The following is a 43418-nucleotide window of genomic DNA, read 5'->3' as shown; positions in this document are numbered from 1 at the left end:
GGTGTCCGCGTGTGGGAATGTGCATCGGACAGCCGAGATCAGCGCCAGCGGGCTTCCCAGGGCGTCGGCGGGCACAAGGGAAGAGGGGGCTGGGGGTGATGGGTTTAGTCTTCTTTGAGTGGGGAGCGGGAACCGATCTCCGCTCATAGTCGGCTTTATGCGTTGGCTCATTGACGGGCGGTACGTATAGCTGTTGACCACCTGAGGTATCTGTCATTGATCTGGTGACGAATAGCCAAGGAATATTTGCACTGAGTTATTTGGCAAAGCATTGTTTGGGTGCGAGCGCTTCAGCGTCGCGCCCTCTTGCGCTGTTATCCAGCGAAGCAATCAGTAGCCTGTATTCTGTTCGCCTGTTATCAGTGCGAAGAAGTCTTAGTCTGTTATGCTAACTTCTCTTCGATTTCTAAAGAGACTATCAATACTACAATTCTAAGGCTTCGAAGTGCAAACGAGGTCACGACCTCCAGGTCAAAATCACCGCGCCGTCCGATCTTTAAATATGGCGTTAAGTCAGGCCTCCGTGGTTATATATACATGCGCGGTCCAGACATCACCGCACATTAAAGGGAAATATGGAACAGACATCTACAACATCTTCGCCGGATTATATTGAACAGGTCATGCTGGCAATCGTCAATCAGCTCACCGCTATCAACGTTCGGCTTGAAAAAATCGAAGCCAGCGGGTCGGCCAGTGGCCCACTTCGCGTGATTGACTATGCCGAGGCTCCAAACATCGGGCTTCCAAGCTTTGATGATATGGTCAATCTTGAATTGACGTTTTTCGATAACGGCAAGAAACAAGGTAAGGCGCAGTTCAACATCAAAGCCGAGGTCAACGTCGCCAAGAAAAGCTTTAAGGAGCGTCGCGATGTGGTCCTGTACGCCGATCTATACGATTTTTGGGAATTTCCGTCGAAGCTCAACAAGCGCAAGACCAGCCTCGCATACCGCGAAGCCATCATGGAAACCTTGAACAAGTACCGCAGCGAGGGCGATGCCGTGATGATCGGAATGTTCTCTGCGAAGGGCGGCACGAAGGGCACGTCCTGGTACGAAGATCAGTACATCGTCGTGCGGCACAACGGCGAACGCAAAATCCTCGACGCCACGTTGTACGTGAACGGTGACCAATACTTCGTTCAGAAGTTCGACACGAAAGTGCATCCCAAGACTGGCAAGCCGTTCGCGCTCGACGCGATCAAGGGCAAAGCCATCGAATACCCTCGCATGGTGCGAACTGGCGAGACAGATTGATATGGCGGTGGATATTTGCGACCTCACCACATACGAGCTGTTCCGCGTTACCAACGGTCGGCTCTACGCTGTCATGAACGGCGTCGTCTACCATGACATGATCTTGCTCGCTGCGACGATCACGTATCACTACGAGCAAGCCGGATTGAGGCCACCTGATTGCGTCAGCCTTTTCGAGTTGGCGTTGTCCTCTGATTTGACGATGCTGCATCGCCAGAAGCACCCGTGGGAAACAAGAGACCAAGCCAATGACGGGCGCTGAAGCCGAAACTCTGCTCGACTACATCGTTGATCAGGTCGCAACCGGCATGATGTCGGAAGCCGAAGCTCGCACTGTCCGGCTGTCGATCATCGAGTCCCTGGTCTTGCCGCCGCATCCCGCCTTCACCACTCAGGATGACGACGCGGCAAGTGACCTCTACGCCGACATCGATACGATCCGCCTGCGCGATGCGAATGTGCGGTTAGCTGACGGTCGCATTTGGAGACTCCAGGAATGATGAGTATCGTCAATGACACCACCATCATCAACAAAGATACGAAACTTTTGCTGCCCTACCTGTTCCGACGCATTGAAGGCAACCGGTTTTCAAAGCTCAATCGTGATTATGTGTCGCTCGATGATGATGTCCGCTTTGTCAGCGACCCAGCCGATACTGTTGGTATCTTCACCAACAAAACAGATCGCAACGACCTCTATCTTTACGATGAAAGCAATGAAAGTCGCATCCATTACAAGAAGCGTCTCGATAGGCTCTTGAAGCTTGCTTGCTGAAGAGAGCGAAGTTTATTGCACCATTTAGATCAAGACTGTATAACTATTCTTGTGAGCCAAGCAGCAATGCCGCTCATAGCCGAATTGCTCCTCGGCTTTCTTTTGTTGTCTGTAAACGATAAAATCTCCACAAGCAAAAAGCCGACGCTCTCCCCTGGGCCGTCGGCTTTTTGTTTGGCAATTATCCGTCCGTACCCTCCAGCACGTACCCGTTGATGTCGAACGGTGTGCGGCTTCCGTCAGGCGCTAGCTTCCATACGCGGGCTTGCAAGTGGTCGATCGCTTCAGAACGAAGTCGGAAACCACGCACGGTCGGAAGTTTCTTACGCCGCCTTGCCTCAAGCCGGTGGGCGCCGTCGATAAGGTAGCAAAACCCCTTCTGATCCACGACAAAAATAACGGGTTCATCGATCCTGTCCTTCGTCATGGTCTTCAAAGTATCTGGATCGAGATCGGTCAGTCTGGCGCTGTTCAGCAATTGCTCGTTGATAGGAAATTCGTCTGGCACGGCGGTTTTCCGTATCAGTTCATGTGCCTTTGTTACGTTCAGCGTGCCGAGGGCCGCATGCGAAAACACTTCGTCGTTAATTGCGGCGCCTTCCCACAAGAAGCGTCCGGCCGGTCCCTCGATGATGTACGAGCGTGGCGGCACCTCCGTAACCTTTGCGCCGAACTCCTCGACCATTCGTATGGCGGTCGCTTTATCAAGCCGGACCATCGCTCACCCAATCTTGCCAGAGCAGCTAAAGGCATGATGTGGTGCCTCCTCGACGATAACGGAAGTCGGCAATAGCATGATGACGACGAGAATGACCGGCGACGAGGTTCGCGCCTTCCGATCTCAGCTGGGTCTATCCCTGGCTCAGTTCGGCACGCTCGTCGGCAGCGGCGACCGAACGGTGAGCCGGTGGGAATCACAGACCCTAGACGCGCCCGTGTGGCTTGGCATCATCGCGACGATGGCGTAGACTGCACCCGATGCGATGGCCACGCTGCGTTCAATGGCTTTCGCCAGAGCATAGCGAGTCGAGTTGTCGTCAGAACTGAAGGTGGTCCCGATAGCGGCGAGCATGTCGAGAGCTATCAACGAGCGCTCGATGAGGTAGCTCGCGAGCGCAAATATCTCGCACTCCTCGAAGCACCGCCGCTGCCACACACCCGTGCTTACGTGCGGAGCAACATCGAGATCGGCAATCCATTCTTTGTTGCGGTGGCCAACGAGGATGTCGTTGGATGGTGCAACATCAATCGCCTTCCATTTCCCGTGCACCGCCACCGAGGAACCTTCGGCATAGGGATTGTCCCTGCCTATCGAGGCAGTGGCCTGGGAACGCGGCTTCTTGGCAAGACGCTGGAGGCAGCGTTCAAGGCAGGCTTCGTCCGCATCGAGGGCGACGTATATACGGACAACGAGCCCGCGATAGCCTTGTACGAGAAAGTCGGATTCGTGAAAGAAGGCATCATACGCGATGCGGTCTTTGCCGATGGTGCATATCGAGACTCTATCTTCGTGGCTCTCATTCGTCGGTCGTGATAACCGAGCAATGTGATCGCGAGGCTCCGAGCCGCAGCAAGCCTCGTCGAGCCGCCCCGCCGTCGATCTCTACGTCTGTAGCGGATTCCCCCTAAACCCCGCTCAGCGAGCCTTATTCGGAATCCTGGCCGTACTCAGCGTCGGAGCAATCAAATAACGATCTGGGGGATTTCGTCGTCAGAATCATGGGTGGCTCCAGCCACCGGATCATCCAGCTCCATCTTCAGCCGAAACTGCCAATCTTTGTCAGCATATTTTCTTCGAACGCGCGCTATGTGAAGGAGCTTTCGTACAGATATGTCATCCATTCGCCACCGGTTCGCAGAGAAGAACGCCAAAGCGTCATTCGACTCCTCAAGCGTAAATGCCTCGACCTTCAGCATTTCTCTGCATATCGCCAGATAGACCGTGTATTCGTATACGTCTTGATGCGTCAGTGCGAGGTTTATCGGTGGGACACGAGAAGTTAGCGCCTTGATCGCTTCACGACACTTCTTTGGAACGTTTGCGGTATCCTTCAAATTTATGTTGGACAGCATCACGAGAGTTAAGCCATCGAAGCAGTAGTGTGTCGTCTTGTTATTGACCGAATACGCGTAAATGCGACGCCCTTCTTTCTCCGGCTGGCACGCGACCATCAGGGCGTGGATTTTTTCCAGGCTGTCCCAAGCGGAATCAGCGTCGTCCAAGAGCGCAATCTGTTTGTTGCGCGCGGCCTCTTGCAGGTTCTGAAGCAAACCAAGCGTCGTAGCTTGTTTGATGACAAGCGGAACTCTCTTGTGGCGCCCCAGCGCTTCTTTGAAGGCTCTGGTTTTACCGATCCCACGTACACCGGTCAGGATATGAGCGTCCCTAACGCGACCCGACGCTATTGCCTCGGCAATATCGTTGATCAGGTCCATCGCTTTGACGACGCCGCTTTCCTCCACTCGTTTCTGCCACTTCAGGCGGTTCAGGTCCTTTGCTCTCGGTCTCTCGATTATTGCATCCATCGTGGTGTGCCTGCTCATTTTGGTAGAAAGGCGCGCGCCCCATGTCATCGGCTTTTGACAGCCAGCGGCATGTGCCGACCGTTCAGAACGGTCGGTTTCGTAAGTTTGTCGCGCCCATCTAGGACGAACGCGACGGGAGAACTGGTCTCCCAAAGAGTGGGCAGGACATAGGATGTCCAAAACCCGGTGAGGTGATGCAGGCCTGCGAACCTCGTGCCGCCGATATGATCGCGTAGTCGAGACCTGTCAAGTCAATCCAAGAAAAAAAATTTAAAGAAAGATTAAACGGAACAATCCAAATGGCTTCCAGTAGAGTAAGCCAATGTATCGGCGCCCCAAGCCGGGTCCAAGTAGAGCATTCTAGACTTCGCCTGTATATCAGGAAGCACACGGATCGGCCAAATGCCGCCAACCCGGAAAGATACGTTACGCTGAATTTTCAGTGGGTGGCCTTTTGTTCCTTGAACTGGCTTTTGCCGAACGGGTGCTGGGCCGTGATGCCGATCAACCAGCCCAATTCACGATCGCCAGGGGATCAAGCGGGGTTTCGGTCGCGCGACGCCCTTTTGGGACTCTTGACGGACCGATTTGACCATGTCTATCAATCCGTACATCCATAGGACTTCGGAAGATTAACCGAAGAACAGGTGTCACTAGAAAATCATCGCGGACGATAAACGCCCGAGGTGCGACGAAACGACAAGACGAGCATCATCGTGCACATGATCTATGTTGCCCAACAAGTGCCGGAACACTACGTCAATGAGCTGCGAGAGTCCTTGGGGGAGCAGGCCTATTACTGCGAAGCCTGCCGACTGTTTGTCACGGATGAACGTCGGGTAGCGGTATACTTGACACTGTGCGTGGTGGCATCGCTTTAAATAGGCAGGAATTCGTGGGGGCAAAGCCCAGCGTACACTGGCAAACGGAGTGGCCGACCTTCGCTACGTCCAAGTCCCTCGCACAAGGAATGATCCGCACGATGGTCCCTTCAATAATGGTTGGTAAAAAAACTGATGGCAGAGGCTTCGAAGATCGAATGGACGGACAGCACGTTCAATCCGTGGATCGGGTGCACGAAGATCAGCCCCGGCTGCGATCGCTGTTATGCAGAACGGCTGGTGACACGATACCGCTGGACCTTGTGGGGACCGCACGGGGATCGCAAACGGACCAGCGCTGCGAACTGGCGCAAGCCGATCCAATGGAATTCGCAGGCTACCGTATTCCAGGCCGAACATAGCCACCGGCAGCGCGTTTTCTGCGCGTCGCTTGCGGATGTCTTCGACAACAAGGCCGATCCAACCACACGCGCCGATTTGTTCGAGCTGATCAAGGCGACGCCTAACCTGGACTGGTTGCTGTTGACCAAACGACCGCAGCTCATGGCCCGCTTCCTTCCTAAGGATTGGGGCAACGGTTATCCGAATGTCTGGTTGGGCAGCACAATGGAAGACCAGGAGCGCTATGATCAGCGCTGGCCACTCCTACGGGACACGCCTGCCGCAATCCGCTTCATTAGCTACGAGCCAGCGATTGGACCGATCGTGCTCGATGCCGGTGGGACTCAACCCGACTGGATCATCTCGGGTGGCGAGAGCGGTCCTGGCTCCAGGCTCATGCAGCCAGCCTGGGCTCGTGCGGTACGCGATCAATGCCAATCCAGGGGCATCGCCTTCATGCACAAGCAGTGGGGCAACTACCCGAGCAATCCAATCGTCGCTGAGGATGGCAAGAGCGCCAAGGACGCCAAGCTGTCCGATCACGACGGCAAAGGTGGCGCGATCCTCGACGGCAGGCTTTGGCGAGAGTTCCCGCGCCACTGACGCGATCCGCGAACTCGTCACAGTGACGCGCTAAAAACCACCTCGGATGCTCGGTGCAAGAGGCAGATCGGTACACGAACATGATCTAGGATCGTGAGCGGCGATCATTTGAAAGGCCCGGTTTGTTGCCGGGCCTTTTTCATTTGCACGATTGGGCTATTCAGATGCCGGTCGTGATCATGTTCATGGCGTCATAAGGTCGCTTTGGGCCGTACCCGCGAAAATACCGCCATGTGATGCCTTTCTTCGCACGCGTCTGCTGATTGCCCTCGTTGCCCTTGAGATCGTCCGGCACGTGTCCGGTTATCGTCTCTATGATCTTCTGCTGAACGTCGTTTTCCGTCCAGAACGTATCCGCCATGTGGCGGAGAGAATGGAGGGTCTTGCCCGAATCGTGCGGGATGCCCAGCGCCACCAGACGCTTTCTGATCTTGCCCTCGATGTTGTCGGCTGAGAATTTGAACAACGAGCCGGTGAATTCGCTTGGCAGCAAGGCCTTCACGGCGTCGGGGCAGGGCAGCACGCGCCGATCGGTGCCTGTTCGCGACTTCGTGCCAACCTCGACGCAAAGATAGCCCTGGTGATGCTCGTATCTGACGATCTGCCACGGTTCCGATTTCCGCATAGCCATCGTCCTATAAATGGTCCAGGCGAGACGTTCGTCGGCGCTCCAGTTGTGGATGTCGTCAGAAATCCTCTTCAGATCATCGTCGTCAAAAACCGTGGGCTGGGGGCGCCGTCCTTGGATGTTCTTTGGATAAAGATCGTTGATCGCGAAGGGGTTGGCTTTGAGCATCGGAAATTGCTCGTGCCCGAGCGCCTTATTGATCATCGCGTTGGCCAGACCAAATTTCGCTTCAAACGAGCTGGTTGAATTTCCCTCTTCAACCAGTTTCGCAACGAAGGCTCGCACGTCGGATGGCTCCAGCGTTGCCAACGATTTGTTCGGCACGACTTCGTGGAGGGTCTTCATAAATTTTGTCATTATCGTCTTTGGGCCGTGCTTCCTATCCCCGGCCCAGTGGTCGAAAATGTCTCGGTCGAGGTCGCGCTTCGGCTTTTCAAGCATGGCCTCTAGCTGAGCGATCTCTTCCGCTTCGTGCCGTGTCCCAATGAGCGTCAGCTCTTTGACCACCGTGTTAGGCACGGCGCCGGTCATTTCTCCCGCTGCATTCCAGTGGACGACCGTCAGTCCATCGGCGGTGCATTTCGAGCGCGAGCCATCATTATCGAATCGCTCTTCGTTCGGCTCGTAATCGAGCTTGCCGGTCATGCGCCCGCGATGGACTTTGGCGTCGTAGGCCCGCGTCAACATCAAGAGCTTCCGATGCTTGATGATGTCCGGCAGCGCGATCTGTAGGGCTTCAAGGTATCGCGACTCAGGCAGTCCGGTGCTTTTGACCACCTGCGCTTTCCAGCCCATCGCCTTTTGCAATCGGGGCGGATATTGCAACTTATAAGAGAGAAGACGGTTGGGACCGCGCGGAAAAAGATACTTCTGCATGCCGTGTCCGAAATTTTTTCGGTGATGTGCCAGAAAAGTTAGACACATCAATTAGCAGCACGATTAGGTACACGCAACGGCGGCACTTCTATTCGCTAAGTGGCTGTTTTTGCTGGTGTTTTGGTGGAGCCAGACGGAATCGAACCGACGACCTCTTCAATGCCATTGAAGCGCTCTCCCAACTGAGCTATGACCCCACGCTTTTTTCGAAGGCCCCTTGGGAAGGGCTCCGCCGTCGCGACTTGCGTCGTCGAGGAGCGCTCGTATAACCGCAATGATCCGATGCGACAAGCGGTTTCGGCAGGAAAACGTCCAGAGCGTGTGCGCGACGACGCGGGCGTCGCGCACACGCTTCGCCAGGGATCAGTAATGCGCCGTAGCGCGCAGGCCGAAGATCGCGGCGTCGCGGATCGGCAGGCCGGTGGCCGGGTCGGCGACGCCATGGGCGCCGGGGTGGAAGATGTACTGGAAGTCCGGCTGGATGGTGAAGCCTGGCAGAATTGCGATCTGGTAGGTCGCCTCGATCAGCGCCTGATAGTCGTGAACCAAGGCGCCGGTCAGAGCGTCGGTCTGCGCGAGGTTTGGCGACGAGCGGCCGTAGGCGGCGGAAAAGCCGGCGGTGTCGTCGGGGCGTCCGGGAATCAGGCCTTTGTAGGAGACGCCGCCGTCGACATAGAAATCGATCGAGTTGCGGTCGCTCGGCGTGGCGGCGATTCGCAGGAACGTCGAGGCGCCCTGGTCGTCGGTGCCGGGCGCCCGATAGATCGCCTGGTCGATCACCCCGTAGAGACCGTCGTTGCCGCGGTAATTTGTCGTTGTGATCGGCGTGTCGAGGGCGGCGAACTGGCCGAAGTGATGGAAGTAGCCGACCTTCACCGTCCCTGGCAGCGCGGTGGCGCTTTTTTCCTGGTTATAGGCATAGGCGGCTTCGGTCATGACCAGTGGCGGGTCCTGTAGTCGAAAATTCGTGCCGCTGTTGTCGCGCACCTGGGGCAGGGGGTTGTTGACGCCGGGGCGGTAGGGACCGGCCGGATCGCCGTCGAAGATCGCGGCGAGCACCGTAAAGTTGTCGAATGGCGTGACCTTGATGCGGGTGCCGAGCGCCGACAGCGGATAGGCCGGGCCGCCGCTGGGCAGATCATCGGCGGTGATCGCCGGCCAGCCGTAGGTCGAACTGACGAACAGCGTGGAGGTCTGGCTGACGAAGAACTCGGTGTCGGCGCCAAGCTGGCCGACGCGCACGGCAATCTTGTCGTCGGCGAATTTTTGCTCGAACCAGGCCTCGTAAAGACGGGTCGAGGGGTAGGCTTCGATGCCGCTGACGGTGAACAGATCCATCGTGTTGTTGCCGCTGAGGCCGCGGCCATGGATCTGAAATGCCTCGGCATGCAGCGCCGCGCCCTTCAGGCTCGCGAGTTTTTCGAGATCGACATCGAGCGTGGCGTCGAGGCGGCCCTCGTATGTCGCGCCGCGCTTGACGCCGCCTGACGTATTGCCGAGCACCTCGCCGATATAGGTAAAGGCGAAGTCGATCCCTTTGGCGTCGAGGAACGCGCGGATGCCGCCGGGATCGCCATAATTCCCGAGAGAACTTTGGATGCTCGGCGTCCCCGGGGGCGGGGAGCCCTGGCCACCCGAGGTTGCTGGTGTTGCGACGGGCGCCTTCGACGCGCTTTCGGCATCGCTCTGGGCGAACGCCGGACTACAGCTGGCGACGGCCAGCAAGGCCATGCAAATGGAACTTGAAATGGAAGACAATCGAAACATTTCTGGACTCGCAGCAGACGTGGGCCGCCACTGCGCTTGAACAAGCACCGCGCCGGATGACCGACAGCCGAACTCATTCACCTCGGAACACCCCGCCCGACGTTTACGCACGTGACCACGGCAGGCGGCAGGTCTCCTGGCTCACAGGTCGTTGCTTCGGACCGACCTTCCCAAGGATAACGCGTCCTCAGTGGTCATGAACGGTCGTCGGCTCGCTGCTTACAGTTGCGGGGGCAGCCACAGCTTTGACCGACTTGCGCCGATCGCACTGCGTTCCCTTTTGATCCCCGAAGGGAACCACCGTCGCCAGGATTTCAACCGCGCCCGGTCTTGTCAATGAACGAGCCGGAATCATTCCAATCTGACGCGCTTTGAAACAGGTTGAAGCCTTTGAGCCACATGCGACGATGGGATTAGGCGGCAAGTTCGACATCCGGCGCGGTGGCCCGTTCCAGGCAGAGCGCCACCGCTTCGCCGAGCGTCGAGACGCAGAGGTCGCTCTTGACGTCGCTGCACAAACTGACGGTGCGATTGCCGGCGTCCTGCTCGGTCCAGAAGGCGGCGACGACCGGCACGTTAGGGATGCGGCGGCGGAGGCGGCGCACCGAGAATCGCGCCTGGGCAATGCTGAGGTCGGCGTCGAGGAAAGACAGCACGATGAGCCGGGCATGACTCTCAGCGAGGTGCGCAAGATTGTTGTTCGACAGGCTCGTCGACGGCTCGACGTGCGCGCCGATCCCGTGCTTGCCGAGAAGGTCGGCCAGAAGCTGCGCCGCCGCTTCATCGAGCGGCGTCCGTCCGGCGATGCACAGCACGGCCATGCTCTCCCGCCACGCCGGATCGACGATAGGTGCGGAAGGCGCTTCCGCTCTGATTCGCTCGCTGCCGGTCGGCGTTTTCTCGAGCGCGGCGATCGGCTCGTCATCGTCCTTGGGCACGGTAATGAATCCGGATTCGGGCTTGTCGGCCTCGCGGTCGAACAGATCTTCCATCAGCTCGTCGACGGTTTCCTTGATGACGATGAGGCGGTCATCCTCCAGCCGCCCGCGACGCACGTCGTTCTGCGCCAGTAGCAGAGCCTGAAGCGCCACGTTGTCGCAATATTCGGTCAGCGTGTGGTCCTTGAGATAGCGGTCGGCGTGGTCGGCGATCTCCGATGCGTCGCCGGCGAGGACGCGCTGGTAGAAGCTTTCGACCGGCGTCAGCGCGGGCGCGTCGCCCAGGATGATGTCGAGAAAAGCGAGACGCTCGACGTGCCGACCGATGACGACCAAGCAAACCGTCAAAGGCGTCGCGAGGACCAGGCCAACCGGTCCCCACAGCCAGGTCCAGAACGTTGCGGACACGACCACGGCAATCGGCGAGATCCCGGTGTTGTGGCCATAGACCAGAGGTTCGACCACCTGGCCGACAAGGGCTTCGATCACGACGAAGAGCAGGGCGGTTTCGATCGCCATGTCCCATCCCGGGCTGGCCGCCGCCGCCAACAGGACCGGGAAGAAGGCCGCGCCGAGCGCCCCGATGTAGGGGATGAAGCGCATGAGGATCGCAAAGCTGCCCCAGAGAATCGCGCTGGGGACGCCGATTATGCTGAGCGCGATGGCGACGACGATGCCGAAGGCGGTGTTGACGAGCATCTGAGCGAGGAAGTAGCGGCTGAGGCGGCGGGCCGCGTCGTTCATCGCCAGTGTCGTGCGCTGGAGATCGCCCGACCCTACGAGGCGGATGAAGCGGTTGCGGAGATCCTCGCGCTGCATCAGCATGAAGACGATGAAGATTGCGACGAAGGCAGCCGTCGCCAAGGGCGACGCCGCGATACCCGCCACCCGTTGCAGGATGTCGAGGATGCCCGGTGCGGGCTCGACAACGAGCACGGAGACGGGACCGCCGGGGACGCTGTGAAGGCCCGCCGGATCGCTGGTGCGGGCCAGAGGATTGGGGCGCTGGGGTTGCGGCTTGTCCGCCTGGGCCGAGGGCGACATCTTAGAGACGTCGGTCATCGCCTCGGTGGCCTTTTTCAGCAGGGCATTGTTGGCAAGGAAGGTCCGTGCGCCGGATACTTTGTCGGACACGGTCGCCTGGTATTTCGGGGCGTCGGCCGCAAGGTCGGAGATCTGCTTGGCCAGCACGATGCCGATCCCGACAGAAATCAGAAATGCCGCAAGCACGACAATGCCGACAGACAACGTCTTGGCGATGCCGATATTGCGAAGCAGCTTGACCAGCGGCGACAGGACGAAGCTGAGAAGGATGGCAATGGCGATGGGAACCAGGATTTCCCGGGCCACGAAGAGTATGCCGACGACCAGGACGACGATGATCAGGGTGGCGAGCGTTTCCAGCATGCGCGCGGCGTCCGGCACGGCTTGCGTGCGGGGGCGCGGGGCCGGAATGAGATCACTCATGAAACAGCATCCTTTGGGCCCTGATGATCTTCGAAACCGCCCTCGAAGCGTCAGAGTTCCCGCGCTAAGTTGGTAAACGGTTGCGCCCCAATGACTTGCCGCTTAGCAACACGGTTTCGCCCCCGCGACGACGCGCGACAGAGTGACGATGTGACACCAACGCTTTCACCCGATGTACCGAGCAAGACCCGCGAACCGATGGGCGAGTTGGCTGTCCTGCCTGTGTTTTTCGCGCTGAAAGGCAAGCGCGTTGTTCTCGCGGGCGCGTCGGAACGCGCGGTGTGGAAGGCGGAGTTGTTGAACGCCACCGGCGCGCAGCTCGACGTCATCGCTGCCGACCCCTGCGACGCCATGCGGGTTTTGCTCGCTGCGTGCCCGAACGCGCAGCTGGTCGAGCGGACATGGCAACCCTCGGACCTTCCTGGCGCGGCGATGGCCCTGGTCGATGCCTATACCGACGACGAAGCCAGCACGTTCCAAGCCGCCGCTAAAGCGGCCGGCGTGCCGATGAATGCGATCGACAATCCCGCTTTCTGCGATTTCCAGTTCGGCGCCATGGTCAACCGCTCGCCACTGGTGATCGGCATCTCCACCCACGGCACGGCGCCGGTGTTCGGCCAGGCCATCCGCGGCCGGCTCGAGACCCTGCTGCCGGCGAACATCCAGGCCTGGGCGCAGGCTGCCCGGCGCTGGCGCGCCCGGGTCGTGCCGCTGGACCTGCCGTTTCACGCCCGTCGGCGGTTTTGGGAGCGCTTTTCCGAGCGCGCGCTCGGCGTGAGCGACATGCCGCCGCGCGACGACGAGTTCGAGGCGTTTCTCGACAGCGCCAAGAGCGATGAGGCCGTGCCGACCGGACGCGTCACGCTCGTGGGGGCAGGGCCGGGCGATCCCGACCTCATCACCCTCAAGGCGCTGCGTGCGCTGCAGGGCGCCGACATCGTGCTTTACGACAACCTGGTCGCGCCCGAGATCGTCGACATGGCGCGCCGGGAGGCGCAGAAAATCGACGTCGGCAAGCGCGGCGGGCGCCCCTCCTGCAAGCAGGACGACATCACCGCGATGATGATCGCCTTCGGCAAGGCGGGCAAACGCGTGGTCCGGCTGAAGGGCGGGGATCCGATGATCTTCGGCCGCGCCAACGAGGAGATCGCCGGTCTCGTCGCGGCCGGCGTGCCGGTCGAAGTGATTCCCGGCGTAACCGCAGCCCTCGGTGCCGCGGCGTCGCTGCAGATCTCGCTGACCGAACGGAATCTTGCGCGCCGGCTGCAGTTCATCACCGCGCATGCCAAAGACGGGCGGCTGCCCGAGGACATCGACTGGGCGGCGCTGTGCGACCGCGGCGCCGCGACCGTCGTCTACATGGGCGTCAAGACGATGGATGCGCTGGTGGCCAAGCTGCTCGGCCATGGCATGGATGCGGCGATGCCGGCCGTCCTCGTCGAGCGTGCGACGCAGCGCGACGAACGCCGCATCGTCGCGACGATCGCCGACATGCCGGCGCAGGCAAAGCTGGCCCACCCCGACGGTCCCTGTCTGCTGATGATCGGCCTCGTCTTCGCTCCGCTTCTCATCCCGCACGCCGAGGCAGCAGGCGCGGCGGCGCTATATACTTAAGGCTTAGCTGGTTCAGTCTTTGTGAAATTGACTCCAAGACTTGCCCTGCTGATATGACGACCTGCATTCAACGGGGGTTGGTCATGGTCAAATCGCTCTTTCTGACGGTTCTTCTCTGCTCCGCCTCGACGATGGCGTTGGCCAAGGATTTCAAGCTTGGCGACGATGTCGCCGTGACCTGGATCACCATGCCGGACAGCTGGGAGCCCGAGGCTTTCGACGACGGTGTCGAAGGAACCTCGCCGGATAAGGAAACCTACGTCGCCGCCGAGATCGTCAAGGCGACCGCGATGAAGGAAGCCGGTGAAGAGGCCGGCAAGTTCTTCGTCAAGAGCAAGATCAAGGTCGATCCGGCCTCCAAGAAAGAGAAGGACACGACCATGAGTGGTCTGCCCGCTTCCGACATCAGCTGGAGCGCCACGGACGCCGACGGACCGACCCATGTCAGCCTGACCATCGTGAAAATCACCGACGATAAGATGCTGCTGCTGACCTACTGGGGCTCGGAAGCCGGCGAAAAGAGCAATGGCAAGGAACTCGGCGCGATCGCCGAGAGCATCAAGCCGATCAAGTAAGGCTGCCGTCCGCTTCGACTTCGCCGGGCGCCTTGCCGCGCCCGGCGCTGCGTTCAAGCCGGCAATGACGGGTTAACCATTGCCGGCTGTTTCCAAACGCAGGATTTTGGTTTAAGGCGTGCTGCATCTGCGAGATGACGCCGTTTCACATTCCGGTGAAGCACCTGGCTCTCTCCTCGTCACATCCAGCCCCGGCCGTTTCATGAAGTTGCGCAATATCGCCATCATCGCACACGTCGATCATGGCAAGACCACTCTCGTCGATCGCCTGCTGCAGCAGTCCGGTTCCTTCCGTGACAACCAGCGCGTCGCCGAGCGCGTGATGGATTCCAACGATCTCGAAAAAGAGCGTGGGATCACGATCATGGCGAAGGCGACCTCGATCGCCTACCAGGACTACCGCATCAACATCGTCGACACCCCCGGCCATGCCGACTTCGGCGGCGAGGTGGAGCGCATCCTGTCGATGGTCGATGGCGCGATCGTGCTCGTCGACGCCTCGGAAGGCCCGATGCCGCAGACCAAGTTCGTGGTCGGCAAAGCGCTGAAGATCGGCCTGCGGCCGATCGTGGCCGTCAACAAGGTCGACAAGCCCGACGCCCGCATCCAGGAAGTCGTCAACGAGGTGTTCGACCTCTTCGCCGCCCTCGACGCCACCGACGAGCAGCTCGACTTTCCGATTCTCTACGGTTCCGCCAAGCAGGGCTGGATGGCGAACAGCCCCGAAGGTCCGCAGGACGGCATGGCGCCGCTGTTTGACCTCGTCGTCAAGCACGTGCCGGCCCCGACCATTCAGGAAGGCGGCTTCCGCATGCTCGGCACGCTGCTCGAAGCCAACCCCTACCTCGGCCGTATCGTGACCGGCCGCATCTTCGCCGGCAGCGTGAAGCCGAACCAGAGCGTCAAGGTTCTGGACGCCAAGGGCAACGTCGTCGAGACCGGCCGCGTCTCCAAGATCCTCGCGTTCCGCGGCATCGAGCGCACCCCGATCGAGGAAGCCGAAGCCGGGGACATCGTCGCCATCGCGGGCCTGGTAAAGTTCAACGTCGCGGACACGATCTGCGCGCCCGATGTGACCGAGCCGCTGCAGGCCCAGCCGATCGATCCGCCGACGCTGTCGATGACCTTCATGGTCAATGATTCGCCGCTCGCCGGCACCGAGGGCGACAAGGTCACGACGCGCGTCATCCGCGACCGCCTGATGAAGGAAGCCGAAGGCAACGTCGCGCTGAAGATCGAGGATTCGCCGGCAGGTGACTCCTACATCGTCTCCGGCCGCGGCGAATTGCAGCTCGCCATCCTCATCGAAGTGATGCGTCGCGAGGGTTTTGAGCTCGGCGTGTCGCGCCCGAAGGTGGTGTTCCAGAAAGATGAGAACGGCGATCTGCTCGAGCCGATCGAAGAGGTCGTGATCGACGTCGACGAGGAGCATTCCGGCGTCGTCGTGCAGAAAATGTCCGAGCGCAAGGCCGAGATGATCGAGATGCGGCCCTCCGGCGGCAATCGTCAGCGTCTCGTGTTCCACGCACCGACCCGCGGCCTGATCGGCTACCAGGGCGAACTGCTCACCGACACCAAAGGCACGGCCATCATCAACCGCCTGTTCCACAGCTACTCGCCGTGGCGCGGCAACATCGCGGGCCGTCGTAACGGCGTGCTGATCTCCAACGATCAGGGCGAAGCGGTCTCCTACGCGATGTGGAAGCTGGAAGACCGCGGCCCGATGATGATCGAGCCCGGCTGGAAGGTCTATAAGGGCATGATCATCGGCGAGCACACCCGCGAGAACGATCTCGAGATCAACGTTCTCAAGGGCAAGCAGCTGACCAACGTCCGCGCCGCCGGCAAGGACGAAGCCGTGCGCCTGACGCCGCCGATCCGCATGACGCTCGAACGCGCGCTCGCCTACATCGAGGACGACGAGCTGGTCGAGGTGACGCCGAAGTCGGTGCGTCTGCGCAAGACCTACCTCGACCCCAACGAGCGCAAGCGCTTTGGCCGCGCCAAGGAAGTCGTCGGCGCCTGATTTGAACTCACGACATGGCCGGGCGCGTCCGCCCGGCCATGAGGCTTTTCACGACCTCTGTTAAGGATAGTGCACATCGGCAAAGGCCGACGGTGCGCTACACTTCGATCGCCTTCGCCACAGCATCGAGGGCGTCGGCGATGCGATCGGCATCAGCCTCGCTGAGCGGCCCCCGCTCCAGACGCAGTCGTAGCGCCGTCTTCACGTTCTCCATGCCGCGGCGAATCTTTGGCGACATGTCACCGCCCATCCGTGACCGCATCTCGTCCATCCGGGTAAAGATCCGCTCGGTGATCGGCCGGTTGGCTTCGAGGACAGCACGCCCGTCCGCGGTAATGTCGAAGAGCTTGCGTGCGCCGTCGGTCTGCACGACGGCGATCTGGCCGAGTTCTTCGAGCAACGTGAGGGTGGGATAGACGATGCCGGGGCTTGGCGCATAGCCGCCACCGAACCGCTCTTCGACCGCCTTGATGATCTCGTATCCATGTGCCGGCTTGTCGCTCAGCAGCTTTAGGATCACGAAACGCAGGTCGCCCTGTTCGAACATGCGGGGGCGGCCGCCGCGGCCGCCGAACCCCCGGTGCTCGGGTCCACCACGCCCGAGACCGCTCGGCTCGTGGCAGTGGTGTCGTCCAAAATGAAATCGCATCGATATCTCCATGACACCGCAGCGACGTGCTGCGGTGTCACAAAGATATATCTTAGTTATGATGCGTCAAGATATATCTTAGAATTATGCTGCCAGGGTCTGGTTATGGTTCTGTCCCACACCGAGGCTCTGCAGGAAGGCGGCGATCGCCTGGGTGCGACGGTCGCAGCCGAGCTTCTCGAGGATCGCCGACACATGGCTCTTCACCGTACCTTCGGTGACGCCGAGCTCCCATGCGATCTGCTTGTTGAGCAGGCCGCGGGTCATCAGTTCGAGGATCTCGACCTGACGGCTGGAGAGCTTCGACAACCCGGTGGCCGGTGCCAGCTTGTTTTCGTGTTTGAAGTAGGTGTTGCCCTCGGCGATGTCGCTGACGGCGAGCTCGATTTCTTTCGGCTCGCATTCCGGCGAGACGACGCCCGCGACGCCGCGAAGCTGCAACAGTCGATGGGCGCTTTCGTCCGTGCAAGCGACGATCGCAATGGCGACGCCGTTGCCGCGGACATGGTCGCGAAGACCGCTGGTGTCCTTCTCCAAGGCCGACCAGGCCGAGACGTCGGCGATGATCACATCGCCACGGTGGGCGCTGCGAATGGCATCGGCGGCATCGGCGAGCTTGCCGGCCTGATAGATGGTTTTGCCGTTGAGCCCGGCATAGAGCCGCAGGGCGCTGGCGATTCCGAGCCGCATCATTGGAGCGGTGTAGATAACGATAAGCGACGAAGCATTGGCGGCGACTTCTAAGGTCCCGTCTTCAAAGCTTTTAAATGGCATGAACATCCTCCCTTTATGCCTTTCGACATACCCGGAATTAAACATTCGTTCAGGTTCAAAAGCGCTGTCTTGCAAACAATTTGCAAATGCGATTTGCAATGTTACAACAATTCTTATGCGTCAAAAGATTTTCGCCGGCACCAAGATCCGACACATGCGGGAAGCCAACGCGCTCAATCAAAGCGCGTTCGCAGAACGACTTGGTATTTCCCCAAGCTATCTCAATCAGATCGAAAACAATCAGAGGCCGTTGACTGCGCCAGTTCTGCTGGCTCTGGCGCAGGCGTATTCGGTGGACATCGGCGCCTTCGTCCAGGAGGACAGCGAGCGCCTCGTCAGCGATCTGCGGGAGGCGCTCGCGGATCCCGTGTTCGCCGGCCTCGTTCCTAACGGGCAGGACCTCAAGACGATCGCTGCCAACGTGCCGTGGTTCGCCCACGCGTTCCTCAGCATGCATGTTGCCTTCCGCCGCACCGGCGAGCGCCTGCATATGCTGGACGAAGTTTATGCCAGCGGGCAGGAGGGGGAACGCCAGCCCGGCGTGCTGATGCCCTACGAGGAAGTGCGCGACTTCCTGCACTACCGCAGCAATTACTTCGATGGTCTCGATCAGGCTGCGGAAGAGCTCGCCGAGCAGATCTTCGGCTCCGTCGCGGCGCGCGCCGACAATCTCGCCGACCATCTTTTCAGGCGGCATCAGATCCGCATCGAGACGGAGCGGGTCGAGCCGAATTCCCGCTTCATGCGGCGCCTCGACCGCAAGGCCAAGGTGCTCTGGCTCCGCGAGGGCATCGATCCGTCATCGGCGATTTTTTTGATGGCGCAGCAGATCGGCCTTCTTGAACAAGCCAGCGAGATCGAGGCGATCGTCGCCACGGCGGGGTTCAAGAGCGACGACGCGGCGGCCATAACCCGGCTTGCGCTCGGCAACTATTTTGCCGGCGCGGTGCTGATGCCCTACGAGCGTTTCCTCGCCGCCGCGCGAGCGACGCGCTACGACGCAGAACGAATCTGCGCGATGTTCGGCGCGAGCTTCGAGCAGGTCGGGCATCGCTTCTCGACGCTGCAGCGCCCCGGCGCCAAGGGCGTTCCCTTCTACTTCGTTCGTTTCGATCGGGCCGGCAACATCATCAAGCGGCACTCCTCCACGCGCTTCCAGTTTGCGCGGTTCGGCGGCACCTGCCCGCTATGGAACGTCCACGAAGCGCTGGAAGCCGGCGGTCGCACGTTGGTGCAGATTGCCGAGATGCCGGACCGCGTGCGTTACCTGTGCATCGCGCGCGGTGTGACGAAATCCGGCGGCAGTCACCTCGCGCCACCACGGCACTACGCCTTGGGTATCGGCTGCGAACTGACCTATGCGCACGAAGTGGTCTACGCCGACACCCTCGACCTGAAGACTGCGCCCGTGACCCTGATCGGCGTCAGCTGCCGCATGTGCGAGCGGACCGACTGTCCGCAGCGCGCGGCGCCGCCGATCGACCGTGCGCTGACGGTCGATCCCGACCGCCGCGAGTTCGTGCCGTTCCGATTTTCCTGAGGAATCACCTCATGTGTTGAAGGGGTGGTACTGGTAGGCCCAGGTTTCGGTCAGGGCCTCGCCGTTGAAGCGCAGGAACAGGCGCAGTTCCACCGGCTCGGTGCCCTGGACATCGAGGTCGAACTGCACGCGCCAGTGCGCGTCGTCGCCATCAGGCGAAGACTCCGTGATAATGTTGAGGAATGTGCCCCGTGACGCGGTAAGGACCGACTCCGGCGGGTGCTCGTCGGCCAGCTGCTTGAGAACCGCCCCCTCGAATTCGACCACGAATTTTCGCAGCGTCTTCGAGCGCGGTGCCCCCTGGATCGCGCCCTGACCCATCCGTGTGGCGATGCACAGCGCCAGCGGGCCGGGATGCGGATCCTTGTCGGTCCAGTGCAGCTTATACTCGTAGGTCAGGTGCTGGCCGGCAGTTGTCGGCTCCTTCGGCACCCAGAAAAGAATGATGTTGTCGTAGATCTCGTTGTTGGTCGGGATTTCGACGAGTTGCACGGAGCCTGCGCCCCATTTGCCGATCGGCTCCACCCAGCCGCAGGGGCGCTTCTCGTAGTACACACCATCGAGATAGTGATCGTAGGTCTTGTCGCGCTGCATCAGGCCAAAGCCGCGTGGCGACTCGTCGACGAACGACGAAATCATCAGATGTTTTGGGCTGTTTAGCGGCCGCCACAGATGTTCGCCCGTACCGGTCCAGATCGCGACGCCATCGGAATCGTGGATTTCCGGACGCCAGTCTTCCGCCAGCGGCTTCAGCGTTTCTGAATACCAGTACATCGACGTCAACGGCGCGATGCCGAGGCGTTCGATCGGCTTGCGCAGATGCAGATCGCAGGTGATGTCCATCGTGACCGCGGCGTCGCGATGCATGATGAAGCGGTAGGCACCGACGACGCTCGGCCCGTCGAGCAGCGCGTAGAGGTGGACGGGATCGCTGTCGCGTGCGCCTTCCTGGACCCAGAACTCGGTGAAATCGGGAAACTCTTCCGGATTGGCGACGCCGGTGTTCTGCGCCAGACCGCGGGCCGACAGGCCGAACTGGTTGCTTTCGCCGACGGCGCGGAAATAGGACGCGCCGATGAAGCGCGCCCAGCCTTCGTGGCCCTTCAGGTCCGGCTTGTCGGCGGCCTGGTTGAACTCGAGGCCGGCCATCGGCGAGGGATCGTTGGGCAATTGCCCCAGCGGATTGTTGGCACCGTGATGGAAATAATAGGGCCGGTACAGGATCTCGCGCGATTCGTGCCCCTCGATCACGTGCATTCGCACCGACTTCAAAAAGATCTGCCCGACGGCGAGGAAGGTGACGGGATACGGGCCGGCACCGTGCGCGTAGAGGGCGAGTTCGGGATTGAACGTCGTGTTCTTGGCGACGTCGTAGTCCATCGTCTTGAGGACGGCCGGATCTGGCATCGGCGGCAGCGCATAGGGCTTTTTCGCCATCTCAATGACGCGGGCCTTGAGGCTGTCGTAGCTGAACGCCTCGGCATCGGCGAACTTGAGGCCCGGAGCGGCAGCCTCGGCCGCTGAAAGTAATGGCGATATCTGCGCCGCAACGGCGATCTGGAGTAGATGTCGGCGAGAAATCATTAAGCTGCCAAGAGTTGGAACGCGGGCGGTCGGCAAGAGCATGGCTAGCACTATGATCGTCACGGACCTATAGGAACCAATGCCTTAGAGCGCTTTCTGCTTTGGTGGACTCACCACAGCGATCAGAAAGCGCTCTCTTCTCAAAAAGTTAGAGCATTCTCTCGATCACAAAAGTCTGCAACTTTTGTGGAAAATGCTCTAGTCCTGCGCCTTTGCGAATGGCGAAAGCGTCTTTTGATCGTAAAAACGGACCATTGTTGTGGATGAGCCTCAGTCTAGGATCGCGAGTCTGCTTGTTCTGGGCGGCGCGCGGTCCGGCAAAAGCCATTTCGCGCAGGTCCAGGCCGAAGACAGCGGTCTCGATTTGGTGTTCGTGGCAACAGCGAAGGCCTACGACGGCGAGATGGAAGAGCGCGTCGCGCGCCATGCTGCAGCGCGCGACGCCCGCTGGCGGCTGGTCGAAGCGCCGGTCGATCTTGCCGGCGCCCTCATGGCGCAGGCGACCGTCGGCCGCATTGTCCTCGTCGACTGCATGACCTTGTGGCTCAGCAACGTCATGCTGCGAGACGACGATGTGGATGCGGCGGCCGCGGGCATTATCGCGGCGGTATCCGCGCTGCGCGGCCCGGCGATCTTCGTGTCCAACGAGGTCGGGTCGGGGATCGTCCCCGACAATGCGCTCGGCCGGCGGTTCCGCGATGCGCAGGGCCGGCTGAACCAGGGTCTTGCCCAAGCCTGCGATGCCGTGGTGCTGGTCACCGCGGGTCTTCCCATCCGACTGAAGCCGGCACCTGTGCCAGCGTTCCGCTTTTAGAGCGTGACGCCTCCGCGTTGCGCTCGCCGTGGTGCGCCTATATGTGACAATTCTTTGGGACAAGGTTTTGATGTTGCATACGCCCATGAAAGCGCCGCTGCCGCCCCACCTCCGTCAGCTGGAGGCAGAAGCGATTTTCATCATGCGCGAGGTCGCGGCCGAGTTCCGTAAGCCGGTGATGCTGTATTCCATCGGCAAGGATTCCAGCGTGATGCTGCATCTCGCGCTGAAGGCTTTCTATCCCGCGAAACCGCCGTTTCCGTTACTCCACGTCGATACGACCTGGAAGTTCAAGGAGATGATCGCGTTTCGCGACGAGGCGGTCCGCAAGGCCGGCATGGATCTGATCGTCCACATCAACCAGGACGGCGTGCGGCGCGGCATCTCGCCGGTGGCGTCGGGCTCGGCCGTCCACACGCAGGTTATGAAGACGGAAGGCCTGCGCCAGGCGATGGATGCCGGCCAGTACGACGCGGCCTTTGGCGGCGCGCGCCGTGACGAGGAGAAGAGCCGCGCCAAGGAGCGCATCTTCTCGCATCGCTCGGCAAGCCATGCCTGGGATCCCCGCAATCAGCGTCCGGAACTGTGGCGGCTGTTCAACACGCGGATCAAGCAGGGCGAGTCGATGCGGGTGTTCCCGATCTCGAACTGGACCGAGTTCGACGTGTGGGACTACATCGCGGCGGAACAGATCGACGTCGTGCCGCTCTATTTCGCCAAGCCGCGACCGGTGGTCTCGCGCGGCGGCTCGCTGATCATGGTCGACGACGATCGCCTGCCGCTGCTGCCCGATGAAGTCCCCACCATGGAAGAGGTGCGGTTCCGCACGCTCGGCTGCTATCCGCTGACAGGCGCGGTCAAGTCGGAGGCCCGCGATCTCGACGCCGTCATCGCGGAGATGCGCTCGTCGACCGTTTCCGAGCGCGAGGGCCGACTCATCGACCACGACGAGTCCGGGTCGATGGAAAAGAAGAAACGCGAAGGCTATTTTTGATGACACAATCAGCTTTGCGTGACGGGCCGCTGCCGGCAGCCGCCCTCATCGAACGTCCGACCCTGCGCTTTCTCACCTGCGGCTCCGTCGATGACGGCAAGTCGACCCTGATCGGCCGGCTGCTCTACGAGCAGAACATGGTGTTCGACGACCAGATGGCCGCCCTCGAACGCGACACCGTCAAGCACGGCACGACCGGCGAGGTGATGGATTTCGCGCTTCTGGTCGACGGGCTCGAGGCGGAGCGCGAGCAGGGCATTACCATCGACGTCGCCTACCGCTATTTCAAGACGCCGCGGCGCTCGTTCATCGTCGCCGATACGCCGGGCCACGAGCAATATACCCGCAACATGGCGACCGGGGCCTCGAACGCCGATCTCGCCATTCTCCTGGTCGACGCGCGGAAGGGTCTGCTGACGCAGACGCATCGCCATGCCACGATCGTGTCGCTGATCGGGATCAAACACGTCGTTCTCGCGATCAACAAGATTGATCTCGTCGACTACAGCCAGGTGGTCTTCGATGCGATCGAGGCCGACTTCCGGCGCTTTGCGGACAAGCTTGGCTTCAAGATCATTACGGCCATTCCGCTGTCGGCGCGCAACGGCGACAATCTCTCCGTACGCAGCGCCAAGACGCCCTGGTACCGCGGCCCGGCGCTGCTGACCCACCTCGAAGCCGTCGATGTGACCGATGACCGCGCGGAACGACCATTCCGCATGCCGGTGCAATGGGTGAACCGGCCGCATCTCGATTTCCGCGGCTTCGTCGGCACCATCGCCAGCGGCCGCATCAAGGCGGGCGACGAGATCGTGGTCGCCAACTCCGGCCGCACCAGCACGGTGGCACGCATCGTGACGGCTGACGGCGACAGGCCGAACGCCGAGGCCGGCGACGCGGTGACGCTGACGCTGACCGACGAGATCGACGTCGCGCGCGGCGACGTGTTTGCCCTTCCCAAGGCCCGGCCCGAGGTGAGCGACCAGTTTTCCGCGCATCTGATCTGGATGAGCGAAGAGCCGCTGCAGTTCGGCCGCTCCTACTTCCTCAAACTGGCGACACGCACCGTGCCGGCAACCGTCGGGTCGCTGCAGTACCGGCTCGACATCAATACCTTCGCGCAGGACGAAGCCGCGACCTTGCGGCTCAACGAGGTCGGCCTCGCCGACATCACGGCGAACGTGCCGGTCGCCTTCGACCCCTATGCCGACAACGAGGTCATGGGCGCGTTCATCCTCGTCGATCGGGCGACCAATGCGACGGTCGCCGCCGGTCTGGTCGACCACGGGTTGCGCAAGGCGACCAACGTATTCCGGCACGATGGCACCGTCAGTCGCACCGACCGTGCGCGCCTAAAACATCAGAAACCGGGCGTGCTGTGGTTCACCGGCTTGTCCGGCGCGGGCAAATCGACGATCGCCAATCGCGTCGAGGCCAAGCTCAATACGGCTGGCGTCCACACCATCATGCTCGACGGCGACAACGTCCGCCACGGCTTGAACAAGGACCTCGGCTTCTCCCAGGCGGATCGGCTGGAGAACATCCGACGCGTTGCCGAAGTGGCGCGGCTGATGGCCGATGCCGGGCTTATCGTGCTGTGCTCGTTCATCTCGCCGTTTCTCGAAGAACGCCGGCTGGCGCGGGAAATCTGCGCCGAGGGCGAGTTCGTCGAAATCTTCGTCGACACGCCGATCGCCACATGCATCGAACGCGACCCCAAGGGCCTCTACAAGAAGGCGCTGGCCGGCGAGATCAAGAATTTTACCGGCGTCGACCAGGCCTACGAGCCGCCGGAAGAGCCGGACGTCGTGGTCGGGCGCGACAACGAGGGTATCGAGAAGGCGGCCGCGACGGTGATCGAAGCGCTGGTACACCGCGGCTTCATCGATCGGTTCGATGATCTCGTGGATTGGGCGATCTGATCCGCGGTGACCAATAGCCCGCTTCCCGTTGGTGGCGGAACGCCGGGACGTAGATCACATCGTCTGCCGAATCGTGCCGGTAGAGCGCGACATAGCCGGCATTTCCGAAAGGGATAACGAGCTCGCGGAGGTCGAGCGAGTCCGACGATGGGCGCCCGATCGCTGCGTTCAACTCCAGTAATGCGAACTGTTGCTCGATGACGCGGCCGGCGCGCTCGGCCACTCGCCGATCCTTCGCGATCAAAAAGCGGCGGCAGCGCTCGAGACCGAGAACCGCTCCTTCCGTCACGATTAGTCGTGGCACTCGGGCAAATCCGCGTCAGTGCCCCAGGTGCTCAGCCAGGTTCTGACTTCCAAACCAGTCAAATGCCGGCCGGTTTTCTGATACGCCGCCCAGGACGCTGCCGCTTCCTGGTCAAAGCCTTCGCGGGCTTCTTCGCGCTCGACATATTGGACGATAGCTTCATGCATGATCCGGTCGGCAGGCTTTTGCCGCTGGTTTGCAAGTTTCTGGATCCTGCCCTTGAGATCGTCGTCGAGTTCGATTGACGTCGTCACACGGATTCTCAATGTTCGAGATCGTAGCTTACCAATCGTAGCGGTGGCCGTCCGGGCTGTCCACGCACGTCATTATGGCAGCACCGCATACGCCCGCGCCGGAAACCCGAGCCCGTTCTTCACTTTCGGCCAGGTCACCACGATGTAGGCGCCGATCGGTGGGACCTTGTCGAGATTGTCCATGACCTCGATCTGAAAGTGGCCGCTGCCCAGCACGTAGGTTTCGCTGGCCATTTCCTTGGTCGTATCCGTGTCCATCGCTTCATGGCCGATGGCGGTCACGCCGCGCTCCTCGATCAGCATTTTGACGACCGGCAGCGACCAGGCGGGGAACGGGTTGCGCTTGAATTTCTTTGGATCGCCCCAGTCCTTGGACAGGTCGGTGCGCAGCGCGGCGAAAGATCCCTTGGGCACGCGCCCGTGGACCTTTTCCCATGCCAAAAGATCTTCGACCGAAAAAGCATGCGCGGGATCGCTGGCCAGGAATGGCGTGTCGTCCAGCACCACCATGGGCAGCATCATGTCGTCGAGCGGGATCTGGTCCATCGTCACGCCGGTGGCCGAGAAATGCGCCGGCGGATCGACGTGGGTGCCATACTGCCCGACCATCGCGTAATAGGTGGCGCGAAATCCGTCCTTGGCGATGGTGTAGGCCTCCAGCGTCGTGGGATCGACAGCCGGCGTCATCTTGGCCTGACCAAACCCTTCCCAGACCGGGGTGGTCGGACTGAAGGCATGGGTCAGGTCGACCTTGGGTTTCGATGCGATGAGGGCGAAGGCGTCGGCCAAGGTGATCGCAGGCGGGGTCGGCAACGGGTCGGCAAGGCCTGGCAGAAGGCCCGCCATTAGGGCGCCAAAAGCGATCATTGTCCGAACCAGCATTGCGACAGCCCCCGTGTTCCGGGCAATCTATGGCGTTCGGTCGGTGCGCGCCACCGATCCGGCGGCTTCGGTCTTGGCGGCGACGGTACAAAGGCGGTAGATTCAAACGATGTTCACAGGCTTCCGCACATGCCGCCCCGCTTGATCGAACCTGTCGCGCCGATCGACGGCCGCCAGTCCGAAACCGCGCTCTTCGTCGCGCGCGGCACGCGGCGCCTGCTCCGCGCCAAGGGCTTTTCCAGCATCACCGAGATGACGCTGCACTCCGGTCGTCGCGCCGATATCGTCGCGGTCTCCGGCGATGGGACGATCCACATCATCGAGGTGAAATCGTCGATCGCGGATTTTCGCACCGACACGAAGTGGCGTGACTACCGGTTGCATTGCGACAGGCTATTCTTTGCCATCCCGCCGGAGGTTCCGATCGAGATCATGCCTGAGGATGCCGGGCTTATCGTCGCCGATGCCTATGGCGCCGAGATCGTACGCGACGCGTCGGAGCATCGTCTTGCGGCGGCGACGCGTCGTGTGGTTCTGATGCGCTTCGCGCACACCGCCGCGCATCGGCTGCATACCCTGAGTGACCCGCAGATCGCGGCGATGCAGCCGTTCAGCTAGCGCGGCGCGCGCTTCGCCAGAATTCGCTGCAGGGTGCGGCGATGCATGGCGAGCCGGCGTGCCGTTTCCGAAACGTTGCGGCCGCAGAGCTCATAGATCCGCTGGATATGCTCCCAGCGGACTCGATCGGCCGACATCGGATTTTCCGGCAGGGCAGCCTTGTCATGCTGCGTCGCCATCAGGGCGTTGTAGATTTCGTCGGCGTCGGCGGGTTTTGCGAGATAATCGAAGGCGCCGAGTTTGACCGCGGTGACCGCCGTGACGATGTTGCCGTAGCCGGTCAGGATGATAGCCCGGGCATCGGAGCGCTTGGCCTTCAACTCCGACATCACGTCGAGCCCGTTGCCATCGGTGAGCCGCATGTCGATGATCGCGAAGGCTGGCGCTGACGCTGCGATGGCAGCAAGACCCTCGGCGACAGACGAAGCTGCTGTTACGACGAAGCCGCGGGTTTCCATCGCGCGCGCAAGCCGCAGGCAAAACGGCTTGTCGTCATCGACGATTAACAGGGACTTGTCGCCATCGACATCGAGACCCAGGATCGCGGGGTCGATGCGATCTGCAGCCGAGGGAACCGATCCTACATTATCCATTGCCATCAACCTTTTCCGCAATCTGGTCGTGTGCGGCGGGTGCCGCAAGGTCTATTTCGTCCAAAACGGGGGCGGGCGTCCGTCGCCGTTCGAACGTCGAGCGCTGCCATAAAATCGTAACGCGCGCGCCGCGAAGAGGTGGCACGGCATTCGTCATGGAAACGCTGGCACCGGCGCGCTCGAGCAACGTCTTGGCGATAAACAGGCCGAGCCCGAGACTTGAACCGTCTTCGCTTTTGGCGCGACGATTGGCCTTTCGCGTCACGTACGGCTCGCCGAGCCGCATCATAACGTCGGGGGCAAAGCCTGGTCCGTCATCCTCAATGACGACGGCGACGATCGCGTCCGTCCAACGCGCGATTAGGCGCACCTCTGTCTGTGCGAAGTCGATGGCGTTCTCGACGAGATTGGCGATCCCGTAAAGCATCCCGGGATTGCGGCGGCATACCGGCTCCTTGCCGCCGCCTTCCTTCTGGATGGCGATTCGAATGCCGAAGTCGCGTTGCGGCTGCACCACCTCCTCGAGCAGGTGCCCGAGCGTCAGATTGCCGATGATCTCGCCGGGCTCGCTGCCGAGCGAAGCCAGGGTGCCCAAAATCTTGCGGCACCGCTCGACCTCCTGCATCAGAAGGGTGAAATCCTCGCCGATCGCACCCTCGGCCGGAAACTGCTTCTGCAGATCCTTGACGACCAGCTTGATCGTGGCGAGCGGCGTGCCAAGCTCATGCGCCGCGGCGGCAGCCAAGCCGTCGAGCTGAGTCAGGTGCTGCTCGCGCACCAGCACGAGTTCGGTCGCGGCCAACGCATCCGCCAGGCGGCGCGCTTCCTCGGCCACCCGCCAGGCATAGGCCGCGGTAAAGCTCGCCCCGAGCACGATGCCGCCCCACACGCCCACCGTGTACAGAAACGGGAGATGCATGACCGGGCCGGGATACCAGGGCACGGGGTAATGGCAGGCGAGCAGGGACGTCGCGCAGATGATCACCAGGGCCGTCAGCGCTGCCGTGTAGCGCGCGGAGAGGGAGACGGCCGAGATCATGATCGGCGCCATGAACAGCATGGCGAAGGGGTTTTCGAGACCGCCCGTCAGGTACAGCAGGGCCGTGAGCTGCAGGAGGTCGTACGACATGAGATAGGAGGCCGGACGATCCTCGAGCCGGTCGCTGTGACTGAAGCGAATGCGAAGCCCGACATTGACCCAGATCGAGGCCGCGATCACGAGGCAGCAGAGGCCCAAGGGCAGGGCGAAGCCGAGAATGAAGTAGGTCGTGAGGACGGCGACGGCCTGGCCGGACACGGCAAGCCAACGCAGCCGGACAAGCGTATCGACGCGCGGGCGGCGGGAGCGGTGACCGAGATCGATATCCAAGGGCTGTCCCGCAACATCAGGCAATGGGTGCGCTCTCTGTTCCTAGTTTCATATCGATGCAACCTTATGGATTGCGCCATAAGTAATTGTTCGCAATGAGTTGGGCTAGTCGGATAATTGATCTAACGCGAAACTCCCATTAAACGGCGAACGTCGGCGGCGAAGGCTTCGTTCAGGTCGCCGACAGCCTTTCCGACGAATGATGTGTCCCATGACCGGTGATGTGATGAATCGGTTCACCTACCAGTTGCATGAAATGGCTTATCTGGCCTGCGCACCCTGGCGCGCGATGTCCGACGCGACGCGGTTTTGGGCGCGCAATCCGCTCAACCCGTTTGCGACGACCCAGATCGGCCGGAATATCCTGGCTTCTACCGAAATGTTCGAGCGCCTGACGCGCCGTTACGGCAAGCCGCATTTCGGTCTGGACCGAACCACGATCGGTAGTGCCTCAGTTTGAATATTGTCTAAGATCGCACTGGGGCCGCACGTGCGCGGGGACCGTATGGACCGCGCGGCTGGGACGGCGGCGCCATGGCGTCCATCTGCTCGACGATATCATCCCATGACCATAGGACCGTCGTCACACCGGCGGCCATCGCGGGCGTTACCTTGAGGGTCCTGTGGATCCGGATGAAGTTATAGTGGACGAAGTGGAGGGCCAGCGCGTTCACATGGTTCTCGATGCGCTTGCTGAAGGCGTTCGTCAGCCGAGTGAAGCGGCGCAGCGCCATGCGGATCGTCAGGTTGTGACGCTCGACCATCGACGTCGAGATGTGATCCGGATCGGGAGATCCTTCGATGCGCCTGCGTTCCGCCGCTACGATCTGGGCCGGGCTGTATCGCGACTCCCCGCGCGTCTTCGGCGGTTCGCCGTATATCTTCACGAGCTGCGCGTAGTCGATGTCTGCGCCGAAGGCGTCCTCGACGGCTTCCAGATAGGCGCCGTGACCGTCCGTGGTGAGCTGCACCCGGTTGGCGAGCCGGCTTTTGAGGTCCTCCATGAGGATGGATGCCGAGACTGCCGATCTGTCGCCCACGAACCACGAGACGAGCAGTTTCGTCTGTGCGTCTATCGCCGTCCACGTCCAGACGTCTCCAGCCTTGTCGGGAGGACTCTTGGCGACGCCGACGTTGCGCTGCTTCGCATAGCAGAACGACCAGATCTCATCGCACTGGATGCGGGCGGAGCGCACGTTCTGCACCTCCCGGTCATGGATCTCCATGCAGGCGGCGCCGGCCTCTCGCAGGAGCTTGTCTACGGTGTTTGGGCTCACGTCCAGGACGCGCCCGATCGATCGCATCGAGGATCCCTCCACGAGCATATGCAGGATCTTTACGCGTGTCTCGAACGGCAGTCGGTTCATCGTGCTGCGAGGAACCTCACCGGCCCGGTCCTGCCGTGCGTGATCGGGAAGCCTTCGTAGTGTTTCGGCAGCTCGGGCATCTGCCTTTCCCGTCCCTTGATCGTCATCACGTGGATGATGTCCTCTTCGGTTGCCCTCACGACGACGATCGCGAACTGTGGCTTGAGACTGTATTCCTCGATGAGGCGTTCAGATGCCGCCCGTACCTTTTCCTTGCTGGACATTGTGCGCGCCTACCATGCCGACCTGGAGCTGTTTCAGCACCTCCTCCATCGGCAGGAGGTAGGTGATCGTCGAATTGGGGGAGGTGCTGAATACGATCCCGACTGCTTGGTATCTGCCCTGTTTCTTCCATACGACAAGTGACCCGGAGTCTCCCGGCGAAGCAAAGGGCCGCTGGTCCACGCTTTCGACGATCAGCGTATCGTCGAAGTGCACTGGGCTCTTGAAGTGGGTATCTTTCATCAGGACTTCTATCGTCCCGGTGGTTCGACCGAAGATCCTTCCTTCGGTGAGACCGGTCGTGCGTCCGACCTTCAGTACGTGGGCTCCGGGCGCGGACATGATGTCGGCAAGCGTTGCGACGTCTGTAGGGGTGTCGAAATGATTGCCCTGATGGGATGTCACCAGATCCCCGTTTCCGATCCGGAAGATCGCGAGGTCGAGATTGCCCTTGATGGAGACGTTCTGGGGGATGCCGGTCGTCCATGGCGCACAACGCGAATGGTGACCGATTGTGAAGGGATCTAGGTTTCCCGGACCTACGTCGATGAGGCCCGGAGCGAGGATCGGCATCTCGGGGACGGTGAGGCTGTATCCTCCCGTCACGTGGTTGTTCGTCAGGCCGTAGAGCTGATCGTCCTTGGTTACAAGGCATCCGAGTGTCCCCGTGGCTCGTCGATCTGACGCGGAGATCGAGGATCCGCATGGATAGAAGCGTCCGGCGTAAAGCGCCTTCTTGGGGTCGATGGCGACGCTGGAGACGGGCAATGCCGTGACGGGCTTCCTGATCCGTTTATAGGTAATGGCGTGGCGCTGAGCTGTTCGTGAAGGTAACGCTACGGTCTGTTGTAGCGAAGGTCCCTTCTCCAGGCCCACGCGTATCTCGGTCCGGCCGGGCGCAACGCATACGAGGTTGACCTGGCAGGCTCTGAGTATGCGTAGCGCCGCTTGTTCATCGAACCGGCTTGAGAAGAGCGAATGATCGGGGCTCTTTTCTTCGATCATCTCGACCGAGGCGAAGCTGAGGGCGTGGCCGTCCCGTATCCACGCTTTCAGTAAACGCGCCTCGTCTTCGATCGTCGTCATACGTCCACCCCTCGGGATGGCGTAGTCGAAGATGGTTAACGATCGATTGGCGGCCGTCGAGCATCCAGCGTAACGCCACGTTTCGCTGCCGGCGTTCGGGTTTTTGCCGTGGCGGCGGCCTTCGCGGTCTCAGCCGTCTCGTCGGTCTGACCTGTGGCGATGCGAGCGACCGCTGCGGCCGCCGCTATCGGATCGCTTGGCCTGTATTGTCCGTTTGGTCCGCGAGGCATGTCCAATCCTACGAATCGCTCGGTCATGCCGACATGCTCTCTCCTTGGGGTCCTGAGATCAATTTCTAAATTCAAACTGAGGCACTACCCCACGATCGACGGGCGGGACGTCGCGGTCGACGAGGTGGTCGTCTGGCAAAAGCCGTTCTGTCGGCTCCTGCGGTTCCGACGCGACCTGTCAGGGGGCGCCGCGCAGCCGAAACTGCTGATCGTCGCGCCGATGTCGGGGCACTACGCAACGCTGCTGCGGGGCACGGTGGAAGCCTTTCTCCCGCACTATGACGTCTACATCACCGATTGGAGCGATGCGCGCACGGTGCCGGCGATCGAGACCTTCGATCTCGACGACTATATCGATTACCTCATCGAGATGTGCCACGTGTTGAAGGCGGACGGCGGCGCCTTGCACACGCTCGGGGTCTGTCAGCCTGCGGTCCCGCTGATTGCCGCCATTGCGGTGATGGAGGCCGACAACGATCCCTGTGTCCCGACGTCGATGACGCTGATGGGCGGCCCGATCGACACCCGCAAATCGCCGACGGCGGTCAATCTTCTCGCGGAAAAGCGCGGCAGCCAGTGGTTCCGCGACAACTGCATTCATACGGCTCCGTATCCCTATCCGGGCTTCGGACGGAAGGTCTATCCGGGGTTTTTGCAACTCTCCGGCTTCATGGCGATGAACATCGACCGCCATGTCGACGCCCATGTCGAAATGTTCAACCATCTCATCAAGGGTGACGACGATTCCGGTGAACGGCACCGCGATTTTTATGACGAATATCTTGCCGTGATGGATCTCACTGCCGAATTCTATCTTCAGACGATCGATGCGGTGTTCGTCGAACACCAGTTGCCCAAGGGCACGATGATCCACCGCAACACGCGCGTGGATCTCGCCGCCATTCGCCGCGTCGGCCTGATGACGGTCGAAGGCGAGAACGACGACATTTCGGGCCTCGGCCAGACCTACGCCGCCCACGCGCTGTGCTGCAACATTCCTGGCGAAGCCAAGACGCACCACGTGCAGAAGGACGTCGGGCATTACGGCGTGTTCAACGGGTCCCGGTTCCGCAATTCCATCGTCCCGCGGATCGTCGCGTTCAACAGCACGCTCGCCGTCTAGAGCATCGGACGCAAAAGTTGCCGGCTTTGCGTGGGACCCGATGCTCTAAGTCTTTGAAAAGAGTGCGACGGCTTATCGCTTAAGTGCGTCTACTTAAGCGGCCGGCGCTCTAGCCCTTCGTCACGATGCCTTTCGGCTCAAGGCATATTGTCGAGCTTTGGCTGCCGCATCGAGATGAATGGCAACCTCGACTTCACCGAGCGCGCGGGCGCGTTCGGCAAGTTGCTCGACCATGTCGACGAAATAGTCTTGAGGGCAATCATCTCGGCCGACCGGCGAACGATCCGTGCAGTTCGACATGATATTATGGTTCCAATCTCGCCTTTGAGATCAGAATATGCAACCTATGGTTTAAATCAAGCGGTTGTATTGGCGGTCATGTGGCATGGGCTCAATGCACGGCTTTTTGCCGGCGCCGCTCGACCGATGATGGGATGCGCATGCTTTCACGATATTTGGCGACGGTGCGCCGTGCGATATCGATGTTCGAGCTTTTGAGCCGCTCGACGATCGCATCGTCGGAGAGGACGTCGCCGACGCTCTCGCGCTCGATCATCTGGCGGATCCGGAAGCGCACCGACTCCGCTGAGTGCGAGTCGCCACCATTGTTCGAGGCGATCGAAGCAGTGAAAAAATACTTCAGCTCGAAGAGTCCGCGCGGGCTCGACATGTATTTGTTGGAGGTCACCCGCGACACCGTCGACTCGTGCATGCCGGTCGCCTCGGCGATCGCCTTGAGGTTCAGCGGCCGCAGGTGCTCCACCCCATAAGCGAAGAACGCGTCCTGCTGCCGGACGATCTCGCTCGAAACCTTGAGAATCGTCCGCGCGCGTTGTTCCAGGCTTTTCGTCAGCCAGTTCGCCGTCTGCAAACAGCCGGAGACGAAGCTGCGGTCGGCCTCGTTGCCCTTGTTGCGCGAGATGCGGGCCGCATAGGTCTGGTTGACCAGCAGGCGCGGCAGAACCTCAGTGTTGAGTTCGATCATCCAGGATCCGTCCTGCGCGAGGCGGACGTGAACATCCGGCACGACCGGCTGGATCGCGTTCGAGCCGAAGGCCCGGCCCGGCTTCGGATCGAGCCGCTTGATCTCCGCGATCATGTCCGCGATGTCCTCGTCGTCGACGCCGCAGACCTTGCGGAGCCCGGCCATGTCACGCCGCGCGACCATTTCGAGGTGGCCGACCAGCGCCTGCATGGCAGGATCGAAACGGTTGCGATCGCGCAGCTGCAAGGTCAGGCATTCCGCGAGATTGCGGGCGCCGACCCCGACCGGGTCGAAGGTCTGAATAGCCATCAGAATTTCGGTCACGTGGCGGATCGGCGATCCCAGGCGGTCCGCGATATCGGCCAAGCTTTCGCTCAGATAGCCGGAATCGTCGATCGCATCGATGAGCGCGTGACCGATCAGCCGATCCGGTGCGCCGGAGACGGCAAGGGGAAGCTGCGCGGCGAGGTGCTCCTTCAGCGTCATCCGCGCCGCGATGTAGGATTCGAGGTTGGAGGCTTCGCCGTCGTGACCGGGGCCGTTCGACCCGGACCAGGAGCTGGCGGACAGGCCCGCCTCGGAGAAGGGATCGTGCTGCTCCGCCGGTGTGGCGGCGCGGTCGGAGTCAAAGCTGTTGTTCAGTTCGGTCCCAAGGCTCGCCTCGAGCGAGCTCTGGTCGGTGGCGAAACTTTCCGAGCTCCAGTCCGCCTCGACGGCATCGTTGAAGTTTTCGCTCAGCGAGCTATCCGCGTCGGCACGCGCGTCGCTGTCCATGGCGGAGGAGGCGGGTTCGTTGATCGGGCCGGCCTCGTCGGCGCGCTCCAGGAGCGGATTACGCTCGAGCTCATCCTGAACGAACGATGCCAATTCGATATTCGAAAACTGCAGAAGTTTGATGGCCTGCAGAAGCTGCGGGGTCATGACCAGGGATTGACCCTGGCGCATGAGAAGCTTTGTTGTCAGAGCCATGGCGAACGCAACTCGTGCACGGGCAAGGATCCTATAAGGCTGCGAGCTTCTCGGCCCGTTTTTTGCTTATAGCATCGCCTTTTGCCTGTGTCTCGCCTCTTGGCATTAACTTCGCATGCTCCGACAACGCATACAACTAGATGGTTAAAGGCGGAAGTCCTCGCCCAAGTAAAGCCTTCTGACATCAGCGTTTTCGACGATTTCCTCTGGGATGCCCTGGGTCAGGACATGGCCGGAGTGAATGATGTAGGCGCGGTCGATGAGGCCCAGCGTCTCGCGGACGTTATGGTCGGTAATCAGCACCCCGATGCCGCGGCGTTTCAGATGCTGCACCAGCACCCGGATATCCCCCACGGCGATCGGGTCGATGCCGGCAAACGGCTCGTCGAGCAGCATGAACGAGGGGCGGTTCGCGAGGGCGCGCGCGATTTCGCAGCGTCGCCGCTCGCCGCCGGACAGCGCGACGGACGGTGATTTTCGGAGCCGCGTGAGGTCGAACTCGGCGAGCAGCGCGTCGAGCTCGTATTCACGTTTTCGTTTGTCGGGCTCGGCGATTTCGAGCACGGCGCGGATGTTGTCTTCGACACTCAGGCCGCGAAAGATCGAGGCCTCCTGCGGCAGATAGCCGATGCCGAGCCGCGCGCGCCGATACATCGGCAGGCTGGTGACGTCATTGCCGTCGAGCTCGATCGAACCGGCGTCCGGCCGTACCAGACCGGTGATCATATAAAAAACCGTGGTCTTGCCGGCGCCGTTCGGACCCAGCAGACCGACCGCCTCGCCGCGCCGCACCATCAGGCTGACGTCTTCCACGACACGCCGCGCCTTGTAGGCCTTGCGGATATGGTTGATCGCCAGCACGCCGTCGCCGGCCTCCGCCGCGACGCTGAACCCGCCGCCGGGACCACTGTCCTTACTGTCGAAGCCGTCATCCTCGCCCATCGACCGGCGGTCGTCCGCATCGGGCGCGTAGTCGAGCGTCGCCGCGTCGCCATCCGCGGGCCAACCTTCGGCGGAGGCCGGACGCGACCCTGAAGGCGATCGGGATGCGAACCACTTTCCTGGTCTGAAGGGAATGAGCGCTTTCAACGGTGTCCTTCGCCTTGACTGCCAAGCTGCGGCGCGTCGCGGCCACTTCGATTATGAACTTTATTGCGTCGCGGTTTCCGGTCGTGGCCCGTGAGACGGGGCCGTCTTCTTCGCCGTCGTATCGTCGGAATTGCTAGGCTGAAACATGCTGCGGACGTGGCTACCCGTGACCTTGGCCTGCCCGGTCTTGAGATCATACTCCAGCTTGTCGCCCAGCGTCACGTTCGGCCCCTGGCTCAGCGTGACATTGCCGGTCAGAACCACGGTGTCTGAAGCCTTATCATAGACGCCGCTGTTGCCGGTGCCCACCTGATCTTTTGAGACCATGGTTACCGGACCGGTTGCTTCCATCCGGCGAACCTGGCTCGATGAGGACGGCGTGCTGCTCGCGCCCTCGCCCTTGGGCGGCAGGTAGATGACGAGCACGCCGCACTTCAGCTTGCTGTCGCCTTGCACGGCCAGAACATTGCCGGTGTAGATCAGCTTCTGTTCCTTGTCGAAATAGTCGAGCTTGGTCGCCTGGATGTTGATCGGCTGCTTGGAATTGCCACCCGGCAGCACCGCGCCGGCGCGCGACGTCTGGGATTCCACAGCCTCGCACGGCGTGCTGAACGGGATCGCGATCAAGCCGAAGACAAGCAGCGAACGGCGCGCCAAAAGTGTCACGAAAAGCCTCACTGACCGTCAGCCGTCGGCGCCGCGTCGTCTGGCGGATTGAAGTTCGAGCTGACGTCGCCGGTGAACGAGATCTTGTGCCCGTTCTCGGTGACATCGAGCTCGTTCGACGATACGTCGCCACCTGAAATGTTCACTTTGAGACGCTCGCGGGAGGCGAAGACCCCGGTTTTGAAGTTCATGGTCGCGCTCCGCATCAACATGTCGTAGCCGCTGGTGTTCTTGATCCGGGCGTGACCGGTGAGGGTCATCGTATCCACTTTGCCGTCATAGACGCCGATGTCGGCCGTGATCCGCGAGCTGGTATTGTCCTCCATCCCCACGGTGGCATCGACGCCGTGCAGTTCCATGACGTTCGGCGTCGTGATGTCCTGCACGCCCTGGCGCGCGGTAATCGCATAAGCGCTGCCGTCCGGGCGAAGCCCGGAGATCTTTGGCGACTGCATCGTCACGATGGTCCCCTGCACACCGACGCTGCTGACGCTAAAGCCATGCGGCAGGTGATGGAACGGATCGAACGCCACCACGATCGCGATGATCGAGATGCCGAGGACCGAGCCCACGATCATCGCGCGTCTCAGAAACCGCACGCGCGCCGTGTGCCGCCCGGCGGCGCGGACCGCATTGCCGCGCGGTGGCGGCGTATGGTCCATGCCCTCGCCGAGGGTCGCGCGTCTCTGGTCGGTCGGGCCGTCCCCGCTCGTCACATCCGCCATGGCGCTCTTGCTTCGGGGCAGGGTGGTTTCATCGCTGCCTGTTTGCGCTCGCAGAGCGGCGAAGGCAAGGCAGGGACGACGCAGGCCAAGCCTGCGCTTCAATCGTGGGCAAAGATGTCGCTTTCCGGCCAGCCTGCGAGGTCGAGCTTGGCGCGCGTCGGGAGAAAGGCGAAGGCCGCGTCGGCATAATGCGCCCGTTCTTCGCGGGCCAGCATCGCGTCGAGCTTGGCGCGCAACGCATGGAGATGAAGCACGTCCGATGCGGCATAAGCGAGTTGCGGGTCGCTGAGTGTCGCCGCGCCCCAATCGGAGGATTGCTGCTGTTTGGAGAGGTCGATGCCAAGCAGCTCGCGCACCAGGTCCTTCAAGCCATGCCGGTCCGTATAGGTCCGGGCCAGCTTCGAGGCGATCTTGGTGCAATACAGGGGCTCTGCCATGACACCGAAGGTCTTGTGGAGCACGGCGATGTCGAAGCGGGCGTAATGGAACAGCTTTGTCACCGCGTGTGACGCAAGGACCTGCTCGAGTACCGGCGCGCTGGTCTGGCCAGGCGCGATCTGCACGACGTCGGCATGGCCGTCGCCGCGCGACAGTTGCACCACGCAGAGCCGATCGCGGCGCGGCACGAGGCCGAGCGTCTCGGTGTCGATCGCAACGGCGTCGCCCGGGGCATAGTCGGACGGAAGATCACCGCGGTGCAGTCTGATGGTCATGGCGAGCCTGGAAAGATTGAAGTGGCTTAGGCGCCGGTAGCATCGTCGGATCCGCGCGACAAGCGAAGGCGTCGGCCGCCAAGAGATCGCGACCGCCTGCTCGCGGGTCTGGTCCCTGTTTTTATTAGACTACAATATCCGGAACCTCTGCCGCCAAGCTCTGTTCTACCGCCGCAATCAACGGAGACGAAAATGCAAAAGAAGCTTGGTATCGCAGTTGTGGCTGCCCTTCTCGTGGCGCCCATGGCGGCACAGGCTCAGGGCCTGGTCGGCGGCGCGGAGCGCGGCGCAGAACGTGGTGATCGCGCGGCCGGTCCGGTCGGTGGGATCGTGGGCGGCGCGGTCGGCGCCGCTGCCGGCACCGTCGGTGGCATCCTGGGTGTCGACGAACGGCCCCGCTTTCACGAATACGTCGTGCGCGAGCATCACCCCTCGTATCACTACGACGAAGACGTGCGCGACGGCGCGGTTCTTCCGGAGCGTGGCGTGGAATATTACGACGTCCCGACCGAGTACAAAGTGCGTCCGGGTTATCGCTACACGATCATCAATGATCGTCCGGTCCTGGTCGATCCAGTCACGCGTCGGATCGTAGAAATCCTGGACTAGTTTGATCTAACGCAACGCGTCTTTTCGATCTTGGAAGCAGCAAAAAAGCCGTGGCCCCGAAAGGGGACGCGGTTTTTTAGTGTCTACCTTAGGGGGCCGTCCGACAGACACCGGCGATATAGCGTGCTGCGGCTGATTCCGAGCCGTCGCGCCGCCTCGGAGACATTGCCCTTGCTGGCGCGAACCGCATTGCGCATGGCATCGCGTGCGATCGAATCGAACCGCGCGGGATCGTCATGCTCGGCGCGGCCGTTGACCTCTGCCGCGCGTGGGGCCCTGAGATTTGATGGCAGCGCATCGAGCCCGAGTTCTTCGTCGGGTTCTGCAAGCGCAAGCATGGCACGCAGACTGCCGACAAGCTGGCGGAAATTGCCCGGCCACGTGTAGGTCGCAAGGGCGGCGGCGCAATCCGGCGACAGGGTGATCCGGCGTCGCTCTGGCTCGAGCGAGGCCCACATCCTGTGGAGCAGCGCCGCGCGGTCGTCGAACGACCGCAAGGTCGGCAGATCGACCGTGTAGGACGCGATCCGAAAATACAGGTCGGCGCGAAAGGCGCCGTCCTCCACAAGCTTTGCCAGGTCGCGGTGCGTGGCGCAGATCAGCGTGACGTCGATGGGCGTCGCCTGAACCGCGCCGACCGGGACGACTTCGCGCTCCTGCAAGGCGCGCAGCAGGCGCGGCTGCAAAGCAAGGGGCATGTCGCCGATCTCGTCGAGAAACAGCAGGCCGCCGTCCGCCTCGCGCAACAGCCCCTTGGCGCCGGCACGACGAGCGCCCGTGAACGCCCCGGCCTCGTAGCCGAAGAGTTCCGCCTCGATCAAGCTTTCCGGCAGGGCCGTGCAGTTGATCGCGACGAAAGCTTTGCTGGCGCGCGCACTCGCCGCGTGCGCCGCGCGCGCAAACACTTCTTTGCCGGTTCCGGTTTCGCCCTGCACCAGCAGTGGCACGCCGGCATCGAGCAGCCGCACCGCGCGCGAGAGGCGGGCCTGCCCATTCTTGTCGAAGAAATGCGCGGGCCCGTTTGGCTGTTGAGGTTTCGGCTCATCCTTGTGTTTTGCGGGTGGCAGGTGCGGACGGGCGCGATCTGGTTGCCGTGAATGGATAAGGCGGCCTGCCGGATCACGGAGCAGGACACCGCTCGCCCCGACGCTTTGCTGCATCGGAAACAGGGCGTGATAGCTCCGCCGTCCGAGCGTCTGCCAATCCAGATTCAGCAAGGCAAGGCCGTAACGGTTGGCTGCGACCAGGACCTGGTCACGGAAAACCAGGACCCCTTCGCGTGTCGTTCCGAGCATCGTTGCGTCGGCATGTAGCCGCACGACATCGCAGCCCGGAAACGCAGTATCGAAAACGCGATGCTCGATGGCGTCCACGGCGGTCTGCACGCGTGACAGCGCATGCTGGTGGTCCGCTTGGGCGTTGCCCGACAGATCGAGAACGCCGAGAAGCTGGCCGGTGGCATCGAGGATCGGTACTGCCGCGCAGCTTAGAATCCGGTTGCGTTTGAAGAAATGCTCGGCGCCCTGCACCGCGATTGCGCGGCGCTCGACCAGCGCAGTTCCGATGGCGTTGGTGCCGGTGGCCGGCTCGGCCCAGGAAACGCCTGGCTGCAACGCAACCTGGGCGGCACGGTCGGCGAAGGCGGCGCTGCCGATCGCATCGAGTACAAGCCCTTCCGCGTCGGTCAGGATGACGATGCTGTCATCGTTTCGCGTCCGGGCGAACAGGGCTTCGAACTCCGGGCGGCAGCGCCGCCTGAGCGCCTCGTTGCGACCAACGGCTTCGCGCAGCGCCTGCTCGGGAAGCGGCGCCAGGAGCGGGCGCGCTTCCTGGTCGAGCCCGAGATTCGCACAGCGTTGCCATGACCGCTGGATCGGTGTCGTAGAGGGCGCGATCCCGGTTTTGCTCAGCGTTTGTCGCCCCGTGAATCGCGACGGGACGTGAACAGTTCGATCGCTTTCAGCCAAGGGGGCCTCGAGATCTGTTGCGAGTTGCGACAAGTGTGTCAGCTGTCGCAGGATGCGTCTAGTCCGGCGTTCGGCCGGCATTGACCGTGGTCCGTCACAGTCCATCCCTCGAACGGAAATAACGCCACGCCTCAGGCGCTTCCCGCATCGCAGCACAGATTCCGGCGCGGTGTGGCACGCGCACTGCCCAGGGTTTGTCCGCCCTTCAGGGAGGATACAACAATGAACAAACCAGAATTTCTCGGCGCATCCAGCAAGGCGCCGTTCCAGGCGCGTTACGGCAACTTCATCGGCGGAAGGTTCGTCGACCCGGTCGCCGGACGATTTTTCGAGAACACCTCGCCGATCACCGGCCACGTGATCTGCGAAGTCGCGCGCTCCGACGCGCAGGACGTCGACAAGGCGCTCGATGCCGCGCACGCGGCCAAGGATGCCTGGGGTCAGACTTCGGCCACAGCCCGTGCGGTGATCCTCAACAAGATCGCCGACCGCATGGAAGAAAACCTCGACATCCTCGCGCTCGCCGAAACCTGGGACAATGGCAAGCCGTTGCGCGAGTCGACGTTTGCCGACATCCCGCTGGCGATCGATCATTTCCGCTATTTCGCCGGCTGTATCCGTTCGCAGGAAGGCGGCATTTCCGAGATCGATCACGACACCGTCGCCTACCACTTCCATGAGCCGCTCGGCGTCGTCGGGCAGATCATCCCGTGGAACTTTCCGATCCTGATGGCGGTCTGGAAGCTGGCCCCGGCGCTCGCTGCCGGCAACTGCGTCGTGCTGAAGCCGGCCGAGCAGACACCGGCCTCGATCCTCGTTCTGGCAGAACTCATCGCAGACCTGCTGCCACCCGGCGTGTTCAACGTCGTCAACGGCTTTGGCCTCGAATGCGGCAAGCCGCTCGCCTCCAGCCCGCGCATCGCCAAGATCGCCTTCACCGGCGAGACGACGACGGGTCGGCTGATCATGCAGTACGCCTCGCAGAACCTGATCCCGGTGACGCTCGAACTCGGCGGCAAGTCGCCGAACATCTTCTTCGCCGACGTGGCGCACGAGGACGACGACTTCTTCGACAAGGCGCTCGAAGGCTTCACGATGTTCGCGCTGAACCAGGGCGAGGTCTGCACCTGCCCGAGCCGCGCGCTGGTGCATGAGTCGATCTACGATCGCTTCATGGAACGCGCGGTCAAACGCGTCGAGGCGATCACCCAGGGCTCGCCGCTCGACATGGCGACGATGATCGGCGCGCAAGCCTCGTCCGAGCAGATGGAAAAGATCCTGTCGTACATCGACATCGGCAAGCAGGAAGGCGCGGAAGTGCTGACCGGCGGTGGGCGCAACCATCTTGAGGGCGATTTGGCCGAAGGCTTCTACGTCAAGCCGACGGTCTTCAAGGGCCACAACAAGATGCGCATCTTCCAGGAGGAGATTTTTGGACCGGTGCTTTCGGTCACGACCTTCAAGGACGATGCCGAAGCCCTGTCGATCGCCAATGACACGCTCTATGGCCTCGGCGCCGGCGTGTGGACCCGCGACGGCAATCGCGCCTACCGCTTCGGCCGCGGTATCCAGGCCGGTCGCGTCTGGACCAACTGTTACCACGCCTATCCCGCGCATGCGGCCTTTGGCGGCTACAAGCAGTCCGGTATCGGCCGCGAAAACCACCGCATGATGCTGGACCACTACCAGCAGACGAAGAACATGCTGGTAAGCTACAGCACGAAGAAGCTGGGCTTCTTCTAGGCCGAAGCGACGGGGCCGGCGCCTCCCGCGCCGGCTTCCGCTATCGTACCGTCTGCCGCAATGTCATTCCGGGGCGCGCGTAGCGCGAACCCGGAACCCATGCGCACCATGTTTCAGATGGACGTCGACGATGCCGCATCATCGCGTTCACCTGACGCGCATCGTCTTTATGGGGCCCGGCTTTCCGCTTCGCTTCGGCCGGGATGACAACCGCGAAAGACGTTAAACCGAAGCCACCTTTGAGGATTCCGATGTCCGACGCCCCTCTCCGCGTAACCGCAACGCCTGCCGCGGTCACCCTCATCGAGACGCTGCGCGGCGAGCATGGCGCGGTGCTGTTCCATCAATCCGGGGGCTGTTGCGATGGCTCCTCGCCGATGTGCTACCCCGTGTCCGACTTCATCGTCGGCGACCACGACGTGCATCTCGGCACGATCGGCGGCGCCGAGGTTTTTATCAGCCGCTCGCAGTTCGAATACTGGAAGCACACGCAGCTGATCATCGACGTCGTGCCCGGCCGCGGCGGCATGTTCTCTCTCGAGAATGGTCGCAACGTCCGTTTTTTGACTCGCGGGCGTGTGTTCAGCGATGACGAGGTGGCGTCCCTCGCGCCCGAGCGGATCGGTCAGCCTGCGGAAGCCGCGAGATAGGCGCGCCAGCCGCCGAAATCGGTGATGTCTTCGGCATGCGTCACGGCATGGGCCTCGCACAAGAACCCTGACGCCGATGTCCCATCGTTCAGGGTGATCTTGCCGACGCCGAGGGGCGCAGGGATCGCGGTGACGAAGCTGGCGAAGGCGGCGGCGTTCAGCCCCCAGACCTCGACTTCCACGCCGCTCCCGGCAAAGCCCGGCACGCGGATGAGCCCTGGTTTCGGCGGCGTCGTGCCGGGCAGGGCGTAAAGCCGATAATCGCCCGCCGTGCGCGCCACTTTGATCAGGGTGCCGCCCAGGGCAATCAGCTGATGGTTCAGCGCCAAACCATCGAGATGGGCGCCGACCACGACCAGCGGCACGCGGTCCTCGTCGTCGTGCGAAATCTGGCTTGCTTTGGGCAGTGTCGCACGGCGGTCCACGCCCATCCCGCTGGCGCAGGCCCGGTGCAGCGCGTCGGCGAGCGGCGCCATGGCGTCGTCGCTCGATCCCGGTCCCACGAGCGTGACGCCCGCCGGCAAACCATCCGCCTTGAAGCCGGCGGGCACCGCAATGGCGGCAAGACCGAGAAGATTGGTGAAGTTCGTGTATTGGCCGAGGTGGCTGTTGAGCCGGATCGGATCGGCCTGCATCGCGGCGACGGTGTAGGTGATCGGCGTCGTCGGCAGCAGCAGCACGTCGACCGTGGCCCAGGTCG

Annotated in this window: 42 protein-coding genes, 1 tRNA gene and 1 riboswitch; of the genes, 19 read left to right on the top strand and 24 right to left on the bottom strand. The window is 61.7% G+C overall.

Going from position 1 to position 43418, the window contains the following annotated elements:
• The first annotated feature begins 623 nt into the window (after window positions 1-623).
• From GSQ79_RS10330 to GSQ79_RS10315, 4 genes are read left to right on the top strand one after another with little or no spacing between them, the layout of a single operon-like run.
• A complete protein-coding gene (locus GSQ79_RS10330) occupies window positions 624-1259 on the top strand; it encodes a hypothetical protein (protein ID WP_158808630.1) in 636 nt (211 codons plus the stop codon).
• A 1-nt stretch (window position 1260) separates the two neighbouring features.
• Complete coding sequence (locus GSQ79_RS10325) at window positions 1261-1521, top strand: hypothetical protein (protein ID WP_158808629.1); 261 nt, start codon at window positions 1261-1263, stop codon at window positions 1519-1521.
• A complete protein-coding gene (locus GSQ79_RS10320) occupies window positions 1508-1759 on the top strand; it encodes a hypothetical protein (RefSeq protein WP_158808628.1) in 252 nt (83 codons plus the stop codon). The genes GSQ79_RS10325 and GSQ79_RS10320 overlap by 14 nt, the downstream gene beginning before the upstream one ends.
• Window positions 1756-2034, top strand: coding sequence for a hypothetical protein (locus GSQ79_RS10315; protein WP_158808627.1), 279 nt, complete (start codon window positions 1756-1758; stop codon window positions 2032-2034). The genes GSQ79_RS10320 and GSQ79_RS10315 overlap by 4 nt, the downstream gene beginning before the upstream one ends.
• Before the next feature lie 181 nt (window positions 2035-2215).
• Here GSQ79_RS10315 and GSQ79_RS10310 read toward each other — a convergent pair whose 3' ends face one another.
• Window positions 2216-2752, bottom strand: a complete 537-nt coding sequence (locus GSQ79_RS10310) for a hypothetical protein (protein WP_158808626.1) — start codon at window positions 2750-2752, stop codon at window positions 2216-2218.
• A gap of 300 nt (window positions 2753-3052) precedes the next feature.
• Between GSQ79_RS10310 and GSQ79_RS10305 the strand changes: the two genes are divergently transcribed.
• Window positions 3053-3568 carry a GNAT family N-acetyltransferase gene (locus GSQ79_RS10305; RefSeq protein ID WP_158808648.1) on the top strand — a complete coding sequence of 172 codons (516 nt, stop codon included), beginning with the start codon at window positions 3053-3055 and terminating at the stop codon, window positions 3566-3568.
• A gap of 149 nt (window positions 3569-3717) precedes the next feature.
• Here GSQ79_RS10305 and GSQ79_RS10300 read toward each other — a convergent pair whose 3' ends face one another.
• Window positions 3718-4560, bottom strand: a complete 843-nt coding sequence (locus GSQ79_RS10300) for a hypothetical protein (RefSeq protein ID WP_158808625.1) — start codon at window positions 4558-4560, stop codon at window positions 3718-3720.
• 1001 nt (window positions 4561-5561) lie between these two features.
• On the opposite strand from GSQ79_RS10300, the gene GSQ79_RS10295 reads away from it, so the two are divergent.
• Window positions 5562-6386: a phage Gp37/Gp68 family protein gene (locus GSQ79_RS10295; protein ID WP_210253050.1), complete on the top strand. Its 825-nt coding sequence runs from the start codon at window positions 5562-5564 to the stop codon at window positions 6384-6386.
• Between the two features lie 160 nt (window positions 6387-6546).
• Here the strand turns inward: GSQ79_RS10295 and GSQ79_RS10290 are convergent, their stop codons facing one another.
• From GSQ79_RS10290 to GSQ79_RS10275, 4 genes are all read right to left on the bottom strand, one after another.
• The gene (locus GSQ79_RS10290) at window positions 6547-7890 is read right to left on the bottom strand and encodes a site-specific integrase (RefSeq protein ID WP_158808624.1); all 1344 of its coding nucleotides are present in this window, start codon (window positions 7888-7890) and stop codon (window positions 6547-6549) included.
• Window positions 7891-8011: 121 nt separating this feature from the next.
• Window positions 8012-8087: transfer RNA gene (locus tag GSQ79_RS10285), tRNA-Ala, on the bottom strand.
• A 166-nt stretch (window positions 8088-8253) separates the two neighbouring features.
• Window positions 8254-9621, bottom strand: a complete 1368-nt coding sequence (locus GSQ79_RS10280; protein WP_246725247.1) for a carbohydrate porin — start codon at window positions 9619-9621, stop codon at window positions 8254-8256.
• 144 nt (window positions 9622-9765) lie between these two features.
• Window positions 9766-9974, bottom strand: a riboswitch (cobalamin riboswitch).
• 96 nt (window positions 9975-10070) lie between these two features.
• Entirely contained in the window at window positions 10071-12062 is a 1992-nt protein-coding gene (locus tag GSQ79_RS10275) for an AI-2E family transporter (protein WP_158808622.1), read from the bottom strand.
• A 198-nt stretch (window positions 12063-12260) separates the two neighbouring features.
• On the opposite strand from GSQ79_RS10275, the gene cysG reads away from it, so the two are divergent.
• From cysG to typA, 3 genes are all read left to right on the top strand, one after another.
• Complete coding sequence (gene cysG, locus GSQ79_RS10270) at window positions 12261-13676, top strand: siroheme synthase CysG (protein WP_158808646.1); 1416 nt, start codon at window positions 12261-12263, stop codon at window positions 13674-13676.
• A gap of 83 nt (window positions 13677-13759) precedes the next feature.
• Entirely contained in the window at window positions 13760-14251 is a 492-nt protein-coding gene (locus tag GSQ79_RS10265) for a hypothetical protein (RefSeq protein ID WP_158808621.1), read from the top strand.
• A 202-nt stretch (window positions 14252-14453) separates the two neighbouring features.
• Window positions 14454-16277 (top strand): translational GTPase TypA, encoded by a 1824-nt coding sequence (typA, locus tag GSQ79_RS10260; protein ID WP_158808620.1) that lies wholly within the window; start codon window positions 14454-14456, stop codon window positions 16275-16277.
• 97 nt (window positions 16278-16374) lie between these two features.
• On the opposite strand, the gene GSQ79_RS10255 is transcribed toward typA, so the two are convergent.
• The gene (locus tag GSQ79_RS10255; protein ID WP_158808619.1) at window positions 16375-16926 is read right to left on the bottom strand and encodes a PadR family transcriptional regulator; all 552 of its coding nucleotides are present in this window, start codon (window positions 16924-16926) and stop codon (window positions 16375-16377) included.
• Window positions 16927-17010: 84 nt separating this feature from the next.
• Window positions 17011-17799 carry a response regulator transcription factor gene (locus GSQ79_RS10250; protein WP_158808618.1) on the bottom strand — a complete coding sequence of 263 codons (789 nt, stop codon included), beginning with the start codon at window positions 17797-17799 and terminating at the stop codon, window positions 17011-17013.
• A 16-nt stretch (window positions 17800-17815) separates the two neighbouring features.
• On the opposite strand from GSQ79_RS10250, the gene GSQ79_RS10245 reads away from it, so the two are divergent.
• Window positions 17816-19240: a short-chain fatty acyl-CoA regulator family protein gene (locus tag GSQ79_RS10245; protein ID WP_158808617.1), complete on the top strand. Its 1425-nt coding sequence runs from the start codon at window positions 17816-17818 to the stop codon at window positions 19238-19240.
• A 9-nt stretch (window positions 19241-19249) separates the two neighbouring features.
• Here GSQ79_RS10245 and GSQ79_RS10240 read toward each other — a convergent pair whose 3' ends face one another.
• Window positions 19250-20824, bottom strand: a complete 1575-nt coding sequence (locus GSQ79_RS10240) for a glucan biosynthesis protein (protein ID WP_158808616.1) — start codon at window positions 20822-20824, stop codon at window positions 19250-19252.
• A 253-nt stretch (window positions 20825-21077) separates the two neighbouring features.
• Here GSQ79_RS10240 and cobU point away from each other — a divergent pair, with 253 nt between their 5' ends.
• The 3 genes from cobU to cysN all read left to right on the top strand — a co-directional run bounded on the left by cobU (window position 21078) and on the right by cysN (window position 24554).
• Window positions 21078-21638, top strand: coding sequence for a bifunctional adenosylcobinamide kinase/adenosylcobinamide-phosphate guanylyltransferase (gene cobU, locus GSQ79_RS10235; RefSeq protein ID WP_158808645.1), 561 nt, complete (start codon window positions 21078-21080; stop codon window positions 21636-21638).
• 70 nt (window positions 21639-21708) lie between these two features.
• On the top strand, window positions 21709-22632 hold the full coding sequence (gene cysD, locus GSQ79_RS10230; protein ID WP_246725246.1) for a sulfate adenylyltransferase subunit CysD: 924 nt from the start codon (window positions 21709-21711) through the stop codon (window positions 22630-22632).
• Entirely contained in the window at window positions 22632-24554 is a 1923-nt protein-coding gene (gene cysN, locus GSQ79_RS10225; protein ID WP_158808615.1) for a sulfate adenylyltransferase subunit CysN, read from the top strand. Before cysD ends, cysN begins: the two co-directional genes overlap by 1 nt.
• On the opposite strand, the gene GSQ79_RS10220 is transcribed toward cysN, so the two are convergent.
• The 3 genes from GSQ79_RS10220 to GSQ79_RS10210 all read right to left on the bottom strand — a co-directional run bounded on the left by GSQ79_RS10220 (window position 24514) and on the right by GSQ79_RS10210 (window position 25979).
• Window positions 24514-24843 (bottom strand): type II toxin-antitoxin system RelE/ParE family toxin, encoded by a 330-nt coding sequence (locus tag GSQ79_RS10220; protein WP_246725245.1) that lies wholly within the window; start codon window positions 24841-24843, stop codon window positions 24514-24516. The genes cysN and GSQ79_RS10220 overlap by 41 nt on opposite strands.
• Before the next feature lie 2 nt (window positions 24844-24845).
• Entirely contained in the window at window positions 24846-25112 is a 267-nt protein-coding gene (locus GSQ79_RS10215) for a CopG family ribbon-helix-helix protein (protein WP_158808613.1), read from the bottom strand.
• Window positions 25113-25184: 72 nt separating this feature from the next.
• The gene (locus tag GSQ79_RS10210) at window positions 25185-25979 is read right to left on the bottom strand and encodes a cyclase family protein (protein ID WP_158808612.1); all 795 of its coding nucleotides are present in this window, start codon (window positions 25977-25979) and stop codon (window positions 25185-25187) included.
• A 144-nt stretch (window positions 25980-26123) separates the two neighbouring features.
• On the opposite strand from GSQ79_RS10210, the gene GSQ79_RS10205 reads away from it, so the two are divergent.
• Window positions 26124-26612: an MmcB family DNA repair protein gene (locus GSQ79_RS10205; RefSeq protein WP_158808611.1), complete on the top strand. Its 489-nt coding sequence runs from the start codon at window positions 26124-26126 to the stop codon at window positions 26610-26612.
• Here GSQ79_RS10205 and GSQ79_RS10200 read toward each other — a convergent pair.
• Both GSQ79_RS10200 and GSQ79_RS10195 read right to left on the bottom strand, forming a co-directional pair.
• Entirely contained in the window at window positions 26609-27205 is a 597-nt protein-coding gene (locus GSQ79_RS10200; RefSeq protein ID WP_158808610.1) for an ActR/PrrA/RegA family redox response regulator transcription factor, read from the bottom strand. The genes GSQ79_RS10205 and GSQ79_RS10200 overlap by 4 nt on opposite strands.
• Window positions 27198-28574 (bottom strand): ActS/PrrB/RegB family redox-sensitive histidine kinase, encoded by a 1377-nt coding sequence (locus tag GSQ79_RS10195; protein WP_158808609.1) that lies wholly within the window; start codon window positions 28572-28574, stop codon window positions 27198-27200. The genes GSQ79_RS10200 and GSQ79_RS10195 overlap by 8 nt, the downstream gene beginning before the upstream one ends.
• Window positions 28575-28785: 211 nt before the next feature.
• Here GSQ79_RS10195 and GSQ79_RS10190 point away from each other — a divergent pair, with 211 nt between their 5' ends.
• Complete coding sequence (locus tag GSQ79_RS10190; RefSeq protein ID WP_210253049.1) at window positions 28786-29034, top strand: hypothetical protein; 249 nt, start codon at window positions 28786-28788, stop codon at window positions 29032-29034.
• 7 nt (window positions 29035-29041) lie between these two features.
• Here the strand turns inward: GSQ79_RS10190 and GSQ79_RS10185 are convergent, their stop codons facing one another.
• The 3 genes from GSQ79_RS10185 to GSQ79_RS10175 are packed head-to-tail and all read right to left on the bottom strand — an operon-like array spanning window position 29042 to window position 31249.
• On the bottom strand, window positions 29042-29941 hold the full coding sequence (locus GSQ79_RS10185) for a helix-turn-helix domain-containing protein (protein ID WP_158808608.1): 900 nt from the start codon (window positions 29939-29941) through the stop codon (window positions 29042-29044).
• Complete coding sequence (locus GSQ79_RS10180) at window positions 29938-30165, bottom strand: hypothetical protein (RefSeq protein WP_158808607.1); 228 nt, start codon at window positions 30163-30165, stop codon at window positions 29938-29940. Before GSQ79_RS10180 ends, GSQ79_RS10185 begins: the two co-directional genes overlap by 4 nt.
• The gene (locus GSQ79_RS10175; RefSeq protein WP_158808606.1) at window positions 30131-31249 is read right to left on the bottom strand and encodes a hypothetical protein; all 1119 of its coding nucleotides are present in this window, start codon (window positions 31247-31249) and stop codon (window positions 30131-30133) included. Before GSQ79_RS10175 ends, GSQ79_RS10180 begins: the two co-directional genes overlap by 35 nt.
• Before the next feature lie 255 nt (window positions 31250-31504).
• Here GSQ79_RS10175 and GSQ79_RS10170 point away from each other — a divergent pair, with 255 nt between their 5' ends.
• Window positions 31505-32602 (top strand): polyhydroxyalkanoate depolymerase, encoded by a 1098-nt coding sequence (locus GSQ79_RS10170; protein ID WP_256379014.1) that lies wholly within the window; start codon window positions 31505-31507, stop codon window positions 32600-32602.
• Window positions 32603-32993: 391 nt separating this feature from the next.
• On the opposite strand, the gene rpoN is transcribed toward GSQ79_RS10170, so the two are convergent.
• From rpoN to GSQ79_RS10145, 5 genes are all read right to left on the bottom strand, one after another.
• Window positions 32994-34556 (bottom strand): RNA polymerase factor sigma-54, encoded by a 1563-nt coding sequence (gene rpoN, locus GSQ79_RS10165; protein WP_158808604.1) that lies wholly within the window; start codon window positions 34554-34556, stop codon window positions 32994-32996.
• A gap of 144 nt (window positions 34557-34700) precedes the next feature.
• Window positions 34701-35498: an LPS export ABC transporter ATP-binding protein gene (gene lptB, locus GSQ79_RS10160; protein WP_158808643.1), complete on the bottom strand. Its 798-nt coding sequence runs from the start codon at window positions 35496-35498 to the stop codon at window positions 34701-34703.
• 207 nt (window positions 35499-35705) lie between these two features.
• Window positions 35706-36311, bottom strand: a complete 606-nt coding sequence (locus tag GSQ79_RS10155; RefSeq protein ID WP_174243189.1) for an LptA/OstA family protein — start codon at window positions 36309-36311, stop codon at window positions 35706-35708.
• An 8-nt stretch (window positions 36312-36319) separates the two neighbouring features.
• Window positions 36320-37036: an LPS export ABC transporter periplasmic protein LptC gene (lptC, locus tag GSQ79_RS10150; protein ID WP_158808603.1), complete on the bottom strand. Its 717-nt coding sequence runs from the start codon at window positions 37034-37036 to the stop codon at window positions 36320-36322.
• Between the two features lie 98 nt (window positions 37037-37134).
• On the bottom strand, window positions 37135-37749 hold the full coding sequence (locus GSQ79_RS10145; RefSeq protein WP_158808602.1) for a ribonuclease D: 615 nt from the start codon (window positions 37747-37749) through the stop codon (window positions 37135-37137).
• 192 nt (window positions 37750-37941) lie between these two features.
• Here GSQ79_RS10145 and GSQ79_RS10140 point away from each other — a divergent pair, with 192 nt between their 5' ends.
• The gene (locus tag GSQ79_RS10140) at window positions 37942-38358 is read left to right on the top strand and encodes a DUF1236 domain-containing protein (protein WP_158808601.1); all 417 of its coding nucleotides are present in this window, start codon (window positions 37942-37944) and stop codon (window positions 38356-38358) included.
• A gap of 83 nt (window positions 38359-38441) precedes the next feature.
• On the opposite strand, the gene GSQ79_RS10135 is transcribed toward GSQ79_RS10140, so the two are convergent.
• The gene (locus tag GSQ79_RS10135; RefSeq protein ID WP_246725244.1) at window positions 38442-40325 is read right to left on the bottom strand and encodes a sigma-54-dependent Fis family transcriptional regulator; all 1884 of its coding nucleotides are present in this window, start codon (window positions 40323-40325) and stop codon (window positions 38442-38444) included.
• A gap of 222 nt (window positions 40326-40547) precedes the next feature.
• Here GSQ79_RS10135 and adh point away from each other — a divergent pair, with 222 nt between their 5' ends.
• Both adh and GSQ79_RS10125 read left to right on the top strand, forming a co-directional pair.
• Window positions 40548-42068, top strand: a complete 1521-nt coding sequence (adh, locus tag GSQ79_RS10130; RefSeq protein WP_158808599.1) for an aldehyde dehydrogenase — start codon at window positions 40548-40550, stop codon at window positions 42066-42068.
• A 251-nt stretch (window positions 42069-42319) separates the two neighbouring features.
• Window positions 42320-42718: a DUF779 domain-containing protein gene (locus GSQ79_RS10125; RefSeq protein ID WP_158808598.1), complete on the top strand. Its 399-nt coding sequence runs from the start codon at window positions 42320-42322 to the stop codon at window positions 42716-42718.
• Here the strand turns inward: GSQ79_RS10125 and GSQ79_RS10120 are convergent.
• Window positions 42694-43418 (bottom strand): amidase family protein (locus GSQ79_RS10120; RefSeq protein WP_246725243.1); only part of this gene is annotated, 725 nt, incomplete at its 5' end. The two genes, GSQ79_RS10125 and GSQ79_RS10120, sit on opposite strands and share 25 nt — an antisense overlap.

The organism is Beijerinckia sp. L45, from assembly GCF_009765775.1.
Lineage (GTDB): Bacteria > Pseudomonadota > Alphaproteobacteria > Rhizobiales > Beijerinckiaceae > RH-AL1.
This window is presented reverse-complemented; position numbering and strand designations above follow the sequence as displayed.

Coding starts and splice junctions, on each gene's coding strand:
- GSQ79_RS10205 (WP_158808611.1), top strand. CDS start 26,124: ATGCCGCCCCGCTTGATCGAACCTGTCGCGCCGATCGACGGCCGCCAG.
- GSQ79_RS10320 (WP_158808628.1), top strand. CDS start 1,508: ATGACGGGCGCTGAAGCCGAAACTCTGCTCGACTACATCGTTGATCAG.
- lptB (WP_158808643.1), bottom strand. CDS start 35,498: ATGGGCGAGGATGACGGCTTCGACAGTAAGGACAGTGGTCCCGGCGGC.
- GSQ79_RS10280 (WP_246725247.1), bottom strand. CDS start 9,621: ATGGCCTTGCTGGCCGTCGCCAGCTGTAGTCCGGCGTTCGCCCAGAGC.
- GSQ79_RS10180 (WP_158808607.1), bottom strand. CDS start 30,165: ATGTCCAGCAAGGAAAAGGTACGGGCGGCATCTGAACGCCTCATCGAG.
- GSQ79_RS10240 (WP_158808616.1), bottom strand. CDS start 20,824: ATGATTTCTCGCCGACATCTACTCCAGATCGCCGTTGCGGCGCAGATA.
- GSQ79_RS10290 (WP_158808624.1), bottom strand. CDS start 7,890: ATGCAGAAGTATCTTTTTCCGCGCGGTCCCAACCGTCTTCTCTCTTAT.
- cysG (WP_158808646.1), top strand. CDS start 12,261: ATGGGCGAGTTGGCTGTCCTGCCTGTGTTTTTCGCGCTGAAAGGCAAG.
- cysN (WP_158808615.1), top strand. CDS start 22,632: ATGACACAATCAGCTTTGCGTGACGGGCCGCTGCCGGCAGCCGCCCTC.
- rpoN (WP_158808604.1), bottom strand. CDS start 34,556: ATGGCTCTGACAACAAAGCTTCTCATGCGCCAGGGTCAATCCCTGGTC.
- GSQ79_RS10170 (WP_256379014.1), top strand. CDS start 31,505: ATGCCGACATGCTCTCTCCTTGGGGTCCTGAGATCAATTTCTAAATTC.
- GSQ79_RS10185 (WP_158808608.1), bottom strand. CDS start 29,941: ATGAACCGACTGCCGTTCGAGACACGCGTAAAGATCCTGCATATGCTC.
- GSQ79_RS10190 (WP_210253049.1), top strand. CDS start 28,786: ATGACCGGTGATGTGATGAATCGGTTCACCTACCAGTTGCATGAAATG.
- GSQ79_RS10200 (WP_158808610.1), bottom strand. CDS start 27,205: ATGGATAATGTAGGATCGGTTCCCTCGGCTGCAGATCGCATCGACCCC.
- GSQ79_RS10325 (WP_158808629.1), top strand. CDS start 1,261: ATGGCGGTGGATATTTGCGACCTCACCACATACGAGCTGTTCCGCGTT.
- GSQ79_RS10265 (WP_158808621.1), top strand. CDS start 13,760: ATGGTCAAATCGCTCTTTCTGACGGTTCTTCTCTGCTCCGCCTCGACG.
- cysD (WP_246725246.1), top strand. CDS start 21,709: ATGTTGCATACGCCCATGAAAGCGCCGCTGCCGCCCCACCTCCGTCAG.
- lptC (WP_158808603.1), bottom strand. CDS start 37,036: ATGGCGGATGTGACGAGCGGGGACGGCCCGACCGACCAGAGACGCGCG.
- GSQ79_RS10275 (WP_158808622.1), bottom strand. CDS start 12,062: ATGAGTGATCTCATTCCGGCCCCGCGCCCCCGCACGCAAGCCGTGCCG.
- GSQ79_RS10245 (WP_158808617.1), top strand. CDS start 17,816: ATGCGTCAAAAGATTTTCGCCGGCACCAAGATCCGACACATGCGGGAA.
- GSQ79_RS10125 (WP_158808598.1), top strand. CDS start 42,320: ATGTCCGACGCCCCTCTCCGCGTAACCGCAACGCCTGCCGCGGTCACC.
- GSQ79_RS10175 (WP_158808606.1), bottom strand. CDS start 31,249: ATGACGACGATCGAAGACGAGGCGCGTTTACTGAAAGCGTGGATACGG.
- adh (WP_158808599.1), top strand. CDS start 40,548: ATGAACAAACCAGAATTTCTCGGCGCATCCAGCAAGGCGCCGTTCCAG.
- GSQ79_RS10140 (WP_158808601.1), top strand. CDS start 37,942: ATGCAAAAGAAGCTTGGTATCGCAGTTGTGGCTGCCCTTCTCGTGGCG.
- GSQ79_RS10255 (WP_158808619.1), bottom strand. CDS start 16,926: ATGCGATTTCATTTTGGACGACACCACTGCCACGAGCCGAGCGGTCTC.
- GSQ79_RS10315 (WP_158808627.1), top strand. CDS start 1,756: ATGATGAGTATCGTCAATGACACCACCATCATCAACAAAGATACGAAA.
- typA (WP_158808620.1), top strand. CDS start 14,454: ATGAAGTTGCGCAATATCGCCATCATCGCACACGTCGATCATGGCAAG.
- GSQ79_RS10210 (WP_158808612.1), bottom strand. CDS start 25,979: ATGATCGCTTTTGGCGCCCTAATGGCGGGCCTTCTGCCAGGCCTTGCC.
- GSQ79_RS10300 (WP_158808625.1), bottom strand. CDS start 4,560: ATGGATGCAATAATCGAGAGACCGAGAGCAAAGGACCTGAACCGCCTG.
- GSQ79_RS10330 (WP_158808630.1), top strand. CDS start 624: ATGCTGGCAATCGTCAATCAGCTCACCGCTATCAACGTTCGGCTTGAA.
- GSQ79_RS10145 (WP_158808602.1), bottom strand. CDS start 37,749: ATGACCATCAGACTGCACCGCGGTGATCTTCCGTCCGACTATGCCCCG.
- GSQ79_RS10310 (WP_158808626.1), bottom strand. CDS start 2,752: ATGGTCCGGCTTGATAAAGCGACCGCCATACGAATGGTCGAGGAGTTC.